Source organism: Streptomyces sp. NPDC001381 (assembly GCF_042895685.1).
GTDB lineage: Bacteria > Actinomycetota > Actinomycetes > Streptomycetales > Streptomycetaceae > Streptomyces.
In genome coordinates this window covers 315,412-370,739 of sequence record NZ_JBIAWO010000003.1, presented here as the reverse complement: position 1 = coordinate 370,739, position 55,328 = coordinate 315,412, and the positions used below count along the sequence as shown (strand labels likewise).

General features: G+C 71.5%; 58 protein-coding genes (1 of these 58 running past the window's edge). 39 read left to right on the top strand and 19 right to left on the bottom strand.

The genetic code is table 11. From position 1 onward, the window contains the following. Nucleotides 1-5: the 3' end of an ABC transporter ATP-binding protein gene (locus ACFY2L_RS15285; RefSeq protein WP_390662610.1), read on the top strand. 1,144 nt of this gene lie to the left of the window's left edge; the window shows 5 of its 1,149 coding nt (coding positions 1,145-1,149); the start codon falls outside the window, past its left edge; the stop codon is at nt 3-5. 76 nt (nt 6-81) lie between these two features. Next, nucleotides 82-468 (top strand): VOC family protein, encoded by a 387-nt coding sequence (locus tag ACFY2L_RS15280; RefSeq protein WP_390662609.1) that lies wholly within the window; start codon nt 82-84, stop codon nt 466-468. Between the two features lie 7 nt (nt 469-475). Here the strand turns inward: ACFY2L_RS15280 and ACFY2L_RS15275 are convergent, their stop codons facing one another. Further along, nucleotides 476-1,015 carry a hypothetical protein gene (locus tag ACFY2L_RS15275; RefSeq protein ID WP_390662608.1) on the bottom strand — a complete coding sequence of 180 codons (540 nt, stop codon included), beginning with the start codon at nt 1,013-1,015 and terminating at the stop codon, nt 476-478. A 371-nt stretch (nt 1,016-1,386) separates the two neighbouring features. Here ACFY2L_RS15275 and ACFY2L_RS15270 point away from each other — a divergent pair, with 371 nt between their 5' ends. The 6 genes from ACFY2L_RS15270 (at nt 1,387) to ACFY2L_RS15245 (ending at nt 7,361) form a co-directional block, all read left to right on the top strand. After that, nucleotides 1,387-1,659 carry a helix-turn-helix domain-containing protein gene (locus ACFY2L_RS15270; protein ID WP_390662607.1) on the top strand — a complete coding sequence of 91 codons (273 nt, stop codon included), beginning with the start codon at nt 1,387-1,389 and terminating at the stop codon, nt 1,657-1,659. A 157-nt stretch (nt 1,660-1,816) separates the two neighbouring features. Then, nucleotides 1,817-3,439 carry an ABC transporter substrate-binding protein gene (locus ACFY2L_RS15265; RefSeq protein ID WP_390822556.1) on the top strand — a complete coding sequence of 541 codons (1,623 nt, stop codon included), beginning with the start codon at nt 1,817-1,819 and terminating at the stop codon, nt 3,437-3,439. 6 nt (nt 3,440-3,445) lie between these two features. Then, nucleotides 3,446-4,369: an ABC transporter permease gene (locus ACFY2L_RS15260; RefSeq protein WP_390662605.1), complete on the top strand. Its 924-nt coding sequence runs from the start codon at nt 3,446-3,448 to the stop codon at nt 4,367-4,369. Further along, complete coding sequence (locus ACFY2L_RS15255; protein ID WP_390662604.1) at nt 4,362-5,342, top strand: ABC transporter permease; 981 nt, start codon at nt 4,362-4,364, stop codon at nt 5,340-5,342. The genes ACFY2L_RS15260 and ACFY2L_RS15255 overlap by 8 nt, the downstream gene beginning before the upstream one ends. Nucleotides 5,343-5,350: 8 nt before the next feature. Next, a complete protein-coding gene (locus ACFY2L_RS15250; RefSeq protein ID WP_390822555.1) occupies nt 5,351-6,325 on the top strand; it encodes an ABC transporter ATP-binding protein in 975 nt (324 codons plus the stop codon). Beyond that, a complete protein-coding gene (locus tag ACFY2L_RS15245; RefSeq protein WP_390662602.1) occupies nt 6,318-7,361 on the top strand; it encodes an ABC transporter ATP-binding protein in 1,044 nt (347 codons plus the stop codon). The genes ACFY2L_RS15250 and ACFY2L_RS15245 overlap by 8 nt, the downstream gene beginning before the upstream one ends. A gap of 151 nt (nt 7,362-7,512) precedes the next feature. Here ACFY2L_RS15245 and ACFY2L_RS15240 read toward each other — a convergent pair whose 3' ends face one another. Next, nucleotides 7,513-9,648, bottom strand: a complete 2,136-nt coding sequence (locus ACFY2L_RS15240) for a prolyl oligopeptidase family serine peptidase (protein WP_390822554.1) — start codon at nt 9,646-9,648, stop codon at nt 7,513-7,515. Nucleotides 9,649-9,827: 179 nt separating this feature from the next. Between ACFY2L_RS15240 and ACFY2L_RS15235 the strand changes: the two genes are divergently transcribed. The 3 genes from ACFY2L_RS15235 (at nt 9,828) to ACFY2L_RS15225 (ending at nt 11,544) form a co-directional block, all read left to right on the top strand. Continuing rightward, nucleotides 9,828-10,022, top strand: a complete 195-nt coding sequence (locus ACFY2L_RS15235) for a hypothetical protein (protein WP_030783885.1) — start codon at nt 9,828-9,830, stop codon at nt 10,020-10,022. A 134-nt stretch (nt 10,023-10,156) separates the two neighbouring features. Then, nucleotides 10,157-11,233, top strand: coding sequence for a type I restriction endonuclease (locus tag ACFY2L_RS15230; RefSeq protein WP_390822553.1), 1,077 nt, complete (start codon nt 10,157-10,159; stop codon nt 11,231-11,233). A 62-nt stretch (nt 11,234-11,295) separates the two neighbouring features. Continuing rightward, nucleotides 11,296-11,544 carry a methyltransferase gene (locus ACFY2L_RS15225; protein ID WP_390662599.1) on the top strand — a complete coding sequence of 83 codons (249 nt, stop codon included), beginning with the start codon at nt 11,296-11,298 and terminating at the stop codon, nt 11,542-11,544. Between the two features lie 9 nt (nt 11,545-11,553). Here the strand turns inward: ACFY2L_RS15225 and ACFY2L_RS15220 are convergent, their stop codons facing one another. Together ACFY2L_RS15220 and ACFY2L_RS15215 are read right to left on the bottom strand one after the other, a co-directional pair. Continuing rightward, nucleotides 11,554-11,736 (bottom strand): DUF397 domain-containing protein, encoded by a 183-nt coding sequence (locus ACFY2L_RS15220; protein WP_390822552.1) that lies wholly within the window; start codon nt 11,734-11,736, stop codon nt 11,554-11,556. Next, complete coding sequence (locus ACFY2L_RS15215; RefSeq protein WP_390822551.1) at nt 11,736-12,614, bottom strand: helix-turn-helix domain-containing protein; 879 nt, start codon at nt 12,612-12,614, stop codon at nt 11,736-11,738. Before ACFY2L_RS15215 ends, ACFY2L_RS15220 begins: the two co-directional genes overlap by 1 nt. Before the next feature lie 153 nt (nt 12,615-12,767). Between ACFY2L_RS15215 and ACFY2L_RS15210 the strand changes: the two genes are divergently transcribed. Together ACFY2L_RS15210 and ACFY2L_RS15205 are read left to right on the top strand one after the other, a co-directional pair. Next, the gene (locus ACFY2L_RS15210; protein ID WP_390822550.1) at nt 12,768-15,812 is read left to right on the top strand and encodes a hypothetical protein; all 3,045 of its coding nucleotides are present in this window, start codon (nt 12,768-12,770) and stop codon (nt 15,810-15,812) included. 69 nt (nt 15,813-15,881) lie between these two features. After that, nucleotides 15,882-16,697 carry an immunity 49 family protein gene (locus ACFY2L_RS15205; protein WP_390822549.1) on the top strand — a complete coding sequence of 272 codons (816 nt, stop codon included), beginning with the start codon at nt 15,882-15,884 and terminating at the stop codon, nt 16,695-16,697. A 133-nt stretch (nt 16,698-16,830) separates the two neighbouring features. Here the strand turns inward: ACFY2L_RS15205 and ACFY2L_RS15200 are convergent, their stop codons facing one another. Next, complete coding sequence (locus ACFY2L_RS15200) at nt 16,831-17,166, bottom strand: hypothetical protein (RefSeq protein ID WP_390661212.1); 336 nt, start codon at nt 17,164-17,166, stop codon at nt 16,831-16,833. A 53-nt stretch (nt 17,167-17,219) separates the two neighbouring features. Between ACFY2L_RS15200 and ACFY2L_RS15195 the strand changes: the two genes are divergently transcribed. The 8 genes from ACFY2L_RS15195 (at nt 17,220) to ACFY2L_RS15160 (ending at nt 24,943) form a co-directional block, all read left to right on the top strand. Beyond that, nucleotides 17,220-17,390, top strand: coding sequence for a hypothetical protein (locus ACFY2L_RS15195; protein ID WP_390661211.1), 171 nt, complete (start codon nt 17,220-17,222; stop codon nt 17,388-17,390). 53 nt (nt 17,391-17,443) lie between these two features. Then, a complete protein-coding gene (mshB, locus tag ACFY2L_RS15190) occupies nt 17,444-18,307 on the top strand; it encodes an N-acetyl-1-D-myo-inositol-2-amino-2-deoxy-alpha-D-glucopyranoside deacetylase (protein WP_390822548.1) in 864 nt (287 codons plus the stop codon). Next, a complete protein-coding gene (locus ACFY2L_RS15185) occupies nt 18,307-18,717 on the top strand; it encodes a DUF6113 family protein (protein ID WP_390822547.1) in 411 nt (136 codons plus the stop codon). Before mshB ends, ACFY2L_RS15185 begins: the two co-directional genes overlap by 1 nt. Nucleotides 18,718-18,871: 154 nt before the next feature. After that, nucleotides 18,872-21,358, top strand: coding sequence for a hypothetical protein (locus ACFY2L_RS15180; RefSeq protein WP_390822545.1), 2,487 nt, complete (start codon nt 18,872-18,874; stop codon nt 21,356-21,358). A gap of 91 nt (nt 21,359-21,449) precedes the next feature. Further along, nucleotides 21,450-22,388: an ABC transporter ATP-binding protein gene (locus ACFY2L_RS15175; RefSeq protein WP_390822544.1), complete on the top strand. Its 939-nt coding sequence runs from the start codon at nt 21,450-21,452 to the stop codon at nt 22,386-22,388. Continuing rightward, the gene (locus tag ACFY2L_RS15170) at nt 22,385-23,125 is read left to right on the top strand and encodes an ABC transporter permease (protein ID WP_390822543.1); all 741 of its coding nucleotides are present in this window, start codon (nt 22,385-22,387) and stop codon (nt 23,123-23,125) included. Before ACFY2L_RS15175 ends, ACFY2L_RS15170 begins: the two co-directional genes overlap by 4 nt. Continuing rightward, complete coding sequence (locus ACFY2L_RS15165; RefSeq protein WP_390822542.1) at nt 23,122-24,333, top strand: sensor histidine kinase; 1,212 nt, start codon at nt 23,122-23,124, stop codon at nt 24,331-24,333. Before ACFY2L_RS15170 ends, ACFY2L_RS15165 begins: the two co-directional genes overlap by 4 nt. Continuing rightward, on the top strand, nt 24,326-24,943 hold the full coding sequence (locus ACFY2L_RS15160) for a response regulator transcription factor (protein WP_390661204.1): 618 nt from the start codon (nt 24,326-24,328) through the stop codon (nt 24,941-24,943). The genes ACFY2L_RS15165 and ACFY2L_RS15160 overlap by 8 nt, the downstream gene beginning before the upstream one ends. Nucleotides 24,944-25,103: 160 nt before the next feature. Here ACFY2L_RS15160 and ACFY2L_RS15155 read toward each other — a convergent pair whose 3' ends face one another. Continuing rightward, entirely contained in the window at nt 25,104-25,946 is an 843-nt protein-coding gene (locus tag ACFY2L_RS15155) for a tetratricopeptide repeat protein (protein ID WP_390822541.1), read from the bottom strand. Continuing rightward, nucleotides 25,943-26,938: a GNAT family N-acetyltransferase gene (locus ACFY2L_RS15150; RefSeq protein ID WP_390661225.1), complete on the bottom strand. Its 996-nt coding sequence runs from the start codon at nt 26,936-26,938 to the stop codon at nt 25,943-25,945. Before ACFY2L_RS15150 ends, ACFY2L_RS15155 begins: the two co-directional genes overlap by 4 nt. Before the next feature lie 140 nt (nt 26,939-27,078). On the opposite strand from ACFY2L_RS15150, the gene fdxA reads away from it, so the two are divergent. After that, nucleotides 27,079-27,399: a ferredoxin gene (gene fdxA, locus ACFY2L_RS15145; protein ID WP_003998156.1), complete on the top strand. Its 321-nt coding sequence runs from the start codon at nt 27,079-27,081 to the stop codon at nt 27,397-27,399. A gap of 114 nt (nt 27,400-27,513) precedes the next feature. Then, nucleotides 27,514-28,614: a bifunctional succinyldiaminopimelate transaminase/glutamate-prephenate aminotransferase gene (locus tag ACFY2L_RS15140; protein WP_390661202.1), complete on the top strand. Its 1,101-nt coding sequence runs from the start codon at nt 27,514-27,516 to the stop codon at nt 28,612-28,614. A gap of 317 nt (nt 28,615-28,931) precedes the next feature. Here the strand turns inward: ACFY2L_RS15140 and ACFY2L_RS15135 are convergent, their stop codons facing one another. Together ACFY2L_RS15135 and ACFY2L_RS15130 are read right to left on the bottom strand one after the other, a co-directional pair. Beyond that, nucleotides 28,932-29,411, bottom strand: coding sequence for an ATP-binding protein (locus ACFY2L_RS15135; protein WP_390661201.1), 480 nt, complete (start codon nt 29,409-29,411; stop codon nt 28,932-28,934). 272 nt (nt 29,412-29,683) lie between these two features. Beyond that, entirely contained in the window at nt 29,684-30,685 is a 1,002-nt protein-coding gene (locus tag ACFY2L_RS15130; RefSeq protein WP_390822540.1) for a heavy metal transporter, read from the bottom strand. A gap of 96 nt (nt 30,686-30,781) precedes the next feature. On the opposite strand from ACFY2L_RS15130, the gene dapE reads away from it, so the two are divergent. Together dapE and ACFY2L_RS15120 are read left to right on the top strand one after the other, a co-directional pair. Beyond that, complete coding sequence (dapE, locus tag ACFY2L_RS15125; protein ID WP_390661199.1) at nt 30,782-31,861, top strand: succinyl-diaminopimelate desuccinylase; 1,080 nt, start codon at nt 30,782-30,784, stop codon at nt 31,859-31,861. Nucleotides 31,862-32,011: 150 nt separating this feature from the next. Then, a complete protein-coding gene (locus ACFY2L_RS15120) occupies nt 32,012-32,770 on the top strand; it encodes a TIGR00730 family Rossman fold protein (RefSeq protein ID WP_390661198.1) in 759 nt (252 codons plus the stop codon). 112 nt (nt 32,771-32,882) lie between these two features. On the opposite strand, the gene folP is transcribed toward ACFY2L_RS15120, so the two are convergent. Next, nucleotides 32,883-33,743, bottom strand: coding sequence for a dihydropteroate synthase (folP, locus tag ACFY2L_RS15115; RefSeq protein WP_390822539.1), 861 nt, complete (start codon nt 33,741-33,743; stop codon nt 32,883-32,885). 131 nt (nt 33,744-33,874) lie between these two features. Between folP and ACFY2L_RS15110 the strand changes: the two genes are divergently transcribed. Further along, the gene (locus tag ACFY2L_RS15110; RefSeq protein ID WP_390661224.1) at nt 33,875-34,228 is read left to right on the top strand and encodes a DivIVA domain-containing protein; all 354 of its coding nucleotides are present in this window, start codon (nt 33,875-33,877) and stop codon (nt 34,226-34,228) included. Then, nucleotides 34,225-34,812 (top strand): DNA-3-methyladenine glycosylase I, encoded by a 588-nt coding sequence (locus tag ACFY2L_RS15105; RefSeq protein WP_390661196.1) that lies wholly within the window; start codon nt 34,225-34,227, stop codon nt 34,810-34,812. Before ACFY2L_RS15110 ends, ACFY2L_RS15105 begins: the two co-directional genes overlap by 4 nt. Before the next feature lie 107 nt (nt 34,813-34,919). Here ACFY2L_RS15105 and ACFY2L_RS15100 read toward each other — a convergent pair whose 3' ends face one another. Continuing rightward, a complete protein-coding gene (locus ACFY2L_RS15100) occupies nt 34,920-35,711 on the bottom strand; it encodes an enoyl-CoA hydratase/isomerase family protein (protein ID WP_390822538.1) in 792 nt (263 codons plus the stop codon). Between the two features lie 379 nt (nt 35,712-36,090). Here ACFY2L_RS15100 and ACFY2L_RS15095 point away from each other — a divergent pair, with 379 nt between their 5' ends. After that, on the top strand, nt 36,091-36,258 hold the full coding sequence (locus tag ACFY2L_RS15095; protein WP_003966491.1) for a DUF3117 domain-containing protein: 168 nt from the start codon (nt 36,091-36,093) through the stop codon (nt 36,256-36,258). Nucleotides 36,259-36,441: 183 nt separating this feature from the next. Here ACFY2L_RS15095 and ACFY2L_RS15090 read toward each other — a convergent pair whose 3' ends face one another. Then, entirely contained in the window at nt 36,442-37,140 is a 699-nt protein-coding gene (locus ACFY2L_RS15090; RefSeq protein ID WP_390822814.1) for an O-methyltransferase, read from the bottom strand. 163 nt (nt 37,141-37,303) lie between these two features. Between ACFY2L_RS15090 and sigE the strand changes: the two genes are divergently transcribed. The 5 genes from sigE to ACFY2L_RS15065 all read left to right on the top strand — a co-directional run bounded on the left by sigE (nt 37,304) and on the right by ACFY2L_RS15065 (nt 43,066). Beyond that, the gene (gene sigE, locus ACFY2L_RS15085) at nt 37,304-38,089 is read left to right on the top strand and encodes an RNA polymerase sigma factor SigE (RefSeq protein ID WP_390661194.1); all 786 of its coding nucleotides are present in this window, start codon (nt 37,304-37,306) and stop codon (nt 38,087-38,089) included. Further along, on the top strand, nt 38,086-39,051 hold the full coding sequence (locus ACFY2L_RS15080) for a zf-HC2 domain-containing protein (protein ID WP_390822537.1): 966 nt from the start codon (nt 38,086-38,088) through the stop codon (nt 39,049-39,051). The genes sigE and ACFY2L_RS15080 overlap by 4 nt, the downstream gene beginning before the upstream one ends. Before the next feature lie 90 nt (nt 39,052-39,141). Then, a complete protein-coding gene (locus ACFY2L_RS15075) occupies nt 39,142-41,496 on the top strand; it encodes a trypsin-like peptidase domain-containing protein (protein WP_390822536.1) in 2,355 nt (784 codons plus the stop codon). A gap of 235 nt (nt 41,497-41,731) precedes the next feature. Further along, a complete protein-coding gene (locus tag ACFY2L_RS15070) occupies nt 41,732-42,163 on the top strand; it encodes a sec-independent translocase (RefSeq protein ID WP_390661192.1) in 432 nt (143 codons plus the stop codon). Nucleotides 42,164-42,400: 237 nt separating this feature from the next. Next, nucleotides 42,401-43,066, top strand: a complete 666-nt coding sequence (locus ACFY2L_RS15065) for a hypothetical protein (RefSeq protein WP_390661191.1) — start codon at nt 42,401-42,403, stop codon at nt 43,064-43,066. Nucleotides 43,067-43,115: 49 nt separating this feature from the next. On the opposite strand, the gene ACFY2L_RS15060 is transcribed toward ACFY2L_RS15065, so the two are convergent. The 3 genes from ACFY2L_RS15060 to ACFY2L_RS15050 are packed head-to-tail and all read right to left on the bottom strand — an operon-like array spanning nt 43,116 to nt 46,204. After that, nucleotides 43,116-44,249 carry an Mrp/NBP35 family ATP-binding protein gene (locus tag ACFY2L_RS15060; protein ID WP_390661190.1) on the bottom strand — a complete coding sequence of 378 codons (1,134 nt, stop codon included), beginning with the start codon at nt 44,247-44,249 and terminating at the stop codon, nt 43,116-43,118. Nucleotides 44,250-44,292: 43 nt separating this feature from the next. Continuing rightward, on the bottom strand, nt 44,293-44,916 hold the full coding sequence (locus tag ACFY2L_RS15055) for a DUF1003 domain-containing protein (protein WP_390661189.1): 624 nt from the start codon (nt 44,914-44,916) through the stop codon (nt 44,293-44,295). Next, a complete protein-coding gene (locus ACFY2L_RS15050) occupies nt 44,906-46,204 on the bottom strand; it encodes a magnesium transporter MgtE N-terminal domain-containing protein (protein WP_390661188.1) in 1,299 nt (432 codons plus the stop codon). The genes ACFY2L_RS15055 and ACFY2L_RS15050 overlap by 11 nt, the downstream gene beginning before the upstream one ends. 220 nt (nt 46,205-46,424) lie before the next feature. Between ACFY2L_RS15050 and ACFY2L_RS15045 the strand changes: the two genes are divergently transcribed. Further along, nucleotides 46,425-47,183, top strand: coding sequence for a hypothetical protein (locus tag ACFY2L_RS15045; protein ID WP_390661187.1), 759 nt, complete (start codon nt 46,425-46,427; stop codon nt 47,181-47,183). 98 nt (nt 47,184-47,281) lie between these two features. Here ACFY2L_RS15045 and ACFY2L_RS15040 read toward each other — a convergent pair whose 3' ends face one another. Together ACFY2L_RS15040 and ACFY2L_RS15035 are read right to left on the bottom strand one after the other, a co-directional pair. Beyond that, nucleotides 47,282-47,797, bottom strand: a complete 516-nt coding sequence (locus ACFY2L_RS15040) for a hypothetical protein (protein ID WP_390661186.1) — start codon at nt 47,795-47,797, stop codon at nt 47,282-47,284. Between the two features lie 35 nt (nt 47,798-47,832). Continuing rightward, on the bottom strand, nt 47,833-48,978 hold the full coding sequence (locus tag ACFY2L_RS15035) for a magnesium and cobalt transport protein CorA (protein ID WP_390661185.1): 1,146 nt from the start codon (nt 48,976-48,978) through the stop codon (nt 47,833-47,835). Nucleotides 48,979-49,465: 487 nt separating this feature from the next. Between ACFY2L_RS15035 and ACFY2L_RS15030 the strand changes: the two genes are divergently transcribed. Then, entirely contained in the window at nt 49,466-50,050 is a 585-nt protein-coding gene (locus tag ACFY2L_RS15030) for a suppressor of fused domain protein (protein WP_390661184.1), read from the top strand. 40 nt (nt 50,051-50,090) lie between these two features. Here the strand turns inward: ACFY2L_RS15030 and ACFY2L_RS15025 are convergent, their stop codons facing one another. Then, nucleotides 50,091-51,314, bottom strand: a complete 1,224-nt coding sequence (locus ACFY2L_RS15025) for an MFS transporter (RefSeq protein WP_390822535.1) — start codon at nt 51,312-51,314, stop codon at nt 50,091-50,093. A gap of 181 nt (nt 51,315-51,495) precedes the next feature. Between ACFY2L_RS15025 and ACFY2L_RS15020 the strand changes: the two genes are divergently transcribed. The 3 genes from ACFY2L_RS15020 to ACFY2L_RS15010 all read left to right on the top strand — a co-directional run bounded on the left by ACFY2L_RS15020 (nt 51,496) and on the right by ACFY2L_RS15010 (nt 53,849). Then, entirely contained in the window at nt 51,496-52,137 is a 642-nt protein-coding gene (locus ACFY2L_RS15020; protein WP_390822534.1) for a DUF6758 family protein, read from the top strand. Between the two features lie 135 nt (nt 52,138-52,272). Beyond that, a complete protein-coding gene (locus ACFY2L_RS15015; RefSeq protein WP_390661181.1) occupies nt 52,273-53,130 on the top strand; it encodes a PHP domain-containing protein in 858 nt (285 codons plus the stop codon). A 113-nt stretch (nt 53,131-53,243) separates the two neighbouring features. After that, a complete protein-coding gene (locus tag ACFY2L_RS15010) occupies nt 53,244-53,849 on the top strand; it encodes a MarC family protein (RefSeq protein WP_390661180.1) in 606 nt (201 codons plus the stop codon). 107 nt (nt 53,850-53,956) lie between these two features. Here ACFY2L_RS15010 and ACFY2L_RS15005 read toward each other — a convergent pair whose 3' ends face one another. After that, nucleotides 53,957-54,109, bottom strand: a complete 153-nt coding sequence (locus ACFY2L_RS15005) for a hypothetical protein (protein ID WP_390661179.1) — start codon at nt 54,107-54,109, stop codon at nt 53,957-53,959. Between the two features lie 193 nt (nt 54,110-54,302). On the opposite strand from ACFY2L_RS15005, the gene ACFY2L_RS15000 reads away from it, so the two are divergent. Then, on the top strand, nt 54,303-55,199 hold the full coding sequence (locus ACFY2L_RS15000; protein WP_390661178.1) for an NYN domain-containing protein: 897 nt from the start codon (nt 54,303-54,305) through the stop codon (nt 55,197-55,199). Nucleotides 55,200-55,328: the final 129 nt, after the last annotated feature.

Sequence of the window (55,328 nt, the reverse complement as noted above, 5' to 3'; positions counted from 1 at the left end):
CCTGACCCGCTGATCGGCCGAACACCGGTGCCCGGCACCTCGAAGAGAGGAGCCGGGCACCGGCGTGTGTCAGGAGGAACGATGCTGCACCACGTCGAGCTGTGGGTCCCCGACCTGCCCCGGGCGGTCCGTGCCTGGGGCTGGCTGCTCGGCCGGCTCGGCTACGAGCCGTACCAGGAGTGGGAGCACGGCCGCAGCTGGCGGCAGGGCACGACGTACGTCGTCGTCGAGGAATCACCGGCGATGCGGGAGGGCGTCCGGCACGACCGGACGCTCCCGGGGCTCAACCACCTGGCGTTCCACGCCGGGAGCCGGCCGGAGGTCGACGCGCTGGCGGCCGAGGGGCCGGCCCACGGCTGGACCCCGCTCTTCGCGGAGCGCTACCCGCACGCGGGCGGCCCGGACCATTACGCGGCCTACCTCGAGAACACGGACGGTTTCGAGGTCGAGCTGGTGGCAGGCCCCTGATCCCGGGCTACTTCCACTCCAGGCCCCACACGTTGGCGTCCTTCTTGACCGGAGCGACGAACCACTTCGCCCACTTCTTCGTCTCGTGGTACTTGCAGTGGCCGTCGTAGTAGTACGAGTACTTCGTGGCCTTGAACTTCTTCGACTCGTGGAACATCGTCATGCGGACCTTGGTCTTGCCCGCCTTGTTCTTCGCCGGGATCGAGTAGCTCCAGCTGTTCGACTTCGACCAGGTCTTGCCGACGGTCACGCTGAACGACGTGCTCGCCTTGGCGAAGATGACCCCGGCCTCGGCCTCGACACCCGCGGTGCCGCTGGCGCTCACCGTGGCCGTCTTGGTGTGGTTGTAGGTGAGGGTGCCGCCGAGGTTGTCGTACATCCACTCGCTGTGCAGGTTGGTCGGCTTGCTCACGGTGGACTTGTTGGTGATGTGGTAGCCCGTCCCGGGGTTCGGGGCACACGCGGCGGAGGCCGGAGCGGCCACACCGGTCACGACGCCCCCGGCGACGACCACGGTGGAGACGACGGCACTTGCGATTCTCAGCACGAACACTTCCCCCTTCAGGAAACTCTGCGCTCACCGGAGCGCGGCGTCAGGATCGGCCGTGCGCCGACACGGTCGCAAACGGGTCGCCGGACACCGCGACGCGCCCATGCACCGGAACGCATTGACAGCCCCGAGAGCCATCGGGCAAAGCGTGCGGACGGGAAGCCGTCGCAGGTGCGGCGGTGTTGAATTGGCTCTCTCTGCGCGGAAAGTCGCTATCACATCGCCTGTATGAAGTGATCAGCATCTCACCGCGGCACCTTATGTTCTTTGCGGTATGAAAGGCGCCCTCAAGAGTTCGCCAAGCCCGGAACCGCATGACGGTGGCTCAAGTCCTGATCGTTGGTCCACCACACACGGGGAGTGACGAAATGTTGGTTGCAGCGGATCACAGAGGCGCCGGCGTCGGGACGCCCTTCGGGGCCGCCGTGCGGGCCAGACGGCTGGAGCTGGGGCTCACCCAGGAACGCCTCGCCACCCAGGCGGGCATGACCCAGGGCGCGCTGTCGCGCATGGAACGCGGCCGGGGGGTTCCGACCCTGCCGCTGCTGGAGCGCCTGGCGGCGGCCCTGGCGTCGAACCTGCTGATCTCCATGTCGCCGCACGGCGGCGTCCACGTGGTCTTCAAGGCGCTTCCGCGCTGACCCCCGGCCCCGAACGGCCCAGCCGGGCCGTTCGGGGTCATCCTCCTGGCGCTCCCTTGAACCCGTACGGGTGGGGTGAGAGTGCAGGGAAACCGTCATGTGCCGATATTGACTGGTAAATGATCTGGGTTCCGGCGCAGTCAAGAGGAGGCACTCCATGCGTGGAGCCACGCACGCCAAATGGGCCGTATGCGCGGCGGCGGCCGTGCTCGCGGCGGCGGCCTGCGGGGGCGGGGGGAGCGGCGGCGAGGGCGGCGCGGTGCTCAGCTCGTCCTGGGGAGACCCCCAGAACCCGCTGGAGCCGGCCAACACCAACGAGGTGCAGGGCGGCAAGGTCCTCGACATGATCTTCCGCGGACTGAAGCGGTACGACCCCGACACCGCCCAGGCGCAGAACATGCTGGCGCAGAGCATCGAGACGCCGGACTCGCGGAACTTCACGATCACCCTCAAGGACGGCTGGACCTTCAGCAACGGCGAGAAGGTGACGGCGAGCTCGTTCGTCGACGCCTGGAACTACGGCGCGAGCCTGAGGAACAGGCAGAAGGCGGCGGAGTTCTTCAAGTACATCGACGGCTATGCCGAGGTGCACCCCGAGCAGGGCACCCAGACCGCCGACACCCTCTCCGGGCTGAAGGTCGTCGACGACCGGACGTTCACCGTGCGGCTCAGCCAGAAGTTCTCCTCCTTCCCGGACACCCTCGGCTACGCCGTCTTCTCGCCCCTGCCCCGGGCCTTCTTCGACGACCACGAGGCCTGGCTGAAGAAGCCGGTCGGCAACGGGCCCTACTCGATCGCGTCGTACACCAGGGGCTCGCAGATGAACCTCGTCAGGTGGGACGGCTACCCGGGGGCCGACAAGGCGCACAACGACGGCGTGACCCTGAAGGTCTACACCGACCCGAACACCGCCTACACCGACCTCCTGGCCGGCAACCTCGACCTCACCGACGACGTGCCCGCCGCCCAGCTCAAGAACGCCCCGAGCGACCTCGGCGGCCGCTACCTCAACCAGCCCGCCGGCATCATCCAGACGATCGCCTTCCCCTACTACGACAAGGCGTGGGGCAGGGCCGGCATGGACAGGGTCCGCAAGGGACTGTCCATGGCCATCGACCGCGACCGGATCACCGAGACGATCTACCAGCGGACGCGGGTCCCCGCCACGGACTGGACGTCACCGGTCCTCGGCGGGAAGGGCGGCGACAAGAAGGGGCTGTGCGGCGAGTGGTGCACCTACGACCCCGCCCGGGCCAAGGAGCTGATCCAGGAGGGCGGAGGCCTGCCCGGCGGACAGGTGAGGATCACGTACAACGCGGACGCCGGCTCGCACAAGCAGTGGGTCGACGCCGTCTGCAACTCCATCAACAACGTCCTGGGCGACGACGACGCCTGCGTGGGCAGCCCGATCGGCACCTTCGCCGACTACCGCGACAAGACCACCCGGCAGAAGCTGAGCGGCCCCTTCCGCGCCGGCTGGCAGATGGACTACCCGCTCATCCAGAACTTCCTGCAGCCGCTCTACTACACCAACGCCCCCTCCAACGACGGCAAGTGGTCCAACGAGCGGTTCGACAGGCTCGTCGACCAGGCCAACGCCGAGACCGACCCCGCCAGGGCCGTCGAGCTGTTCCAGAAGGCCGAGGAGGTCGTCCGGGACGACATGGCGGCCATCCCGCTGTGGTACCAGAACGGCACCGGCGGCTACGGGGAACGCCTCTCCGACGTCCGGCTCAACCCGTTCTCCGTCCCGGTCTACACCGACATCAAGGTCGGCTGACCCGCCGTGGGGCGGTACGTCCTGCGGCGTCTGCTGCAGATGATCCCGGTGTTCGTCGGGGCGACGCTGCTGATCTTCCTGATGGTGAACGTGCTGGGCGATCCCGTCGCGGGCCTGTGCGGCGAACGGACCTGCGACCAGGCGACGTCCGCCCAGCTGAAGAAGGAGTTCGGCCTCGACCGGCCCGTCTGGCAGCAGTACCTGACCTACATGGGGAACGTCTTCACCGGGGACTTCGGTACGGCGTTCAACGGCCAGCCGGTCACCGAGCTGATGGCGACGGCGTTCCCGGTCACCGTGCGGCTGACGATCGTCGCGATCCTCTTCGAGGTCGTCGTCGGCGTCACCCTGGGCGTGATCACCGGCCTGCGCCGGGGCCGGCCCGTCGACACCGGCGTCCTGCTCGGCACCCTCGTCGTGATCTCCGTGCCCACCTTCGTCACCGGTCTGCTGCTGCAACTGCTGCTCGGCGTCGAGTGGGGCTGGATCCGGCCCTCCGTCTCCGCGGCCGCGGGCTTCGGCGAACTCCTCGTGCCCGGCCTGGTGCTGGCCTCGGTCTCGCTGGCCTACGTCACCCGCCTGACCCGTACCTCCATCGCCGAGAACAGACGCTCCGACTACGTCCGTACGGCCGTCGCCAAGGGGCTGCCGCACCGCCGGGTGGTCACCCGGCACCTGCTGCGCAACTCCCTCATCCCTGTGGTCACCTTCATCGGCGCGGACATCGGCTTCCTGATGGGCGGCGCGATCGTCACCGAACGCATCTTCAACATCCACGGCGTCGGCTACCAGCTCTACCAGGGGATCCTCCGTCAGAACACGCAGACCGTGGTCGGCTTCGTCACCGTCCTCGTCCTGGTCTTCCTGGTGACCAACCTCCTCGTCGACCTCCTGTACGCCGTACTCGACCCGAGGATCCGCTATGCCTGAACTGGAGCCCGAGGGCGACATCGCCGCCACCGGCGCGGGCGCCGCGGCGGACTTCGCCGCGAGCGAGGCACTGCCCCTGGAGGCGGCACCCGCGGGGGCGGAGGGCGTCACCGCGGGGGCCACGGGCCGGCCCCGCTCCCTGTGGTCCGACGCCTGGCGCGACCTGCGCCGCAATCCGGTCTTCCTCGCCAGCGGCCTGATCATCCTCTTCCTGGTGTTCATCTCCCTGTGGCCCTCGGCCGTCACCTGGGAGAGCCCCCTCAAGTGCGATCTCGCCCTGGCCCAGGAGGGCTCCCGGCCCGGGCATCCCTTCGGCTTCGACGGCCAGGGCTGCGACGTCTACACCCGCACGGTCTACGGCGCCCGTACGTCCGTCACGGTCGGCGTCCTCGCCACCCTCGGGGTGGCCGTCCTGGGCAGCGTCCTCGGCGGCCTCGCCGGCTTCTTCGGCGGCGCCGGCGACGCGGTCCTGTCCCGGATCACCGACGTGTTCTTCGCGATCCCGGTCGTCCTGGGCGGCCTGGTCCTGCTGTCCGTGGTCACCAGCGACACCGTCTGGCCGGTCATCGGGTTCATGGTGCTGCTGGGCTGGCCCCAGATCTCCCGTATCGCCCGCGGCGCGGTCATCACCGCCCGACAGCACGACTACGTCCAGGCCGCCCGCGCCCTCGGCGCCTCCCACTCCCGCATCCTGCTGCGCCACATCGCCCCGAACGCGGTCGCCCCGGTGATCGTGGTCGCGACCATCGCGCTCGGCACGTACATCGCGCTGGAGGCGACCCTGTCCTACCTGGGCGTGGGCCTGAAACCGCCCACCGTCTCCTGGGGCATCGACATCTCCGCCGCCTCCCCCTACGTCCGCAACGCCCCGCACGCCCTGCTCTGGCCCTCCGGCGCCCTCGCCCTGACGGTCCTGGCGTTCATCATGCTCGGCGACGCGATCCGCGACGCCCTCGACCCGAAGCTGAGGTGACCGGACGGATGCTGCTGGAAGTACGTGATCTGCGGGTGGAGTTCCGGACCCGGGACGGCGTCGCCAAGGCCGTCAACGGGGTCGGCTACGCGGTGGACGCGGGCGAGACGCTCGCCGTGCTCGGGGAGTCCGGGTCCGGCAAGTCCGTCACCGCGCAGGCGGTCATGGGCATTCTCGACACACCGCCCGGGAGGATCACCGGCGGCGAGGTCCTCTTCCGGGGCAGGGACCTGCTGAAGCTGAAGGAGGACGAGCGCAGGAAGGTCCGTGGCGCCGAGATGGCGATGATCTTCCAGGACGCGCTGTCCTCGCTGAACCCGGTGCTCTCCGTGGGCGACCAGCTCGGCGAGATGTTCGTCGTCCACCGGGGCATGTCCAGGAAGGACGCACGGGCCAGGGCCGTGGAGCTGATGGACCGGGTCCGCATCCCGGCGGCCCGGGAGCGGGCCGGGGACTACCCGCACCAGTTCTCCGGCGGTATGCGCCAGCGCATCATGATCGCGATGGCGCTCGCCCTCGAACCCGCGCTGATCATCGCCGACGAACCGACCACGGCTCTCGACGTGACGGTCCAGGCCCAGGTCATGGACCTGCTCGCGGAGCTCCAGCGGGAGTACCGCATGGGGCTCGTCCTCATCACCCACGACCTCGGTGTGGTCGCCGACGTGGCCGACCGGATCGCCGTCATGTACGCGGGCCGGATCGTCGAGTCGGCGCCCGTCCACGACCTGTACAAGGCCCCGGCGCACCCGTACACGCGCGGGCTGCTCGACTCCATCCCGCGCCTGGACCAGAAGGGCGGTGAGCTCTACGCCATCAAGGGCCTGCCGCCCAGCCTCATGGACGTCCCGCCCGGCTGCCCGTTCCACCCGCGCTGCCCGGCCGCCCGGGACGTGTGCCGGACGGACGTACCGCCGCTGTACGAGGTGGACGAGGGCCGCGGGAGCGCCTGCCACTTCTGGAGGGAGTGCCTGCATGGCTAGGACCGCGTCGGCCGAGCCGATCCTCGAGGTGAGCGGACTGCACAAGCACTACCCGCTCACGCGGGGCGTCCTGTTCCGCAAGCAGGTCGGCTCGGTGAGGGCCGTCGACGGCGTCGACCTCACGCTCGGGAGGGGCGAAACCCTCGGCATCGTGGGCGAGTCCGGCTGCGGCAAGTCCACCGTCGCACGCATGCTGGTCAGCCTGGAGCGGCCGACGCACGGGCGGATCCGCTACAAGGGCGAGGACATCACCCGGCTGTCCGGCAGGGCGCTGAAGGCCGTCCGCCGCAACATCCAGATGGTGTTCCAGGACCCGTACACCTCCCTCAACCCCCGTATGACCGTGGGTGACATCGTCGGAGAGCCGTACGAGATCCATCCCGAGGCGGCCCCGAAGGGCGACCGGCGCCGCAGGGTCCGTGAGCTGCTGGACGTGGTCGGCCTCAACCCGGAGCACATCAACCGCTACCCGCACCAGTTCTCCGGCGGCCAGCGCCAGCGGATCGGCATCGCCCGCGGCCTCGCCCTGCGCCCCGAGGTGATCGTCGCCGACGAGCCGGTGTCCGCCCTGGACGTCTCGGTCCAGGCCCAGGTCGTCAACCTCCTGGACCGGCTCCAGGCCGAGTTCGAGCTGTCGTACCTCTTCATCGCGCACGACCTGTCGATCGTGCGGCACATCTCGGACCGGGTCGGGGTGATGTACCTCGGCCGGATCGTGGAGATCGGGCGGGACACGGAGATCTACGACCACCCCACCCACCCCTACACCCAGGCGCTGCTGTCCGCCGTCCCCGTGCCGGACCCGAGGGGGAGGGAGCGGCGGGAGCGGATCATCCTGTCCGGGGACGTCCCGTCCCCCGCGGACATCCCCTCCGGCTGCCGCTTCCGCACCCGTTGCTGGAAGGCCCGGGAGCGGTGCGCGCGGGAGGTTCCGGTGCTCGCCGTGCCGGCCGGGCTGCCGCACCCGGACGGACCCGCCGCGCACGCCTCCGCCTGCCACTTCGCGGGAGGCGATCATGGCAACGTGGGTGCATAGCCGCACATTTGTACAGCAACCGCGTTAACACGCAGGCAACTTGGCTGACCCGATTCCGATATACGGACGCGTCAGTCTGAACAGCGTACGGCCGTGCGGGTGCCGTAAACGGGCCGGGGCGCGCCATGTCGCCCCGGCCCGTTGCCCTGCGCTACCGCAACCCCAGCGAACGCTTCAGGAAGTCCACCTGGAGCAGCAGCAGGTTCTCCGCGACCTGCTCCTGCGGGGTCATGTGGGTGACGCCCGAGAGCGGCAGCACCTCGTGCGGGCGGCCGGCCGCGAGCAGCGCGGAGGACAGCCGCAGGGCGTGCGCGACGACCACGTTGTCGTCGGCCAGACCGTGCACGATCATCAGCGGCCGGTGCGGCTCGGCGGGCGCCGACAGCCCGTCGTCGGTGACGAGCGAACTCTTCGCGTAGGCCTCGGGGTTCGCCGCCGGGTCGCCCAGGTAGCGCTCGGTGTAGTGGGTGTCGTACAGCCGCCAGTCGGTCACCGGGGCGCCCGCGATGCCCGCGTGGAAGACGTCCGGGCGGCGCAGCACGGCGAGGCCGGCCAGCCAGCCGCCGTAGGACCAGCCGCGGATCGCCACCCGGCTCAGGTCCAGGGGGTGGGTCCTGGCCAGGTCCTGGAGCGCCTCGATCTGGTCGTCGAGGCTGACCGTGAAGTCGTGGTGGACCGCCTTCTCCCAGCCGGGGGAGCGGCCCGGGGTGCCCCGCCCGTCGGCGACGACCACCGCGAAGCCCTGGTCGGCGAACCACTGCGAGGTGAGGTGCGCGTTGTGCGCGGCGAGGACCCGGGGGCCGTGCGGGCCGCCGTAGGGGTCGAGCAGGACGGGCAGCAGGGGTGCCGAGGGGTGCGAGGTGTCACCGGGGTAGTCCGTAGGCATAAGCACGGCGCACGGGATACGCCGTGCGCCCCCCTCGGTGAGTGTCACGCGGGGGGACAGACTGGGATCTTCCGCATACGACCGGACAGTCGCTGTCTGCTTTCCGTCCCGCAGGACCCGCACCAGGCTCCCGGGCCGGTCCAGCGCCGCCGACACCAGCACGGTCACGCCCCCGGCGCGTACCGCCGTGTGGACGCCGGGCTCCTGGGAGACGCGCTCGACGCCGAGTTCGTTGACGCGGTAGACATGCACCTCGCCGATTTCCGGGCACTCCGCCTCCTCGCCGGCCGACGCGGAGACCAGCACGTCGTCGGCCGTGACGTCCAGCACCGCCCGTACGTGCAACTGGGCTCCGGTCAGCGGCCGTTCGCCGACCGCGAGGACCCGGGCGCCGCCCTCGTCGGCGATCCGGACCAGTCGTCCCGAAGGGCTCCAGCACGGCACCCCAGGGAAAAGATCCAGCCAAATCGGATCTTCGTCGGCGTGCACCATCCGGGTCGTCCCCGAGTCGGTGTCCACGGTCAGGAACAGCTGGCTGCGCTGATCGCGCGCCTGCACGAGGAGCAGCGGGCCACCCGCCCCTGACCAGTGCACTCGCGCCAGATACGGGTAGCGCGCCCGGTCCCAGACGACCTCCGTGCGCACCCCGTCGAGCCCGAAGACGAACAGCCGCACGTCCGCGTTGGCCGTCCCGGCCGCCGGATACGGCACGTGTTGTGGGTCACGTTTCGGCTGTGCCGGATCGGAGATCCACCAGCGCTCCACGGGCGTGTCGTCGACCCGCGCGACGAGCAGCCGGTCCGACTCCGGCGCCCACCAGAACCCCCGTGAACGCCCCATCTCCTCGGCCGCGATGAACTCGGCCAATCCATAGGAAACCGTGCCCGAATCCGGCTCCGCCACCGCCCGGTCACCCTCGCCCTCGGCGCCCACGACCCGCAGCGCGCCCCCCGCGACATACGCGACGAGCCGTCCGTCGGGGGACGGACGGGGATCGACCACCGGCCCCGCGACCGGCAGTTCCCGTGCCGTCCCGGCCCGCAGCTCGGCCGTGAAAAGCCGCCCTGACAAGGCGAAAGACGCCAGCTCCACAGCCTCGTCGGTGGCATAGCCGACGATCCCGGCGCCGCCCTCGCGACTGCGCTCGCGGCGCGCCCGCTCCTCGGGCGAGAGGTCCTCCGCGGCCCCGCCCAGGAGCGCGCGCGGGTCGGCGGCCACACGCTCCGCGCCGCTCACCGGATCGAGGACCCACAGGGCGCCTGCGCGGTCCGTGCCGGAACCGGAGCGCAGGAACGCGACCCGGGAGCCGTCGGGGGACACCGTGAACGAACGCGGCGCGCCCAGCGTGAAGCGCTGGGTGCGGGCGTGCCGGCGGGGGAAGGAGTCGGACTCGGTCGTCATCCCCCGACCATATTGGCCATGCGCCCCCTTGTGCGGCTGTGCGCCGAGAGATGCGCACGCACTCATAGTTATGATCACTAGCGCACTGTGGGTATGAACCTGCTGGCAGTTGTATGGATTTACAAGTTCCCTCGTTCTGTTCTGCCCCCACGTTCCCGGGTTCTTGGAGGTGAGCCGCCGTGGCACTCTCGATTTCGGCGGTGGTGCTGCTGGCGATCATCGTCTTCTTGTTGATCAAGAAGTCAGGGCTGAAGGGCGGCCATGCCGTCGTCTGCATCCTGCTCGGCTTCTACCTCGCCTCCTCGACGATGGCGGGGACGATCAACGACCTGACGACGAGCGTGGCGAGCATGATCGGCAGCATCAAGTTCTGACCGCCGTCGGCGTGTGAGCTCCGGTCGGCTGTTGACCGGAGCTCGACCCTGGCCGCCCTGTTCCGCGCCTTCCCCGCCTCTGGATCCGTAAGCTTGACTGATCCGGGACAAGTGCAGGGCTGGATCGGGGGCGCGTGAACGGACACAACGCTGACGATCGGCTGCGGGAGCTGGCGAAGGCCTCGCCCAACTTCGGGCGGCTGTACGGCTACCAGCCCCTCCTCGCCATCTACGGCTCGCAGGCGGAACTCACGGTCCTCACCAACCCGAACGCCGCCTACGTGAGCGCGGGCCAGTTCGCCGAGGTCCTGGCCGAGGAGTTCGTCACCCGGACGGGCACGCGCACGGGCGGGACGCGGACCGTGTCCGCGTTCGTGCCGCCTACCCTCCCGGCCGATGCGCCGTCCACCGACCCCGAGGAGCTCGCGGAGCTCCAGGAGGCCCTGGAGGGGCACCGGAGGGCGCTTGCGGAGTCGCGGGTCAGGCTGTCGGAGACCAGTGACCGGCTGGAGGCCGGGCGGCGGGCCCGCGCCGAGGCGGAGAACCTCATCGCCACCGCCGAACAGGCCAAGACCGCGTACGCCGCGCAGGTCGAGGAGCTGAGGGCGCAGGTCAGTGAACTCCGGGCGAACCACCAGCAGCAGTACGACCGTGAGCGGCTCAAGCCCCGCAAGGTGGCCTCCGCCGCCCGTGACGCCGTCGTGGAGCGCGCGCAGCGCCCGGCGCCGCTCAACGAGGTGCAGGCGCGCAAGAAGATCGACGCGATGCTGGCCAAGGCGGGCTGGCTCATCCAGAGCAAGGCGGAGGCCAACCCGCTGGCGGGCAGGGGTGTGGCCATCGAGGAGTTCACCCTCGCCACCGGCCGCGCCGACTACGTCCTCTACGTCGACGGGAAGATCGTCGGCGTCATCGAGGCCAAGCGGGAGGGGACCGCGCTCGCCGGGGCCCTCGCCCAGAACGAGCGGTATGCGGCCGGGGTGCTCAAGGAGCACGCGATGGCCGTGTGGCGCCGGGAGGAGCCCTTCGCGTTCCGGTACGTCAGCACGGGCGCCGAGACGTACTTCCTGAACCGTGTCGACCCCGACGCCCGCTCCCGCGAGGTCTTCGCCTTCCACCGCCCCGAGACCATCGCGGCGTGGATGAAACGGGCCGACGAGGAACCGGACACGCCCACCTTCCGCGCGGCCCTCCGCACGAACATGCCCTCCTAACCCGTGCCCACCTCGACGACTTCGTGGCGGCCTACCGGGTTGGTGAACCCCGGTCGGCCCGTGTGGAGTCAGAGGACGAGAACGGCCCGTTCAAGAAGTGCAGCTACGAGGACCTGATCGCTCGCGACAAGGTCAACCTCGACATCACATGGATGAAGGACCCCGCCCTCGAAGACGCCGACAGCGGCTTGCCGCCCGAGGTGATCGCCGAGGAGATCGTCCGCGACCTCCAGGCAGCCCTGAACGAGTTCACGGCCATCGCCCGCTCCCTGGGCGGTGAGGTCGACGTACCGGAGGCCGAGGTCGAGTAGCCCGGACGGTCAGCTCTCCGACGCGTACGACACGAAGTCGGCCCAGGCCTCCGGCGAGAGCTGGAGGCGGGGGCCGGCGGTGTGCTTGGAGTCACGGACGTGGATGGTGGCGGGGGTGGTGGCGATCTCGACGCAGTCACTCGGGTTGCTGCTGTCGCTGTAGCTGCTCTTGAACCACACCAGGTCCTGCATCAGGTCTCTCCCAATAGTTCTTCGATGAAGGCCAGCGACTCCCGCGCGGTCAGAGCCTCGGCCCGGATGATGCCATAGCGCAGTTCGAGGATCCGGAGCTGCCTCGGGTCGTGGACCGGGCGGCCGTTGAACTCGTCGTCCATCCGTCCGACAGCCGTGCCATCCCCGAATTTCAGCACCTGGATCCGTCCTCCGGTACCAGGGTGGTCCCAGCGGTCCGTCGGCATCACCTGAATTTCGACGTTCCGCAACTGTGCCACCTCCAGCAGGTGTTCGAGCTGTGCACGCCACACCATCTTGCCGCCGACCGGCCGCCTGAGCGTCGTCTCTTCCAACACGAAGCTGAACTCAGGGGCGGGTGAGCGGTCGAAGACCGTCTTCCGGGCCATACGCGCTGCTACCGCCTGCTCCAGTTGCTCTTCCGGAGGGACCGGTCGTCGTGTCCCCAGCAACGCCCGCGCATACTCCATCGTCTGGAGGAGGCCGTGCAGATTGTGGTTGCCATACGAGAGCAACTCGACGGCCTTCGCCTCCAACTCCGCCAGGTCCCGCACCTTCTTCGGATACCTGACCTTCTCCACGTCCTCCTTCATCGCGGACAGCAGCCCACCCGCCCCCAGCACCTCGTCCGCCCTGTCCAGGAACTCCGGCCGAGGAATCCGCTTCCCGCTCTCGATCTTGTAGATCATGTCCTCGCCGTACCCGACGGCCTCCCCGAACCGGCAGGCCCGCATGCCCACCGCCTCCCGGCGCAGCTTCAGCTGCCGTCCGACCGTGGCGACGATCGCAAGCCCCCACTCGTCATCCGGGTCCACCTCCCAACCCGGCTCGTCCGCCTCGCTCTTGAGCCGTACCGTCTCGCCGTCGACCTGCGTCATCCCGCACCCTCCCGTCGTACGCCCTGACAACGACGCCCTACCCGCACACACCACGCCGACCGGCTCGGACAGCGCTGGACAGAACCCAGCCAGTCACCATGTGTAGCGGGGTCGTTACTTTCAAGTTAGGTCGGTTCGGTTGCTTCGCGTGACGTGATCCACGAAACCGGCGCCGCTGAAGGTTTCCTGCCGGTTTGGCCTGCTTCCGCTTGGCCGAAACCCATATGCAGAAGCACCGTTGACACCCATATATGTGATGATCCGATTCTTGTCGCGCGCTGTTGGCGGGACGAGTCGGACACACGGGGGTGTGCAGGCGTGATCAAGCCGGAGGAGATTCCTCAGTTCACCGGCAATCTGTTCCAACTGGAGCTGGATCATGCTGCGTTGAAGAAGGACGCGGGCAATGTCCGGACCACGGGCAGTGATGTGGACGCCCAGTTCCAGGGCCTGTCGGCGTTCTATCACGCGCCCGAGGCGGAGCAGCTTTTCGCGACGACGAAGCAGGTGAAGACCAGGGCGGACGATTTCGCGACGGACCTGGAGACGGTGTCGTCGGCGTTGTCGTCCTATGCGACGGAGATCCGTCCCCTCGTGTCGAAGCTGCTGGAGCTGAAGACGAAGGCGTCGACGTTCGTGGCGTCGGTCAAGGACGACGACGAGTGGGAGTACGACGAGGACAAGGTCGACGAGCACAACCAGCTGCGGGACGACATCACCGCGACGGTGGCGGCGTTCTGGGCGGCGGAGCGGACCTGTCACAACAAGATCACCGCGATCTGGGGCGGGACGCAGATGGTCGCGGGCGACGGCTCCGACCGCAAGGACCAGTACGGCTTCAACGCGGAGGACCTGAAGAACGCGAAGCTTCCCTGGGGTGACCCGGTGGAGGAGAGGCATCACTGGTACGAGGTCGGCCACTGGGTGAAGTCGTTCGTGTGGGACGGCCTGATCGTCGACGGCATCTGGGGCACGATCAAGGGCCTGGGCACGCTGGTGGGCTTCGGCGGCTGGGACGCGATGGGCCAGGCCTGGAAGGGCCTCGCCCAGCTCGCGACGGGGCTCGCCCTCGCCTCCATCCCCGGCGTCGGTACGGCCTTCTGGCTCCTCCCGGACGACAAGCTGCCCTCCTGGATCCGTGACTCGCGCACCGCGATGAAGGAGACGGGCAAGGCGCTGGTGGCGTGGGACGAGTGGGGCAAGAACCCCGGCCGCGCGGCCGGAGCGGTCACCTTCAACGTCCTGACCACGGTCTTCACCGGCGGCGCGGGCGGTGCGGCGGCCGGTGCCGGCAAGGCGGGCGCGGTCGCCAAGGCGCTGTCGGTGGCCGGTAAGGCGGGTCGGGTGATCGACCCGATGACGTACATTGCCAAGGGCGCGGGCGCGGGTCTGTCGAAGATCGGCGACATCACCAAGGCCCTCAAGGGCATGGGAAACATCGAGATCCCCAAGCTCCCGGAGGACGCGATCCCCCTCCCCGAGGGCACGGTCAGGCTCCCCGACGGCACGGTCCACTTCCCCGAAGGCGCGGTGATCCCGGAAGGCGCCACCAAACTCCCGGACGGCAACGTCAAGCTGCCCGACAACACGCCGGCCATCCCCGAGGGCTCGGTCAAACTGCCCACGGACGAGGGCGCACCGGCCCGCTACTACGACCCGCAGGGCAACCTCCTCGACGAGAACGGCACCGTCCTGAAGGAGGCCGCGGACGGCCCCGGCGACATCGTCGACCAGCCCGAACCCCACACCCCCACCGCGGGCTCGGACGTCCCCCGGGTGGACTCCCCGGTGAGGGAACCGGCCCTGGCCGGCGCTGGCACCCACACCGCCGGCAACGCCGGCAACGCCGCCCAGCACATCAGCCTCGGCAACAGCCTCGACACGAACCTGGGAGATGTCGGCCGCGTCGGCGACAACGTGACCACGGCTCCTGCCGTCCACGCCGGCAGCGACCTCCCCGGCTCCAGCCTGGGCGACCACATTCCGGGCGGCACCGCGGACCACCTTCCCGGCGGCGGGGTCGGCGACAACACGCCGGCGAACAGCATCGACACCCCTGCTCCGGCCGGCGTCGGCGACAACGCGGTCCCGGGAACCTCGACCAGCGACCACGCCACCACCGGCCACACGACGGAGACCGGAACGTCCGGCCGGGACCTGTCGGGCAGCACTGGTGGCGCCTCGCTGCCGGGCCACGGCACCGAGCCGCCCGCGGGCACAGGCGGCCTTGATGATGTGGGAGGCCTTGGCGACGAGGTCCTGGACCAGGTGGGCGGCCATGGCGACGACCCAGCCACGCCTGGCCACGAAGCGGACGAGGGTGCCGGCCACGGAGGTCACCACGACGAGCGGCAGTTGACCGTCGAGGAACGAAAGCGGATCCAGGACGAGCACGTCCAAAAGGCCAATGACGATCCAGAATGGCGCAAGGAGCACTACGACAAGCGCGGACATCGTCTGAGCAAGAAGGCGATCGTGGACGGTGTCGAGCTGCCGGTTTTGAAGCAACTGCCGGACGGCAGCTTCATCGCCAAGTACGACATGCCTCACGGCCCGTCCGAGACGACCTATGGCAAGACCCCGTTGGGGCGCGATTCGGCACACCCAGGGGTCCTGCCGGACCTCGACAAGGCCGCGAAGAACCGGATCAGCGGCATGGAACTCACACGTGCGGAGAGGGCTCACGTGGACAGCCCCTCGACGGCCACGGAGACGAATCTGAAAGCCGCCCAGGAATCCTTCCGTAATCAGGTCGGAGACTTGGCGAACAACAGCAAGCTGGGTGAGAAACTCGGCGAGGAGGCAGCCCGGCGGCACGTCATCCCGAAGATGTTTCCCGAGGCGGTCTGGGTCGACGATCTCCCCAGGACAGCCAACGGTGCCAACATGTTCGATGACCTGTACAAGCTCGACGACGACGGTGCGTACCTCGTCGTCGAGGAAAAGGCGCCGTCTGGTGATCTGGAGTGGCGTGACGGCGTCGGAGAAATGGCCCAGGGCATGCGGGTCAAGCAGGGGACCAAGGCCTACGCCCACACGATTGCTACCCTGATGTGGCGACGAGGCGGTAGGGACAGGGAGCTCGCCGAAGCCATTTTCGACGCCATGGACGAAGGAAAGCTCCAGTACGTCCTGGTGAAGGTGAACGAGAACACCGGAACGTACGCTGGGTCCGTCATGGAGCATTTCAATATCTAGGGCAGGAGAGTGTCCGTGGTTACGCGCGTCCCCCGTCATGACTTCCCGGTGGACAAGGTCCGAGAGGACATGGCGTCTCTGGTCGCGAGCACCAGTCGGGTGATCGACCGGCTGGAGCGGTCCGAGATGTCCCGGGCTCGAGCCCTGGAGACCACGCTGACCGTGGCCAAGTCCTGCTGCGCGGAGGACCCCGAGGCCGACAAGTTCGCCACGTGGGAAGCCTGGGTCACCGCGATGCAGGTCGGCTCGGCACTGTTCGTGTCCGCCACCGCTGCCGAAGGGCCTGTGCCCTGTCGTATCGGAGTTGACGGCGAGGTCAAGAACCTCCCCGCCACTGGTCCGCAGTTCTACTTGAACCCGGGCTCGTGGCTCACTTCGTGGTACCTGGCGACGATCTGCCGTGACAATGCCCGACTCGACCAACTTGCCAGTGTTCCGGTGTCCTTCCTCCGGGAGTCCGGCACCATGTTCGACGAATACATCTATGACTGGGTGGAAGCACTGCAGAACTTCTGGCGCGGCCGAGCCGAGGCCATGTGGGACAAGATCGTTGCCGCGGTCGACGGGACCGATCCGAACGTGGCTCGGAGCGCGAGCACGGAACTGCTGCTCAAGATCCTTTATCCGCCGCTCGAACTGTTCCACCTCTACCAGCGCCGTGAGGTCGAACGGTTCAACGAAACGCTGACCAACGCCCTCACGTGGCACAAGGAATACTGGACCGGCGACGCGGAACGCTGCGACAACACGGACGGACTGGTGGCCCTGGCCCCTCTCGCTCTCGCCTGCATGGCGCGTGATGCGAACTTCCCCATCACCGTCGAGTCCGAGTACCTGCCCAAGGAACTCCTGGAGTTCGGGTGGGCAGGCGAGGTCGACGCCTGAGCACTCCCGTGGTAATGGACATGCGACGTATTGATATGGACGACGACGAGGGCGACGTCGGCTTCGATCACCGGTTGCTCCACTCCGGAGAGCCGTATACCGGGGAAGCCGTTGAGTACCGGTTCCTCGGGGGTTACCGGTGGCCGTTCCCAGACCGCAGACGCGTCAGTTCGAGGCGTTCATGACGAACCTGTCGTACGCCCGGCGCATGGTCGAAGCGGGCCGGATGCTGACCCCGTTCAAGTCGCCCACGATCGACATCGACGACTTCTACCGGGCTGCCTGGGTCCAGGCCGTCGCCGCCATCGATCACTGGCTTCACGAGGAGGTCCTGCGCCGGGTGGCCGAACTCGCGGCCAAGGACAGCCCTGAGATGCCCTACCAGCTCCGCGTGTACGAACTGCCGCTGCACAGGGTCGAGGCGGTGCGACGAGGCGACGTCACGCTTCCTGATGCTGTCGTCGAGCACCTGCGGGACAAGCTTGCTGCCCAGTCCTCCAGCATCCCGGAAAGATCTCCGAGGTGCTCAAGCTCGTCACGGAGAAGAAGGTCTGGTTCCTGTCCGCCGGGTGGATCAACCAGACGTTCTTCCAGGGCCGCACCTCTCTCAACGAGAAGACACTTCACGGCCGCTATCTGGAGATCACCCAGCGGCGCAACAAGATCGCCCACGTGCTCGACGACGCGGAGTGACGGTTGCGGTGGGCAGGTGACCGGGGGCGATCGTCGCCTCGTAGGGTGGGCCCATGACGGAACTGCCCGCCCGGCGTCTGCTGCTGGTGCACGCGCACCCGGACGACGAGTCGATCAACAACGGCGCGACCATGGCCCGGTACGCGGCCGAGGGTGCCCGGGTGACGCTGGTCACCTGCACCCTCGGGGAGCGGGGCGAGGTCATCCCGCCGCACCTGCGGCACCTCGGCGGTGCCGCCCTGGGTGAGCACCGCCTGCGCGAGCTCACCGACGCCATGGCCGCACTGGGCGTCGGCGACTTCCGGCTGCTCGGCGGCGCGGGCCGGTACGCCGACTCCGGGATGATGGGCCTGCCCGACAACAACGACCCGGGCTGCTTCTGGCAGGCCGACGTCGACGAGGCCGCCGCCGCGCTGGCCGAGGTGCTGCTGGAGGTACGCCCCCACGTCGTCGTCGCCTACGACGACAACGGCGGCTACGGCCACCCCGACCACATCCAGGCCCACCGCGTCGCCCTGCGCGCCGTGGAGCTCGCCGCCGGCGCCGGGTGGCCGGTCCCCAAGGTCTACTACAACCGCGTCCCGCGCTCCGTCGCCGAGGCCGCCTTCGCCCGGCTCCGGGAGGAGCTGCCCGGGCTGCCCTTCGCCAGGAGCGCCGCCGTCACCGACGTACCCGGTGTCGTGGACGACGAGCGGATCACCACCGCGATCGACGGCACCGCGTACGCGTCCGCGAAGGCCGCCGCGATGCGCGCGCACGCCACCCAGATCGAGGTCGCCCCCGGCGAGCGGTACTTCGCGCTCTCCAACGAGCTGGCGCAGCCCCTGTTCACCACCGAGTACTACGAGCTGGTGCGCGGGGAAACGCCCTCCGGGCGGGAGACCGACCTGTTCGCCGGCGTCGGGGAGGTGGCGTGATGTCCGGGCACGGCTCCCCGCTCGCCCAGCCCCTCCAGCGGCCCTCCGCCGGACGGATCGCCGTCTACGCCGGGCTGCTGCTCCTCGGCGCGCTCACCGGGCTGGCCGGTGCCCTCGTGCAGGCCGGCTGGTTCCCGGGCGGACTGCTGCTCGCGCTCGCCGGCGCGGCCGGGCTCTTCCTGGGCGGCGCACGGGCCGCCCGCAGCCGCGGCGGGGCGGTCGCGCCCGCCGCCGGCTGGATGATCGCCGTCATCGTGTGCACCGCGGGCCGTCCCGAGGGCGACTACCTGTTCGGCGCGGGCGGCGGCTCCTATCTCTTCCTGCTCGGCGGCATGGCACTTGCTGTGATCTGCGCCACCCTTGCGTTCGGGCGGCAACCGGTCGGGCCGGACGTCCGACTTGGCAAGTGACGTACCACTTCGCCGTGGCGCGGGCGTGCGAGTCCCGTGTGGGTTTCAGCGGCGGTCGTGGGATACGCGCCAGAAGTGGCCAGTATGGTGGTGCGCGCCGCCGAGCCGCCCGTGAGGTCGTGGCGGGCGGCGGAGCCAACCTGGAGAACCTGCCTTGAGTCGTGAAACTGACACTCCGTCCTCCGGGCCCAACGGGCGCGGCGGGGCCGCGTACCCCTCGGGTACGCCGCCGTACGGAACCCCCGTGGTGTCCGACGGCGGTGCGGACGCGGGCCGTTCGGCCGCCCGGCCGGAGGAACGCAAGACCGAGACCACGCTGACGACCCGGATCCGGATCAACATCCCCGGTTCGCGGCCCATTCCGCCGGTCGTCGTGCGCAAGCCCGTAGCGGACTCCGAGGGCGACGACAGCGCTGCCGACGCGCAGCCCGCGTCCCCCGCCGGCTCTCCGGGCACCATGGGCTCCTCCGGGTCGGACACGGGCACCTTCGAGGCGCCCGCCGAACCCGCGCCCGCCGCCGACGAGAAGACGAGCGACTGGTTCGCGCCGCGCAAGTCCGGCGCGCCCAAGGGCGGTCAGGGCGGCGGCTCCGCCAACGGGGCCGCAACCCCGGGCGGTTCGGCCGCGGGCACGGGCGGCGCCGGTGCGGGCGCCTCCGGTACGGGTGCCTCCGGCGGCGTCACCGGTCCGGGTGCCGGAGCCGGTGGCGGGGGCGGCGCGCGTCCCGGTGCCGGAGCCGGCGGCGGACGGCCCGGCGGCGGGCAGCCCGGTGGCGGGCGGCCCGGCGGTGTGGTCGGTTCCATGAGCGCCCCGACGGGCACCCGTCCCGGCGGCACCAACGGCGCGGGTCTCCCCGGCGCCACCGGCGGTCCGGTGGCTCCCGGGCACGGCGGCGGCACCGGTTCCTTCGACGTGACCGAGGCGCTGGCCGCGGGCCCGCTCGGCACCTCCCGGCCCGGACAGACGCCGGGCCAGGGCGGCGGCGGTGCCGAGGCGCGCCGCGACGAGCTGCCGTACTTCTCGGACAACGGCGGCGGCGACCAGAACGGCTTCCCCGGGACGGACGGCCAGGGCGGCGCCCCGGCGGGCCCCGGCAGCCGGCACGACTTCACCGCCCCGTCCGGCCCGGGCGGCCGGCACGACTTCAACGGCCCGGACGTCCCCTCCGGCCCGCACGGCCGCGGCGGCCCGCAGGGCCCCGCGGGCCCGACCGGCGGTCCGGTCACCGGCGACGGCCCGATGGTGCCCCCGATGGCGCAGAACGCGGCCGGCCCGGCGGTCGGCGCGCCCGGCATACAGGGCGCCCCCGGCGGTCCCGGCGGCTACGGCCGTCCCGGTGGTCCGGCGGGTCCCGGCGGCCCGCGTGGCGCCGCTCCCGGCAGCGGCCCCGGCACGGGCCCGGGCACGGGCCGGCTTCCGGGCGGCGGCCTGAGCGACGACACCGCGATCCTCACCCCGCAGAAGCCCGCGCCCGAGCCGGGCGCCGGCGGCTACGGCCGTCCCGCCGACAACGTCTCCGGGCACACCGTCACCAGCGGCATCCCGGTCGTCCCCGCCGACGGCCAGGGCGGCCCCGGCGCGTCCTTCGCGCCCGGCGGCGCCCAGAGCGGCGGCGGGCCGGGGACGCAGACCCCGCCCAAGGCGGCCGCCCCGGCCGCCCGGAACGCGTCCGCGGACTCCAAGAAGAAAAAGAAGAAGGGCCGCAGCAAGCTGGTCCTGCTCGGCGGAGTGCTGGTCCTCGGCGGCGTCGGCCTCTACGGCGCCGGCCTGCTGATGAACCACTCCGACGTGCCCAAGGGCACCACCGTGCTCGGCGTCGAGATCGGCGGCGGCACCCGCGACGAGGCCGTCAAGAAGCTCGACGACGCCTTCGACGAGCGGGCCGCGCAGACGCTGAAGCTGTCCGTCGACGGCGACACCGTCTCCCTCAAGCCGGACCAGGCGGGCCTGCAGTTCGACATCCAGGCCACGGTCGACGACGCCGCGAAGAGCGACTACAACCCGGTCTCCGTGATCGGCTCGCTGTTCGGGCAGCACCGCGAGGTCGAGCCCGAGATGCCGGTCGACGAGGAGAAGCTCCAGGCCGCCCTGGAGAGCACGGCGGGCGGCGCCGGCTCGGCCGCCGACGGCACGATCAAGTTCCAGTCGGGCAAGGCCGTCGCCGTCTACGGCAAGGCGGGCAAGGGCATCGACGCGGCGAAGGCCGAGGACGCCGTCGTCAGGGCGTATCGCACCCAGGTGGAGACGGGCTCGACCCCCGCGGTCAAGGTCCCGACCACGACCCGGCAGCCGACGATCACCGACGCCGAGGTCGACCGGATGATGAAGGACTTCGCCGAACCGGCGATGTCCGGCAACGTCAAGATCCAGGTCAAGGGCACCACCAAGTTCATCGAGTTCAGCCCGAAGAACTCGCTGTGGAAGTTCCTCGGCGTCCAGGCCGTCGACGGCAAGCTGGTGGAGCACTACGACCAGGCGGCCCTCAAGGAGCTGTACGGCGGCACCTTCGACGGTGTCCTGATCACCCGCGGCACCGGCCAGAAGACGGCCGTCACCGTGCAGGACGTCATCAGTGCCCTGCGCCCGGCCCTGAAGAGCACCACGGACCGCACCGCGGTCATCGAAACCGACCCGTCCTGACGCGGCGGCGGTGCCGCATGACATCTGTCATGCGGCACCGAGGACTCCCGGCACTGCCGCCGGGCAGGCCCCGGGAGCGACGATCGCTGTCATGACGACGACGACAGCACCCCCCGGGCCGACGACAGCACCCGTGGTCGGCTTCGACCGGGTGAGCAAGAGCTACGGCGACGTACGGGCCGTGGACGGGCTGACGCTCGCGCTGCACCCCGGGGAGACCGTGGCGCTGCTCGGGCCCAACGGCGCCGGCAAGTCGACCACCCTGGACCTGCTGCTCGGCCTCAAGCAGGCCGACGACGGCACGGTCCGCGTCTTCGGCACCAGCCCCCGCGAGGCGATCGTCGCCGGGCGGGTGGGCGCCATGCTGCAGAGCGGCGGACTGATGGACGAGGTCACCGTCGCCGAGCTGGTCGGGCTCGCCTGCGCCCTGCACCCGAAGCCCTGCCGTGCCTCCGACGTGCTGGCCCGCGCGGGCATCGCGCAGATAGCCGGCCGCAAGGTCGACAAGCTGTCCGGGGGCCAGGCCCAGCGCGTCCGCTTCGCGCTCGCCACGGCCGGCGACAGCGACCTGATCGTCCTGGACGAGCCCACCACCGGCATGGACGTCACCACCCGCCAGGCCTTCTGGGCCACCATGCGCGAGCAGGCCGACCAGGGCCGCACGGTCCTGTTCGCCACCCACTACCTGGAGGAGGCCGACGCCATCGCCGACCGGGTCCTGGTCCTGCACCGGGGCCGGCTGCTGGCCGACGGGACGGCGGCCGAGATCAAGGCGAAGGCGGGGGTGCGGAGGATCTCCTTCGACCTGGCGGAGGAGCGGACCGACGAGACCGCGCTGCGCGCGCTGCCCTGCGTGACCGCCCTCGACATGTCCGGCCGGACGGTCCGCATCCAGTCCTCCGACGCCGACGCCACCGTCCACGCGCTGTACGGCCTCGGGACCTACCCCCGCAACCTCGAAGTCGCCGGGCTCGGTCTGGAGCAGGCCTTCGTCGCCCTCACCGCCGCCGAGGAGGCGAGGACCAGGTGAACGGCCTGATCAAACTGGAACTGACCCGCGCCCTGCGCAACCGCAAGTTCCTGTTCTTCTCCGTGATCTACCCGTCGGTCCTGTTCCTGCTGATCGCGGGCAGCGCCGACGCCACCGAGAGGATCGACGGCACGGGCCTGACCCTGCCGACCTACATGATGGTCTCGATGGCCTCCTTCGGCGCCCTCACGGCCGTCCTGATGGGCAACAGCGAGCGCATCGCCAAGGAGCGCGAGAGCGGCTGGGTACGGCAGCTGCGGCTGACCACGCTGCCGGGCCGGGGGTACGTCCTCGCCAAGACCGCGAGCGCCGCCGTGGTCAGCCTGCCGTCCATCGTCGTCGTGTTCGCCGTCGCCGCGGCCGTGAAGGGCGTACGGCTGGACCCCTGGCAGTGGCTCGCGCTGACCGGCGCGATATGGGCGGGCAGCCTGGTCTTCGCCGCGCTGGGCGTCGCGATCGGGTACCTCGCGAGCGGGGACGCGGTCCGCCCCCTCACGATGATCCTCTACTTCGGGCTGTCGATCCTGGGCGGCCTGTGGATGCCGACGACGGCCTTCCCGCAGTGGCTGCGGGACGTGGCCGAGTGGGTGCCGACCCACGCGTACGCTGCCCTGGGGCAGGCCATCGAGCAGAACCAGGCCCCGCACGGGAGGGACATCGCCATCCTGGTCGTCTCCTTCGCCCTGTTCACGGGCGGCGCGGCCTGGCTGTACCGGAAGGACACCCTGAAGGCGTGAGCGCGACGACGGACGACCCGCTGCCCCGGGAGGCCCGGCAGGGACCGGCGCTCCTGCTCGGCCGGCCGGCCCGCAACCGGCGTGACCTGCTGCGGCGCAAGGTGCTGTGGATCGGCGTCTGGCTGGTCTTCCTCAGCTCACCGGTCCACGACCTGGTCACCGGCGGCCACACCGCCGGCGGCACGGCCGGCGGCTGGCTGGGACTGGCCGTGTTCGTCGCCGTCTATCTCTCCCTCCTCTTCCGGAACATGGGGGCCACGCCCTACCCGCCCAGGCTCATCGGCGTCCTGATCGCCGCCATGGCCTTCCTCGCCACGCTGCTGTGCCTCACGCTCGGCTCCGCCTGGCTGGGCCTGTTCTGCTACGTCTCCGTGGCCTGTGGGGTCGCCCTCCCGCTGCGCTCGGCGTACTGGGCCATCCCGGCCACCGCCGCGTCGATGATGATCGTCGGCCTGCGCGTCGGCGAGGAGGAGGCGGCCGATCTGCTCGTGCTGGTCCTGCTCATCGGCTTCGCGATGACGGGCGTGATCCAACTGGTGCGTACCACCGTGGAGTTGCGCAAGGCCCGCGCCACGGTCGCCCAACTGGCGGCGAACGAGGAGCGGTTGCGGCTGGCGAGGGACCTGCACGACCTGCTGGGCCACTCGCTCTCGCTGATCACCCTGAAGAGCGAGCTGGCCGGCCGGATGCTCCCCGCGCACCCCGAGAAGGCGGCCCAGCAGGTCGCCGACATCGAACAGGTCAGCCGCCAGGCGCTGGTCGACGTCCGCGAGGCCGTCACCGGCTACCGGCGCCCCCGCCTCGCCGCCGAACTCGCAGGGGCCCAGGTCGCGTTGACAGCCGCCGGCATCACCGCCCAGGTGCCCGCCGAACCGGACCTCGACGGCGTGCCCGAGGACAGCGAGTCCGCCCTCGCCTGGGCCCTGCGCGAGGCGATCACCAACGTCGTACGGCACAGCGGGGCCGCCCGCTGCACGGTGGACGTGATCAGGCGCCAGACCCTCGACGGAGCCGTCCTGGAACTCTCCGTCGAGGACGACGGCTCGGGCGGCCCGGGAAAGGGCCCCGGCAACGGTCTCACCGGTCTGACCGAACGTCTGGAGAAGGCGGGCGGCACCCTGGAGGCGGGCCGGGCCGGACGCGGCTTCCGCCTGGTCGCCCGCGTCCCGGCGGCCCCGGCCCCGGACATAGGATCCCGCCATGAGTGACGGCACGATCAAGGTCCTCCTGGCCGAGGACCAGTCGATGGTCCGCGAGGCGCTGGCGGCCCTCCTCGGCCTGGAGGACGACATCGAGGTGGTCGCCCAGGTGGCCCGCGGCGACGAGGTCCTCGCCGCCGCCCGCGCCCACGACGTCGACGTGGCCCTCCTCGACATCGAGATGCCGGGTTTGACGGGCATCGAGGCCGCGGCCCGGCTGCACAGCGAACTCCCGCTGCTGAAAGTGGTCGTCCTCACCACCTTCGGCCGCCCCGGCTATCTGCGCAGCGCCATGGAGGCGGGTGCCGACGCGTTCCTGGTCAAGGACGCCCCCGCGGCCCAACTGGCGCAGGCGGTGCGCAAGGTGCTGGCGGGGGAGCGGGTCATCGACCCCACCCTGGCGGCGGCGGCCCTGGCGGAGGGGGCCAACCCGCTGACGGACCGCGAGCGGGAGATCCTGCGGGCGGCGGCCGACGGCTCCACCAACGCCGAGCTGGCGGCGGAGCTGCACCTGTCCCAGGGGACGGTCCGCAACTACCTCTCGACGGCGATCCAGAAACTGGCGGCGCGGAACAGGGCGGAGGCGGTACGGATCGCTCGGGAGAAGGGCTGGCTGTAGGGCCTGTCGCGAACGTGCCGCCTGCCGCGCGACGCCCGGCACGCGGCCCGGCTGCCCTGAGGGCGTGGGAGGCACCCCACGACGCCGCGCGGCCGCCCTTCGGGCGACGACGCCACTTTCGCGACAGGCCCCGGCCGGCCGCGTCCCCCGGCGGCCGGTGTCAGTTCAGCATCGCTCGCGCGGCCTGCGCCTCCCGCCGCACACGCTCGGCGGTCCCCTCGTCCACCACTTCCACCAGGTCCGCGTACTCCTCCAACTCGGCCGCACCCCCGACGAAGTCACCCCGCCGGACGAGCAGCGTGCCCTTCTCGTACCGCAACCGGGCCGGATGCGAAGGGATCAGCAGCGACAACTCCACCCCCCACAACCCCACGTCCGACCGCTCCGGCCGGGCCGCCGCCCACGACCGGATGTTGTTGAGGATCCGCACGATCACCTCCAACGGCTCGGCAGGGGCCAGCATCGACGGCTCCAGCCGCGCCCCCGTCGCCCCGGCCACCAGCAGCTCCGCGTCGCCCCCCGTCAGCACCCGCCCCCCTTCGAACGGGTCGACCAGCACCTGCCGTCCGAGGTCCCCGGGCGGCCCGAACCCGACCACGAAGTGCCCCGGCAGAGCGACCCCGTACACCGGTGCCCCGGCCCGCCGCGCGACCTCCACCCACACCACCGACAGCAGGATCGGCAGCCCCCGCCGCCGCGCCAGCACCTGATGCAGCAGGGAGGACTCCAGCCGCTGGTAGTCCGGCGCGGAGCCGTGGAACCCGTACCGGCCGCCCAGCAGCTCCCGCAGCGCCTCCGCCCACGCCTCCGCGTCGCCCGGCCGGTACGGCACCTCCCCGGCCAGCCGGTCGAGCTCGGCCTGCGCGGCGTCCAGCCCTGCCTCGTCCAGTTCCGGGTCCATCGCCGCGCCCACCAGCAGGCACAGCATGGCCAGGTCGGGCCGCTCGGTCCGCGCCTCCGCGGAGAACAGCCGCCGCACCTCACCGGGGTCGTAGGCGCTCACGAAGGCTCCCGGTAGTGGTGGTAGGCGTGGTGCGCCGAGAACCCCGTCCGGGCGTACAGCGCCCGCGCCCCCGCGTTGTCCTCCTCCACCTGCAGCCAGGCCGCCGAGGCGCCCTCGTCCAGCGCCCGGCGGGCCAGCGCGGCCATCACGGTCGTGGCGAGCCCCTTGCGCCGATGTACCGGATCGACCTCCACGGCGGCGAACCCGGCCCACCGCCCGTCCACGACACACCGCCCGATGGCGGCGGGCGCACCGCCGGACGGGTCGGGCACGGAGGCGAACCACACCGACGGTCCGCTCCCCAGCACCTTCAGGGCCACCTCGCTCACCCCCTTGCGCTGATACCGCGCCAGCCACGCCTCGTCGGCCTCCCGGGCCAGCGTCACTCCTTCAGCGTCCGCCCGGTCGGCCAGCGGCGCCAGCGCCCCGATCCACAGCTCCGCGGTCACCTCGCGCACCCATCCGCGCCGCTCCAGTTCGGCGCAGAGGAGCTCCTGGGCGCCCTCGGCGCCGGTCGCCGTCTGCACATAGGCGGGCAGGCCGCGCTCCCCGTACCAGCGCCGGACGGCGCTCAGGGCCTCGTCGAGCGGTACGCCCGGGTCACCGAGCGGCAGCACGGAGTTGGCGCGCCGGGTGTATCCGGCGGCGGCCCGCAGCTCCCACCCGCCGAGCCGCTCGCTCTCCACGGGCCGCCAGGCCCGCGCGGCGACCGGGGCCAGCTCCTCGTAGGCGGCGGCGGGCCCCCGGCGGCGCGCCGGGGCGGCCGGCACGACCTTCCCGGCGACCAGTGAGGACGCGTCGATCCGGACGCGCTCCCCGCTCCGGCGTGTGATCACCAGCACACCGTCGTCCCATGATGTGAGAACACCCACCGTGTCGGTGAATTTCCCCTCCGTGACACCCGTGTCGCTCAAGCGCCGTACCGAGACGCGTTTGCCCACGTCAGCAGTGGTGATACGGACCTCGAGGCGTCCGTAGGCCGAGAATTCCACAGGTCGGTTCACCCCTCCTGTTCGGATCATGCCCAAGAACGGAGATACTAGGGGCGGGCATCGACGACGCCGCGCTCCCGCGCGCCAGGCGGCGGAGCCTGAGGAGGCCCGCCAGCGCCCTATCGAGGAGGAACGACAGCGTGACCTACGTCATCGCGCAGCCTTGTGTCGACGTGAAGGACAAGGCGTGCATCGAGGAGTGCCCGGTCGACTGCATCTACGAGGGCTCCAGGTCCTTGTACATCCACCCGGACGAATGCGTCGACTGTGGTGCCTGTGAGCCGGTCTGCCCGGTTGAGGCGATCTTCTACGAGGACGACGTGCCGGAGGAGTGGAAGGACTACTACAAGGCGAACGTCGAGTTCTTCGACGAGCTCGGCTCGCCCGGCGGTGCGAGCAAGCTCGGACTGATCGAGCGGGACCACCCGTTCGTCGCCGCGCTGCCGCCGCAGGCCGAGTAACCGCATCAGCGGCCCGCACCATCGTGCCGCCTCGGTCCCGTACGGCCTGATCACCCTGACGGCCATACGGGACCGAGGCGTTTGCCGTACGTACGAGAAAGTGAGCCAGCACCCGTGTCCGCAGTCTCCGACCGCCTGCCCACGTTCCCCTGGGACAAGCTGGAGCCGTACAAGAAGAAGGCCGCCTCGCATCCGGACGGCATCGTCGACCTCTCCGTCGGCACCCCGGTCGACCCGGTCCCCGAACTGATCCAGAAGGCCCTGATCGGCGCGGCGGACTCCCCGGGCTACCCCACGGTCTGGGGCACCCCGGCGCTGCGCGACGCGATCACCGGCTGGCTGGAGCGCCGTCTGGGCGCCCGCGAGGTCACCCACCGCCACGTCCTGCCGATCGTCGGCTCCAAGGAGCTCGTGGCTTGGCTGCCGACCCAGCTGGGGCTCGGTCCCGGCGACCGGGTGGCGTACCCGCGCCTCGCCTACCCCACGTACGAGGTCGGCGCCCGCCTCGCCCGCGCCGAGTACGAGGTCTACGACGACCCGACGGAGCTGAGCCCGGAGGGCCTCAAGCTCCTCTGGCTGAACTCGCCGTCCAACCCGACCGGCAAGGTCCTGTCGAAGGCGGAGCTGACGCGGATCGTCGCCTGGGCCCGTGAGCACGGCGTCCTGGTCTTCTCCGACGAGTGCTACCTCGAACTGGGCTGGGAGGCCGACCCCGTCTCGGTCCTGCACCCGGACGTCAACGGCGGCTCGTACGAGGGCGTCGTCGCGGTCCACTCCCTGTCCAAGCGCTCGAACCTGGCGGGCTACCGCGCCGCCTTCGTGGCCGGCGACCCGGCGGTTCTCGCCCCGCTGCTGGAGATCCGCAAGCACGGCGGCATGATGACCTCGGCCCCGACCCAGGCGGCGGTCGTGGCGGCCCTCGGCGACGACACCCACGTCCACGAGCAGCGTGAGCGCTACGCGGCCCGCCGCACCCTGCTGCGCGAGGCGTTGGTGCACCACGGCTTCCGCATCGAGCACAGCGAGGCCAGCCTCTATCTCTGGGCCACCCGGGACGAGTCCTGCTGGGACACCGTGGACCGCCTCGCCGACCTCGGCATCCTCGTGGCCCCGGGCGACTTCTACGGCACGGCGGGCGACCGGTTCGTACGCGTGGCCCTGACGGCGACGGACGAGCGGGTCGCCGCGGCGGTGAAGCGGCTCGCGGCCGGTTAGGGCCTGTCGTTCGGATCACGCCGCAGACGCGGGGTCCGGCACGCGCTCCCCCGGAGGGGGGACCCCCAGCGGCGTTGTCGTCGGTTGCCGACGCTCCGCGTGGACGCCCTCCTCCGCCTTGCAGACGCACGCACCGGACCCCGCTCGGGCCGGCCCGAAGGCACCGTCACTTTCCTGCGGCCTGATCCAAACGACAGGCCCCAGGACCGGCTGCGAGAGCGGCGCCTGCCGCACAGGCTCCCGCCGCCCGACCACGCACGAGAGCGCCGGGGTCCAGGAGGCGTCCCGGACCCCGGCGCTCTCGTGCGCCCGAGGCGTCAGCCGATCGGCAGACCCTTCAGGGTGCCGCCGCCGCCCGGCAGGCCGCCCTTGCCCAGGCCGCCCTTGCCGAGCCCGCCCTTGGTGAGGCCGTCCGTCGGCAGCCCGCCCTTCGTGGCCGACTTGGCGGTGTCCCCGAGGACGTCCCCGGCGGTTCCGGCGGCCTGACCGGCCGCCTTCTGCACCGCGGGCGCCGCCTTCTTCACGGCCTTGCCGCCGGCCTTGCCCGCGACCGGCACCGTCTGCTTGACGGCCTTGCCGCCGGCGTCACCCGCGAGCCCGGTGGCGCTCTGCGTCGCGCCGTCGACCGTGGTGCCGACGTTCGCGCCGTCCAGGGCGGTCAGCCCGCCGAGGTCCGGGGTGGCGGGCAGGGCGGAGGGGGCAGCGCTCGCGGAGCCGGCCGCACCGACCCCGGCGGCCGCTCCCGCAGCGACGAGCAGTGCGGCACGGGCGATCCTGCGGGTCAGGGGGAGGGACATGATGCTCCTTCGACGGGAGAGAACAGAGAACGCAGTGACTACCGCTCGAAGCCCGCGAAGGTTGCGGACGCCCGCCGTAAAGAGTTGGCAATGCGTCGCATTATCGGCTGGGGCGGAAATCGGGCGAATCCCGTCCGGTGTGACAGTCCGCCGAACCGCCGGAGCCCTTTGTTCCCAAGGCCTCCGCCGGACCCGGGGGCGACTGCGCGAAAACCCGCGCACCCGGCCGGCGGAACACCCCCGGGCATCACCCGGCCAGGTGATGGCCCGTACTACTGCCCGGTCACGATCCGTACGCTGCCCGTGCCCCCGGCCGACCCCGACGCCCCGGCGGCCTCCGTGCTGCCCGCGTCCGCCGCCCGCCACCGGCTGTCGGTGTTCCCGGCCGTCCACTCCCGGCCCGCGTACGACACCCGCTCGATGTGCAGCGCCGAGGCGTTGGCCACCGCCCAGTGCGCCAGCTGCCAGCCCCGTTCCCGGACCCCGCGCCCGGCGGCGGTGGTCTTCCGGGACACCGGCAGCGTCACGGTCCGCCCGTCGGTCTGCGCGGCGGGAACGTCACTGTCCGCCGCGGCGGAAGTCTCACCGTCGTCGTCGGCCTCCGCGTCCGCCTCCCGCAGCGCGTCCCGCCCGAAGTCGCGGGCGAGGGCCGCCCGCACCGCGGCGGGGCCCGTGACCGTCGCGGTGCCCACGCGTCCGTCGCAGGTCAGCGTGGCCGCCGAGGTCCCGGTGAGCGCGGCGGCCAGCAGCACGGCGTCCGTCTCGTGCTTGGCGTACGCCTCCGGGTAGCCGCTGCGCTGCACACGCTGCGCGGCGACGGTGAGGGGGAGTTCGGTGTAGTCCGGCACCTTGGCGAGGTGCTCGTAGAAGATGCTCGCCGCGTACGCCGGGTCCGTGACCTGCTTCGCGGTGCCCCAGCCCTGCGAGGGCCGCTGCTGGAACAGGCCGAGCGAGTCCCGGTCGCCGTGGGAGAGGTTGCGCAGGCCCGACTCCTGGATCGCGGTCGCCAGCGCGATGGCCACGGCCCGCTCGGGCATCTCCCGGTCGGTGCCGACGGCCGCGATCGTCGCCGCGTTCACCGCCTGCTCCGGCGTGAACTCGTACGTCGCCCCGTCCGCCGCTCCGGAGACGACTCTGCAGCCGGGATCGTCGGCTCCACCGGTGACGTACTGGACCACGACGTAGCCCGCGACGGCGGACAGGACCACGCAGGCCGCCCCGAAACGGAGCAGGCGGCGGCCGCGACGCTGGGAAGAGGGAGACGGCTCTGGCACGCGTACAAGGTACTGGAGAGTACGGAAACGGAGGAGAGAGAGGTGCGTGCGGCTGTGAAAAGCGCGACGGACTTCTGGCGCGTTAGGGTCGACCGCATGGCCGACACCCCTCTTGATCTCACGCTGGACGCCGCCGCCCTCACCGCGCAGCTCGTCGACTTCCCCTCCGAGAGCGGCACCGAGAAGCCCCTCGCGGACGCGATCGAGGCCGCCCTGCGCGCGCTCCCGCATCTCACGGTGGACCGCCACGGCAACAACGTGATCGCCCGTACGCACCTCGGCCGCCCCGAGCGGGTCGTCCTCGCCGGCCACATCGACACCGTCCCGATCGCTGGCAACGTCCCCTCGCGCCTGGACGAGGACGGCGTCCTGTGGGGCTGCGGCACCTGCGACATGAAGGCCGGGGTGGCGGTGCAACTGCGCATCGCGGCGACGGTCCCGGCCCCCAACCGCGACCTGACCTTCGTCTTCTACGACAACGAGGAGGTCGCCGCCGACCTCAACGGCCTCAAGCACGTCGCCGAGGCCCACCCGGACTGGCTCGCGGGCGACTTCGCGGTCCTGCTGGAGCCGTCCGACGGCCAGGTCGAGGGCGGCTGCCAGGGAACCCTGCGGGTGCTGCTGAGGACGAAGGGCGAGCGGGCGCACTCGGCCCGCGGCTGGATGGGCTCGAACGCGATCCACGCGGCGGCCCCCGTGCTGGCCCGCCTGGCCGAGTACACGCCGCGCCGGCCGGTCATCGACGGCCTGGAGTACCGCGAGGGCCTGAACGCGGTGGGCATCAGCGGCGGGGTGGCCGGCAACGTGATCCCCGACGAGTGCGTGGTCACGGTCAACTTCCGGTACGCGCCGGACCGCACCGAGGACGAGGCGATCGCGCACGTCAGGGAGGTCTTCGCGGACTGCGGGGTCGCCGAGTTCGTGGTGGACGACCACAGCCCGGGAGCCCTGCCCGGCCTCTCCCACCCGGCCGCCGCCGCCTTCATCGAGGCGGTGGGCGGCACCCCGCAGCCCAAGTACGGCTGGACGGACGTGAGTCGCTTCTCGTCGCTGGGCGTCCCCGCGGTCAACTACGGTCCCGGCAACCCGCACTTGGCGCACCGGCGGGACGAACGGGTCGAGACGGCAAAGGTTCTGGCGGGGGAGGAGCGCCTGCGGGCCTGGCTGACGGCATGAGAGGGCCCTCGGGGCCGGCGGCGCTGCGAGGCGGACACGCCGACGTCCCCCGCGCGTAACCCGCGTAGACCTACGCTGAGGTACGAACCACCCTCCCCGGCTTCCGGCTTCGCCCGGGCCGGGGAGGCCCCGATCACGGAGGGAGCTCATATGGGTACAGGCAACCCCGAGGGCAAGAAGCAGCCGCCGGAGGAACAGCGCCTGGGACCGGTCCTCCGGAGGCGCGGCCAGGTCACCGCGAGCACGACCGACCAGCGGCTGCTGGACGCCGGCGGCCCGTCGGACTGGGTCCACACCGACCCCTGGAGGGTGCTGCGCATCCAGTCCGAGTTCATCGAAGGCTTCGGCACCCTCGCCGAACTCCCCCCGGCCATCAGCGTGTTCGGCTCCGCCCGCACACCGGTCGACTCACCCGAGTACGAGGCGGGCGTCCGCCTGGGGCGAGGTCTGGTCGACGCCGGCTGGGCGGTGATCACGGGAGGCGGCCCGGGCGCGATGGAGGCGGCGAACAAGGGCGCCTGCGAGGCGGGCGGCACCTCGGTCGGCCTCGGCATCGAGCTCCCCTTCGAGCAGGGGCTCAACCCCTACGTCGACATCGGTCTCAACTTCCGGTACTTCTTCGTCCGCAAGATGATGTTCGTGAAGTACGCGCAGGGCTTCGTGGTCCTGCCCGGCGGCCTCGGCACCCTGGACGAACTCTTCGAGGCGCTCACCCTCGTCCAGACCCAGAAGGTCACCCGCTTCCCCATCGTCCTCTTCGGCACGGAGTACTGGGGCGGCCTGATCGACTGGCTCAAGAACACCCTCGTGGCGCAGGGCAAGGCAGCCGAGAAGGACCTCCTGCTCTTCCACGTCACGGACGACGTGGACGAAGCGGTGGCCCTGGTCTCCAAGGAGGCCGCCCGCTGACCCACCCGTCCGGCGGCTCCGCCTTCGCCCACCCGCCACCCGTCTCACGGGGGTGGAGGGGCGGAGCCCCCGGCGGCGGGCAGCGGAAGGGCCGCGGGGGCGGGGGAGTGGGTCAGGCCAGGCCTCTGCGGGCCACCGCCGGGGGACGGTGACCGGCGATCGACGCCACCATGTCCAGGACCTGCCGCGTCTCCGCCACCTCGTGCACCCGGTACACCTGCGCCCCCAGCCACGCCGACACCGCGGTCGTCGCCAGCGTGCCCAGCACCCGCTCCTTCACCGGCCGGTCCAGCGTCTCCCCGACGAAGTCCTTGTTGGACAACGACACCAGCACCGGCCAGCCGGTCTCCACCATCTCCGGCAGCCGCCGCGTCGCCTCCAGACTGTGCCGCGTGTTCTTCGCGAAGTCGTGCCCGGGGTCGATCAGGATCGACTCCCTCGGCACCCCCAGCTCCGCGGCCCGCTCCGCCAGCCCCACGGTCACCCGCAGAATGTCGGCCATGACGTCGTCGTACGTCACCCGATGCGGCCGCGTCCGGGGCTCCGAGCCCCCCGCGTGCGTGCACACCAGCCCCACCCGGTACCGCGCGGCCACCTCCGCGAGCCCGGGGTCCACCCCGCCCCACGCGTCGTTCAGCAGATCCGCCCCCGCCTCGCAGACCGCCTCCCCGACCTCCGCCCGCCAGGTGTCCACGCTGATGATCACGTCCGGGAACCGCCGCCGTACCTCGGCCACGAACCCGACCGTCCGCCGCGCCTCCTCCTCGGCGGTGACCTCCTCGCCCGGCCCGGCCTTCACCCCGCCGATGTCCACGATGGCGGCACCCTCCGACACCGCCTGCTCCACGCGCGCGAGCGCAGGCTCGTCGCGGAACGTCGCGCCCTGGTCGTAGAAGGAGTCAGGGGTCCGGTTCACGATCGCCATGATCACCGGCTCGTGGGCCCCGAATTCACGCCTGCCCAGCCTGAGCATCGCCTGTGACCTCTCCTGGTACGTCCTGCACATCCGCCGCCTGTGACCCTAACCGCCGGACCCGCATGGCACGATCGGACCCGGACACATTCGAGATCGAGCACACCGAGCGTGGAGACCCACCGATGGTTATGTTCCTGTTCCTGGTCATCGCGCTCGCCGTCGTGGTCGCCGCGGTGACACTCGCCGTGGTGGGCGGCGGCGAGGGCACCGGCCCGCTGCCCGAGGCGGTGCCGCAGCGGCTGCACGACCCGCTGCCCCCGGACCGCCCGGTCGACCGCTCCGACATCGACCACCTCCGCTTCCCGCTCGCCGCGCGCGGCTACCGCATGGCGGACGTCGACGACGCCCTGAACCGCCTCGCGGCCGAACTCGCCGAGCGCGACGCCCGGATCGCCGACCTGGAGTCCGCCCTGGCGGGCGCCCGGACCGCGCCCCGGCCCCACGTCTCGTTCGAGAAGCCCGACCCGGAGGACCAGCGGTGAGTGCCGGCACCGCCCTCGCCGGTCCGGACGGCGCGCTGCGCTGCCCGTGGGCGCTGTCCACCGCGGACTACGTGACCTACCACGACGAGGAGTGGGGTCGCCCGGTCCACGGCGACGACGCGCTCTTCGAGCGCCTCAGCCTGGAGGCCTTCCAGTCCGGCCTGTCCTGGATCACGATCCTGCGCCGCCGCCCGGGCTTCCGCTCCGCCTTCGCCGACTTCAAGATCGCCTCGGTCGCCGTCTTCACCGACGAGGACCGCGAGCGCCTCCTCGCCGACGCGGGCATCATCCGCAACCGCGCCAAGATCGACGCCACCCTCGCCAACGCACGCGTGCTGGCCGAGTGGGCCCCGGGCGAGCTGGACGAGCTCATCTGGTCCCACGCCCCGGACCCGTCCGGCCGCCCGGTGCCCGAGACCCTGGCCGACGTCCCGGCCGTGACGGACGAGTCGACGGCCCTGTCCAAGGCCCTGAAGAAGCGGGGACTGCGGTTCGTGGGCCCCACGACGGCGTACGCGCTGATGCAGGCGTGCGGGCTGGTGGACGACCACCTGGCCACCTGCGTGAGCAGAAGCGCCCCCTGAGGGGCGTGGGGCCGTACCGACAGGGGGGCGGGGCCGTGTCGACCGGACGGCGGGGCTTCACCGACGGGCGGCTCCGCCGCGGGCGCGGCCGCCCCCCGCACCCGAACTCAGCGGCCCAGGTACTTCGGCTTCTCCTTGTTGACGAAGGCCCGCACAGCGATGGTGTGGTCCTCCGACGCGCCCGCCCGGGTCTGCAGCTCGTCCTCCTTCTCCAGGGTCTCGGCCAGCGAGTGCGAGAGCCCGAAGGCCACGGCCTCCTTGATCGCCGCGTACGCCACCGTCGGCCCCTCGGCCAGCGCCCGTGCCACCTTCTCGGCCTCACCGCGCAGCTCCGCCGAGGGCACGACCCGGTTGGCGATCCCCAGCTCGTACGCCTCCTGAGCCGTGATGCTGCGCGGGAAGAGCAGCAGATCGGCGGCCCGACCGGGGCCGATCACCCGGGGCAGGGTCCAGGAGATGCCCGAGTCGGCGGTCAGCGCGACACCGGCGAACGACGTGTTGAAGGACGCCGTGTCGGCCACGACGCGGTAGTCGGCGGCCAGCGCGAAGCCGAAGCCGGCCCCCGCGGCGACCCCGTTCACGGCGGCGACCACCGGCTTCGGGGCCTCCGTCAGCGCCCGCACGACCGGGTTGTAGTGCTCCTTGACCGTGCTCATGACCTGCCCCGAGCCCTCCGCCAGCAGCCCGATGTGCTCCTTGAGGTCCTGGCCGACGCAGAAGGCCCGGTCCCCGGCGGCGGTCAGCAGCACCGCCCGTACGCCGGTGTCCTCGGCCGCCGCGCGTGCCGCGTCCCGCAGGGCGACCTTGGTCGCGACGTTCAGCGCGTTCATCGCCTCCGGGCGGTTCAGAGTGATCGTCGCGAGCCCGTCGCTCACCTCGTAGAGCACGGTGTCGGCCATGGCGTATCCCCTCCGTGTGGCGGCTCCCCGGCGTCCTACTGGTCGGTACGCCGGTGTACGAAGGACAGCATGGCGGAGATCATCGTCCGGGGACCGGACGCGGCGTGTGAGCTGCGTCAAAGAATTCGCCCCGGTTTACGGACCGCGTCTGTCTGTGCGGCGGCGCAGTATCGCAGCCACATCGCCGAATTGAGTGGTTTTGCTCGCGCGCGTTGCCCAAGCGATGCCTACTGATGTTGGTCATCGGGTCCTGAGATGCGGGATAATGGCTTGGAAGCAATGTGTTCGATGCCGGTGTCGCGTGTCCCACGCTGGACCGCGCGTGCCCTGCCAGGGCCGTCGGCTTTCACGTGAGCTGGTTTCAGGAAGGGGAACGAGCATGGCGGCCATGAAGCCGCGGACGGGCGATGGCCCGCTCGAGGTGACCAAGGAGGGGCGGGGCATCGTCATGCGCGTTCCGCTCGAAGGCGGCGGTCGGCTCGTCGTCGAGTTGACCCCTGACGAGGCCGACGCGCTCGGCGACGCTCTCAAGAAGGTCGTCGGCTGACGCGCAAGCGACCATACCCTTTCGGTCGCCCCGGCATCCCTCAGGGTGCCGGGGCGGCTGTTTGCCGCACGGCTCCCTCCCGGCGCCGCCCCACGGCGTCGCCCTGCGGCCCGGCCCAGCGGCGCCGGCCCGTGACCCCGCCCTACGGCGAAGGGACGCGGTGTCGCCCGTACGGCCCAGTGGTCACCGTTTGACCGCGCACAGCAGCCCGTCCCCCACCGGCAGCAGGGACGGCACCAGTTCCTGGCTCTCGCGCACCGCCCGCAGCAGCTCCCGGATCCGTATGACCTCCGTGGGCTGCGGGCCGGAGTCGACCGTGCGGCCGTTGGCGAAGACGCCCTCGAAGACGACGAGGCCGCCCGGGCGCAGCAGGCGCAACGATTCAGCGAGATAGTCCAGGAACTCCAGCCGGTCGCCGTCGCAGAAGACGAGGTCGTAGCCCGCGTCCGCGAGGCGGGGCAGGACGTCGAGCGCGCGGCCGGGGATGAAACGGGCCCGGTTGCTGGCGAAGCCGCAGGCGCGAAAGGCCTGCCGGGCGAACTGCTGGTGTTCGGGCTCCGGGTCGACGGTGGTCAGCACTCCGTCGGGGCGCATCCCGTGCAGCAGGTGGATCCCGGAGACGCCGGTACCGGTACCGATCTCCGCGACCGCCTTCGCGTCGACGGTGGCGGCCAGCAACCGCAGCGCGGCGCCCGTGCTGGGCGACACCGAGCGCAGCCCTGCCTCACGGGCCCGGTCGCGGGCCCAGCGCAGCGCGTCGTCCTCGGCGGCATAGGCGTCGGCGAACGCCCAGCTTGCCTGCCGGTTGCCGGTAATGACCCTCTCCTGTCCCCGTGGTTGCCTGGGCGTGACTGTATCCGTTGCCGCCGGGAACCCGCAGATGGGACCGGTCGTTTGTAGGGGTGGGAACGAGGACCGGGGGACACAGTTGGATCACGACGAGGGGCGAGAGTCCGAGCAAGTGCTGACGCAGCCGTATGAGCCGTGCCAGCCCAGATCAAATTCTCGTAAAACCGCTTATCCGGAGCTAACGGGCGAGGTGGCTATGGTAGGGGCTCCACTGGACACCACCAGAGCCGACAGGGGAGGTGCGGCTGCGCCCGTGGATCGGGGAGGAGTGCTGCGGCGCTTCCTCGGATCGGCGGCCAGGCCGAAATCCGTGAACGACACCGCTGCTGACCACAGTCCCGCCACTGGCTTCGCCGCCGGGCAGGCCCAGACCGCGACCTTCTCCACCGACGCGGACGGGCAGGCGTGGACTCCGCCCACCTGGGAGGAGATCGTCAGCATGCACAGCGGCCGGGTCTACCGGCTCGCCTACCGTCTCACCGGCAACCAGCACGACGCGGAGGACCTCACCCAGGAGGTCTTCGTCCGTGTCTTCCGCTCCCTGTCGACCTACACGCCCGGCACCTTCGAGGGCTGGCTGCACCGCATCACCACCAACCTGTTCCTGGACATGGTCCGCCGCAAGCAGCGCATCCGCTTCGACGCGCTCGGCGAGGACGCGGCCGAGCGACTGGCCAGCAAGGAGCCCACCCCGCAGCAGGTCTTCAACGACGCCCACTTCGACGCGGACGTCCAGCAGGCCCTCGACACCCTCGCGCCCGAGTTCCGCGCCGCGGTCGTCCTGTGCGACATCGAAGGACTGTCGTACGAGGAGATCGCCGCCACCCTGGGCGTCAAGCTGGGCACCGTCCGCTCGCGCATCCACCGCGGCCGTTCGCAGCTGCGCAAGGCCCTTGCGCACCGCTCGCCGAAGGCGCGGGCCGAGCGCCGCTCCTTCGCGGCGCGGGTGCCCGCTCTGGGAGGAGGGGGCGCGACCGCGTGAGTGGGACTCGACGCAATCCCGGCGAGGGGCTCCTCGCAGAGCAGCATCTGGGAGACCGGCTCTCCGCCCTCGTGGACGGCGAGCTCGGTCATGACACGCGCGAGCGCGTGCTGGCCCATGTGGCGACCTGTCCGAAGTGCAAGGCCGAGGTCGACGCCCAGCGTCGGCTGAAGAACGTCTTCGCGGAAGTCGCGCCGCCCGCCCCCTCCGAGAGCTTCCTGGCCCGTCTCCAGGGGCTCCCCGGAGGAGGTGACCCGGACGGCGGCGGCACGCCGCTGGGCGGGGGAGGGTTCGGTGACGGAGTCTTCGGGGTGAGAAGGGACCAGCCCTTCTCGTTCGGCTACGTGCCCGGGCGCGAGCACGGCCCGGTCCTTCCGCCCGCCCACGACCGAGGCTTCCGCGTCCACCCCGTCGGCCGTGGCGGCGAGCGGCACGACACCGAGCGCTCGCGGAGTCTGCGGTTCGCCTTCGTCGCCGCCGGCGCGGTGTCGCTGGCCGCGATCGCCCTGGGCGGGATGAACGCCGGTGTGGCGATCGACACCGCCGCGGACGCCCGCGGCCAGTCCGGCGGGAGCAATGTGACACCGGCCCGCACCCCGGGCTCGGCCACACCGCCCGAGAGCCAGCGCCGCCGGGCCACCGGACCGCTGCTCGCCCAGGGCGGCCAGCTCCTCGGCACCCCGGCGGCGCCGACCGAGGTGTCCGCCCCGCTGCTGCCCGGACTGCCCTCCCCGGACTCCGGCCGCACCGAGCAGACGGCCCTGCATCGGCTCACCGCCCCCATGGTGGCCGGCGCGGCGGCCATGTCCCCTCTGATACGCCCGCTCGGTACGAACCCTCCGGTCGCCCTGACCTCCTGGACCACCCCTCCCGAGGCCACCGGCGCCGGCCTGCTCGCCGCGCCCGTCCCCGACGCCACGTCCGCCCCCACCACCTCCCCCGCCGCGCAGAACCCCCGCTGACACGGTCCCTGCGCCGGTCCGCCGTGAACCTGGTTGAATCCAGGAGGCGGGGTCCGCCCGGCCGTTACGGGGTCCGACTGTGGGGAGAGCATGGACGAGGGGAAGCCCACGAAGGCGAAGTGGTGGAGCCGGCCTCGGCCGGGGGCACCCGAGGGGCCGGGAGAGCCGGAAGCACCGGCGGAGGGCGACTTCGCACCGGCCCGGCCCGCGGAGGCCTCCGACGGCGAAATGGCCTCGGCGGGGGCCCCGGAGCGCTCCGGCGCTGAGGCCGACGGCGTGCACCCCGGCCTCCCCGAGGGCGCGGACCCCGACGACCGGGACCTGGGCAGCGGCGACGGCGACAGCGACGGTGACTATGAACTGAGCCTCCCCGTGCGCGCGGCCGTCCCCGGCCCCGACGCGGCGGACACCCTCGGGGCGGCCGCCCCGACCGACGCACCGGTCCCCCCGGACCCGTCCTTCCCCCGAACGCAGGCTCCGCCCGAGGTGGTCCCCGCGCCGGACGCCCCGGAGACCCGGGCGGAGTCCGCGCCCGAGGTCCTGCCCCAGGTCGCCGCCGACGAACCTCCCAAGCCGCTGCACGACCCGGACCCCTACAGCACCCCGCCCTACGGAGAGCCGGGCCCCTGGGCGCCCGCGCCGCCCGTCCAGCACCCGGCGGCCACCGCCGCACAGGGGTTTGCGACCCAGGCCCCACCCCCGCCCGTCACCCCGGCCCCTGCGCCGCCCCCAGGCACCCCGGCCCCGCTTCCGGCCTCTGGCACCCCGGCCCCGCTCCCGGCCTCCGGTGCCCCGGTGCCTGGCGACGTGGCGCCGCTTCCGGCCTCCGGTGCCCCGGTGCCTGCGACGGCTCCGGGCATCCCGGCCCCGCCTCCGTTCGCCGAGACCCCGGTCCCCGGCATCCCGGTCCCGTCTCCGTTCGCCGACGCCCCGGTCCCCGGCACCCCGGCCCCGCTCCCGGCCTCCGGTGCCCCGGTGCCTGGCGACGTGGCGCCGCTTCCGGCCTCCGGTGCCCCGGTGCCTGCGACGGCTCCGGGCATCCCGGCCCCGCCTCTGGGCGCCGGTGCCCCGGCCCCTGGCACCCCGGTCCCCGGCGCCCCGGTCCCTTCCGTGCCCCCCGGTGCCGCATTCGCGGCCCCGCCCGTCGGCGCCCCGGCGCCGGCGCTCGTCTCCGCCGGCACCGACACCGCCACCCCCATGCCCGACCCCACCGCACCCCCCGCAGCCCCCGTACCTCCCACCGACCCCTGGCACCGCTACGACCCCTGGGCCCCCGTTCCCGCGGGGCCGCTGCACCAGACCGGTGCCGCTGTGCCCGGTGAGGCCGAGCGGCGTCGCACGGTGCGGCGGCGGCTGGCCGGGGGAGCCTTGGCGCTCGCGCTGGTCTCCGGGGTGCTCGGCGGGATCGTGGGCGCCCATCTGGAGCGCGGTGGCGGGCTGGGCGGGGTGAAGCTGCCGCAGGCGTCCGCGGAGCCGACCGGCCGGGCCGCGGACAGTGTCGCCGGGATCGCGGCCCGGGCCCTGCCGAGTGTGGTCACGCTGCATGTCAGCGGCAGCGAGGAGTCGGGTACGGGCACCGGGTTCGTGCTCGACACCCGGGGCCACATCCTCACCAACAACCACGTCGTCGAGCCCGCCGGAAGCGGCGGCGAGATAACCGTCGTCTTCAACGGGGGCGAGACCGCCGAGGCGAAGGTCGTCGGCCGGGACAGCGGCTACGACCTCGCCGTCGTCAAGGTCAGCGGGGTCGACGGGCTCCAGCCGCTGCCCCTCGGCAACTCCGACAACGTGCAGGTCGGCGACCCGGTCGTCGCCATCGGCGCCCCCTTCGACCTGGAGGGCACCGTCACCTCCGGCATCATCAGCGCCAAGGAGCGGCCCATCACGGCCGGCGGCGGGAGCGGCGACGGCAGCGATGTGTCGTACGTCGACGCGTTGCAGACCGACGCGGCCATCAATCCCGGCAACTCCGGAGGGCCGCTGCTCGACTCCCGGGGCCGGGTGATCGGCATCAACTCCGCCATCAGGTCGGCGGCGGACGGCTCCGCCCAGGACGGCGGGGAGGCGGGCTCGATCGGCCTCGGCTTCGCCATCCCCGTGAACCAGGGCAAGCGCGTCGCCGAGGAGCTGATCAACACCGGCCGGGCGACCCACCCGGTCATCGGCGTCACCCTCGACCTGGACTACACCGGCGACGGCGCCCGGGTCAGCACCAAGGGCGGTGACGGAGGCTCCCCGGTCACCCCGGGCGGGCCCGGCGACCTGGCCGGCATCGAGGCCGGGGACGTCATCACCGAGGTCGACGGCACCCGTGTCCACTCCGGGGACGAACTGATCGTCAAGACCCGCGCCCACCGCCCCGGCGACCGCCTGGAGCTGACCGTCGAACGCGACGGCCAGGAACGCACGCTCTCCCTGGTCCTGGGCTCCGCCGAGGGCGACTGAGCGGACGCCGGGTCCGGAACCCCACAGTGTTTGACAGCAACCTCACAGATCGGACCTGGAAACGCCCTCCGACAAGGCAAACAACGCGAAAAACCGGCCGCGGACACCCACTCGGACCCGGCGGCACGGTACCGGTCGGACACGTGCGACAGGTACCGTGGACCCGGCCCGGACCACGGAAGACCTGACCTGACCACCGAGGGCCGAGGACCGCGGACATCGCAAGGAGCTTCAGGTGTTCAATGACATAGGACCGCTCGAGGTGGTGACGATCATCGTCCTCGCCGTGCTCGTCTTCGGTCCGGACAAGCTCCCGAAGGTCATCCAGGACGTGATGCGCACGGTCCGGAAGATCCGTGAGTTCTCGGAGAGCGCCAAGCAGGACATCCGCGCCGAACTGGGCCCGGAGTTCAAGGACTTCGAGTTCGAGGACCTCAACCCCAAGACGTTCATCCGCAAGCAGCTGGACAACGAGGAACTGGGGCTGAAGGAGATCCGCAACGGCTTCGACCTGAAGAAGGAGATGGCCGAGGTCACCGACGCCGTCCACAGCCGTGACACGGGCTCCTCCGCCGGCTCCGCCGGCGACGGGCGCATCGACATGACGAAGAAGCCCGAGGAGCCTGGCAAGGACGACCGTCCGCCCTTCGACGCGGACGCCACCTGAGCGACCCCCGACGGCCGCCGGGCGACCTGCCCGGGTGACCGCCGAGCCCCTCGCGGTCCGTTCCGTGCCCCCTTCCGGGCGCCCCCTGAGCCGCCCCGCGCGACCCGTGCGCAGGGCGGCTTCACCGTCCCCCGGGGCGGGGTGGCTATGCTGCCTGGTTGTTGTGCGGAGCGGACGAGTACGCCCGAAGGGGGGCGGGCCGGCCACTCCGTCGAGAGCGAGGAGGCGTCCGGGCACATGGAGACGACGAGTCGGGCAGTCGAACAGGCGCCGGCCGCGGAGGGCGGACCACAGGTCCCCTCCGCCCGGCTGCGTACGGTCGACGGCTACCTTGAGGCGCCCTTCCCCTGGTACGGCCTCGACGAGGCCTTCACCGGGCCGCGCTGGCTGATGCAGGTGGGCACGGCGGCCGACGGGGCCGTCGAGCACGGTTCCATCGGACACGGTGACGAACCCTCCGTACGCCACGAGACGGCGGGCGAGGACCGCGGGAAGTTCGCGGTGGTGGTCACCGTCGCCGCCAACCCGGTGCGGCGCAGCCCGGACGGCACCGGTCTGCTGGAGGCCACCTCGGTGTCCTCGGCGGCCTGGCTGGCGGGGGTGGGGCTGCTGTCCTTCACCTGGCCGGGCCAGATGGACCACAGCCTGCGCGACGACTGGCTGGACCAGCAGACCGAGACGGCGTGGGTGCTCGCGGACGACCTCTCGGGGCCGGACTGGTCGACCCTCTCCCTGCCCGTCGACGGCGCGCCGACCCCCTTCCACTACCGCGAGTCCGAGTTCGGCTGGGTCCTGGCCGGCTCGACCGGGGCAGGGGTGCATCTGGGGGCGTACGGACGAGGCATGAGCGCGTACGGGCTCGGTTTCTCCGTCGTGAAGGACATCGCGGCGTACGCCGGGTAGCACGAAGGGTGCCCTCCGCGTGGAGGGCACCCCAGGGCCGTGGCGCTCGCTAGAACTTGTTCTTCGGGGTGATCCCCAGCGACAGTCCCGAAAGACCCCGCTGCCGTCCGCCCAGCTTGCCCGCGATCGCCCGCAGCGCCGAGCCCGCCGGGGACTCCGGGTCGGTCAGGACGACCGGCTTGCCCTCGTCGCCGCCCTCGCGCAGCCGGACGTCGATCGGGATGCTGCCGAGGACGGGGACGGACGCACCCGTGGTGCGCGTCAGGCCGTCGGCCACCAGCTGCCCGCCGCCCGTGCCGAAGACGTCGACCATCTCGCCGCAGTGCGGGCAGGGCAGGCCGGCCATGTTCTCGACCACGCCCACGATCTTCTGGTGGGTCTGGACCGCGATCGCGCCCGCCCGCTCGGCCACCTCGGCCGCCGCCTGCTGCGGGGTCGTCACGACCAGGATCTCCGCGTTCGGGACCAGCTGGGCCACCGAGATCGCGATGTCGCCCGTGCCGGGCGGGAGGTCCAGCAGCAGGACGTCCAGGTCGCCCCAGTACACGTCCGCGAGGAACTGCTGCAGCGCCCGGTGCAGCATCGGGCCGCGCCAGACGACCGGGGCGTTGCCCGGGGTGAACATGCCGATGGAGATGACCTTCACGCCGTTCGCCGACGGCGGCATGATCATGTTCTCGACCTGGGTGGGACGGCCGTCGGCGCCCAGCATGCGGGGCACGGAGTGGCCGTAGATGTCGGCGTCGACCACGCCCACCTTGAGACCGTCGGCCGCCATCGCCGCCGCCAGGTTCACCGTCACCGACGACTTGCCGACGCCGCCCTTGCCGGACGCCACCGCGTAGACCCGGGTGAGGCTGCCGGGCTTGGCGAACGGGACCTCGCGCTCGGTCTGGCCGCCCCGCAGGGCGTTCGCCAGCTCCTTGCGCTGCTCGTCGCTCATGACGTCGAGCGTGACGTCGACGCGCGTGACCCCCTCGACGCGCGAGACCGCGTCGGTCACGCGCTGGGTGATCGTCTCGCGCATCGGGCAGCCGGAGACCGTCAGGTACACGGTGACCGCGACCGCCCCGTCCGCACCGATCTCGACCGACTTGACCATCCCGAGTTCGGTGATGGGGCGGTTGATCTCGGGGTCGTTCACCGTCGCCAGTGCCTCGCGCACCGCGTCTTCGCTAGCCATAAGGACGATGGTACGGCGCCCACCGGGGCACCCGGCCAGCCCCTCAGCGGTCGTCTGCGTCACGTCCCGGCGACCGATCTGCCGGGAATACGACATGACCGCCGTGACCGCCATGACCGCCGCCGTGGCCCTTGTGCCCGTCGCGGCGCTCCTCCAGCTCCTTGAGCATGTCCTGCAGCTCGGAGCGGATCCAGTCGCGGGTGGCGACCTCGCCCAGGTTCATGCGCAGGGCGGCGATCTCCCGGGTGAGGTACTCGGTGTCCGCGATCGACCGCTCGTTCTGCTTGCGGTCCTGTTCGAGGTTGACGCGGTCGCGGTCGTCCTGCCGGTTCTGCGCGAGGAGGATCAGCGGCGCGGCGTAGGAGGCCTGCAGGGACAGCATCAGGGTCAGGAAGATGAACGGGTAGTTGTCGAAGCGCAGGTCGTGCGGGGCGAAGACGTTCCACAGCACCCACACGATGATGACGACCGTCATCCAGACGATGAACCGTCCGGTGCCCAGGAAGCGCGCGATGCGCTCCGAGAGCCGTCCGAACGCCTCCGGGTCCCATTCCGGCAGCAGCCGGCGCCGGGGCGGGCGCGGCTGGTCGAGCCGGGCGCGGGGGCGCGTGGTGGCGGTCGCGCCGACGGGCGTGCGGTCGCGGGTGCTCTCGCGCTCAGGAGCCATGGGCGGCCACCCCCTCGCCCGTCTCCTCGTTGTTCAGGTGGAACTCCGTCTCCCGCCAGTCCTCCGGCAGCATGTGGTCCAGGACGTCGTCCACGGTCACCGCGCCGAGCAGCGACCCGGCCTCGTCCACGACGGGCGCCGCGACCATGTCGTACGTCGCGAAGAACCCGGCGACGACCGGCAGCGCCGCGTCGGGGGCCAGGGCCTGCAGGTCGTCGTCGAGGACGGCGCTGACGAGGGTGTACGGCGGTTCGCGCAGCAGCCGCTGGAAGTGGACGGTGCCGAGGTACTTGCCGGTGGGCGTCTCGTCGGGCGGCCGGCAGACGTAGACCTGGGCGGCGAGCGCGGGGGAGAGGTCGGGGTTGCGGACACGTGCCAGCGCGTCGGCGACGGTGGCGTCCGGGCGCAGGACGATCGGCTCGGTGGTCATCAGACCGCCGGCCGTGTGCTCCTCGTAGGACATCAGGCGCCGCATGTCGGCCGCGTCGTCGGGCTGCATCAGGCTCAGCAGCCGTTCCTTGTCCTCCTCGGGCAGTTCGGCGAGCAGGTCGGCCGCGTCGTCGGGGTCCATCGCCTCCAGGACGTCCGCCGCGCGCTCCTCCTTCAGCTTGCCGAGGATCTCGATCTGGTCGTCCTCCGGGAGTTCCTCCAGGACGTCGGCGAGGCGGTCGTCGTCGAGGGCCGCGGCGACCTCGGCGCGCCGCTTGGGGGAGAGATGGTGCAGCACGTTGGCGAGGTCGGCGGGGCGCAGCTGCTCGAAGGTGGCCAGCAGGCTCTCGGCGCCCTGCCCCTGCTCCTCCAGCGAGAACCCGGTCACCGCCGACCACTCCACGGTCAGCGTCTCGCCCTTGGCCCGCCGGAACGCGCCGGCCTTCTTGCCCTTGCGGACGAAGACCCGGGTGATCTCCCAGTCCCGGCGGGCCGGCAGCTGCTGCACGGACACGTCGAGCACGGTGACCTCCTCGCCGGTCTCGACGAGCTTGACGCGCCGGTCGAGGAGTTCCCCGAAGACCAGCCGCTCGGTGGGCCGTTGCTCGAAGCGGCGGACGTTGAGCACACCGGTGGTGATGACCTGGCCGGACTCGATACCGGTGACCCGGGTCATGGGCAGGAAGATGCGACGCCGGGTGGACAGTTCGACGACCAGGCCGAGCAGCCGTGGGGGACGGCGTCCGACGCGGAGCATGACGACCAGGTCGCGCACGCGGCCCACCTGGTCGCCGTTCGGGTCGAAGACCGGGACACCGGCGAGGTGCGAGACGAAGATCCGGGGGACACCGGCTGCCATGACTGTGGTTCCCTGCTTCCTTCTTGGCTTCCTGCTGCGTCCTGCGGTGCTGCTGGTTTCCTTTTCCGAATTGCCCGCTCCTGCGGGCTTCAGGCTAGCCCGTCCCGATCGGATACGCCCTGGTGAGCGCTGCGGACGCACCCGTTCCGACAGCACCCCGGGACCCCGGTACGCTGCCGTACGCCGCTCAGCACACCCCCGCAGAAAGGCAGCCGTCTCCGTGACTGCGATTCCCCAGGGCCGTACCCGCAGGGCCGCACTGGTGAGCGCGATGTGCGCACTGGTCGTCGGCCTCGGAGCGGGCTGCAGCGAGGATCCGGACGCGGGCACCAACGGGGTGGGCAGGCTGCCCGCCGCCCAGATCCAGGCGAAGACGAAGACCGCCGCCGGTTCCGTGGACGCGGTGCGGCTGTCGGGGACCGTCGTCACCAGCGGCCGTACGTACAAGCTCGACATGCGCCTGAAGGAGGAGGGCGGCACCGGGTCGGTCACCTCGCAGGGGGCCAGCTTCCATCTGCTGCGGGTCGGCGAGCAGCTGTTCCTGAAGGCCGACGCGGCGTTCTGGAAGCACGAGGACGGCACGTCCGACGACAAGGGCGACCAGGGCACGGACACCGCGGCCGCGGACAAGCTCGACGGCAAGTACGTGAAGGTGCCGGCCGGGGACCCCTCGTACAAGAAGTTCAGCGTCTTCACGGACAAGGACCTCCTCCTCGACGGTCTGCTGACCCTGCACGGTTCGGTGAAGACGGACGGGCACCACGAGCAGGGCGGCGTGCGCACGATCCGGATCACCGGCGACGGCGGCGACGGCGGCACACTGGACGTCTCCCTGGAGGGCAAGCCGTATCCGCTGCGCCTGGTGCGCGCCGGCGGCGCGGGAACGCTGAGCTTCTCCTCCTGGGGCGAGGACTTCGCCCTGGAGGAACCGGCCCAGGGCGAAACGGTCGACTACGGCAAACAGCTCCCGACGTCCTGAGGGGTGCGCCTCGTACCCGTGAGGAGCACGGGGAGCCGCCGCGGCAGCCCCTAGGGGGTGTGTCGAAGGTCCCGCACACAGGACCTTCGAAACACCCCCTAGCCCCGTCGTCGGCGCCGCAGCAGCAGCTTCGGCAGCCCCGCGGGGATCGGCTCACGCGTCGTGGCAGGCGACGGCAGCGGCCGAGCCGCCAGATCGCCGTCGGGCAGCGGCAGCGTCGCCCCCGTCGGCTCCAGCCGCAGCACTCTGCACTCCCGGGCCCACCGCTGCGGCATGGCCTCGCCGTCGGGCGCGTTGAGCCGCTTGCCCTTCAGCTCGGCGACGGCCGCCTCCCAGGCCTCGGTCCCGGGCGCGAGCTGGACGACCGCCGCCGTCCAGGAGACCAGCCGGCCGCCCTTGTCCTTGCTGCGTACGGTGACCTCGGCCGAGCCGCCCTCGACGAGCCCCGGCAGCGGCTGCTCGCCCGGCCCGTCGCCGACCAGGCAGGCCGCGCCCTCGTGCCAGGCGTGCCACAGCGCACGCGCGGCCGGCTGGCCGGCGCCCCTGACCCAGATGAGGCCGGACTTCTTGGTGGCCTCCTCGACGAGGGCCTGGTCGAGCAGCTCGCTTGTCATGGCCCCCAGCCTAGTCAGCCCCGGTGCGGGGGTGGTCACAGCCAGCCGTTGCGCTTCAGGGTGCGGTGGATGCCGACGCACAGCCCGACCATGACCGACATGACGACCGGGTAGCCGAACTTCCAGTGCAGCTCGGGCATGTAGTCGAAGTTCATGCCGTACACCCCGCAGACCATCGTCGGGACGGCGATGATGGCGGCCCAGGACGTGATCTTGCGCATGTCCTCGTTCTGCGCGACGGAGGCCTGCGCGAGGTTGGCCTGGAGGATCGAGTTGAGCAGTTCGTCGAAGCCGATGACCTGCTCCTGGACCCGCGCGAGGTGGTCGGCGACGTCCCGGAAGTACTTCTGGATGTCGGGGTCGATCAGCCGCATCGGCCGCTCGCTCAGCAGCTGCATCGGCCGCAGCAGTGGGGAGGCGGCCCGCTTGAACTCCAGCACCTCACGCTTGAGCTGGTAGATCCGGCCGGCGTCGGTGCCGCGCGGGGTGCCCTTGCGGCCCGGCGAGAACACCTCGGTCTCGACCTCGTCGATGTCGTCCTGCACGGCGTCCGCGACCGCGATGTAGCCGTCGACGACGTGGTCGGCGATGGCGTGCAGCACCGCGGAGGGACCCTTGGCGAGCAGCTCCGGGTCGTCCTGGAGGCGGTGGCGCAGCGCGCGCAGCGAGCCCTTGCCGCCGTGCCGGACGGTGATGAAGAAGTCCTTGCCGGTGAAGCACATGACCTCACCGGTCTCCACGACCTCGCTGTTGGCGGTCAGCCGGTCGTGCTCGATGTAGTGGATCGTCTTGAAGACGGTGAAGAGGGAGTCGTCGTAGCGCTCCAGCTTCGGCCGCTGGTGGGCCTGCACCGCGTCCTCCACGGCGAGCGGGTGCAGCCCGAACTCGCTTGCGATACCGGCGAATTCGGCCTCGGTCGGCTCGTGCAGCCCGATCCACACGAAGCCTCCGTCGCGCCGCACCTGGCGCATGGCCTCCTGCGGGGACAGCGCGTGCGTGGACGGGACGCGGGAGCCGTCGCGGTAGACGGCGCAGTCGACGACGGCCGACGGCGTCGCGGGGTCGCGGGTGGTGTCGTACGCGCCGGTGTCCACCCGGACACCGCCCTTGCGGACGCCGCCCTTGAGCAGGGAGGGACGGGCGGGGCGGACCACGGCACGCAGGTCGCGGATCATCGACATGGCAGGCTCCTTCGCATCGGGCGGCGAAAGGCCGCTGCGACGGGTGGAACTACCCGGAATGAGGACGTCCTGCTTCGGATGTTTGGCACGTCCACAAAGCGGGGAGCACCGCATCGTCGCGGTGGCGGGTTTCGCTGCGATTCAGATCAGACAGATCAGGGAGAACGAAACGAAGTGCTCTTCCGCGCGAGGACGCGAGCGTGAGAGGCGGCGGTCAGCCGAAACCAAGAGCAGCTGCATCAGCGGCCGGAAGAGCGAGTGGTACTGCACGGGTGACTTCGATCCATGACAGCCCCACCTCCTCCAGCCGGTCCCTCGTAAGGGAGTCCCAAGGGCGTCGGGGCAAGATCGCGACTCCCCCAGCGCCTGTGCGGCCTGGGCGGTACCCCCATCTGCGTGGTACCCCGAACGACCGGGCAAGAGTATCAGCCGACTGAAGTGTCAAGGCGCTGCTTTGCCCGCTACTGACGAGTTCTATGCTCGCGACATGGCTGATGTTCTTCCTCTCGTCGAGGCCCGGTTGCGTACGGCGCTGGGCGAGCCGGACGCCCGCGCGGCGGTCACGTTCCTGGGCGCGGACCGCATCGAGGTGCTCCGCTTCCACGAGGGCGACATCGTCCGCTACGCCACGCTCGGCATGTCCGCGCAGCCGATGGCGGACCCCACCGCGGTGCTCGCCGACCCGGTCAAGGGCCCGCGCGCCGAACTGGTCGTCTCCGTGCGGGGCGGGCTCGCCGAGACCGACAAGGTGCTCCGGCCGCTCGCCGTGCTCGCCGCGTCCCCGCAGGTCGAGGGGGTGGTGGTGGCCCCCGGCGCCTCCCTCGACGTGGGCGGGCCGCTGTGGCCGGGCGCCCCGTTCACCTCGGTCCTGGTCGCCGAGCCGGGCGGACTGGTGGAGGACCTGGAGCTCGACGAGCCGCTCGACCCGGTCCGCTTCCTGCCGCTGCTGCCGATGACCCCGAACGAGGCCGCCTGGAAGCGCGTCCATGGCGCCCAGGCGCTCCAGGAGCGCTGGCTGACGCACGGGACGGATCTGCGGGATCCCGCCCGCAGGTCCGTCCCGCTCGACTGACGCCTCGTGAGGAACGTCACGAACCCGACGCCGGGAAACGTCAGTTGGCGAAGACGGTGACCGAGTCCTCGGTCGCGTGCCGCGGCGTCAGCCGTTCGGCCTCGTGGACAAGTGCCTTGCGCCGTACGGCGACCACGGCGGCGCCGGCGACCGCGGTGGCCGCCGCGACCACGAACGGGACGTGGATGTCGGTCCATTCCTCGATCTTCGGCGCGAACCAGGGCGCGGCCGCGGCGGCGAACCAGCGGACGAAGTTGTAGCCCGCGCTCGCCACCGGCCGCGGGGCGTCCGACACGCCCAGCGCCAACTCGGTGTAGACGGTGTTGTTCACACCGATGAACGCGCCGGACAGGATCGTGCAGACGATCGCCGTGGTGTGGTCGCCGTAGCCGAGGACCAGCACGTCGGCCGCGAGCAGCACCAGGGAGCCGCCGAGCACCTTCAGCGAGCCGAACCGCTCCTGCAGCCGCGGTGCCACGACCACCGAGAAGGCGGCGAGCAGCACGCCCCACGCGAAGAACACCGCCCCCGACTTGTAGGGGGTCATGTTCAGGACGAACGGGGTGAAGGCCAGCACGGTGAAGAACGTGTAGTTGTAGAAGAACGCCGAGGCCGCTGCGGAGGCGAGGCCGCCGTGGCCGAGCGCCCTGACCGGGTCGAGCAGGGAGATCTTCCGGGCCGGCTTCGGCTGCTCCTTCAGGAACACCGTGATGCACAGGAACCCGACGGCCATCAGGAACGCCGTGCCGAAGAACGGGTAGCGCCAGCTGGCGTCTCCGAGCAGCGCGCCCAGCAGGGGACCACAGGCCATGCCGAGGCCGAGGGCGGACTCGTACAGGAGGATGGCGGCGGCGCTGCCGCCGGCCGCCGCGCCGACGATGACGGCGAGGGCCGTCGAGACGAAGAGGGCGTTGCCGAGGCCCCAGCCGGCGCGGAAGCCGACGAGTTCGGCGACCGACCCGGAGGTGCCGGCGAGGCCCGCGAAGGCGACCACGAGGGCGAGGCCGAGCAGCAGGGTCTTCCGGCCGCCGATCCGGCTGGAGACGAAGCCGGTCACCGGCATCGCGAACGCGGTGATCAGGAAGTACGAGGTGAAGAGCAGGGAGACCTGGCTGGGTGTGGCGTCGAGGCCCTGGGCGATGGACGGCAGGATCGGGTCGACCAGGCCGATGCCCATGAAGGCGACGACGGAGGCGCCGGCCGTCGCCCACACCGCCCCCGGCTGTCGCAGGAGGCCGCCGGCTCCCGCGTCGAATGCGTCCATGTTCCTCTCGCTCCCGCTAGATGGTTGGTATATGCATACAGTAAGTTAGATTGGCTAATTAATGCAAGATGCATCTAGTTCGGCGCGGTGAGGGCGCGGAGGCGGTTCGGCGTGAACTCGTTCCGTCCGGACGGGTGATCGTCCTTGACGTGGGCCTGCTCGGGTAGGACCGTGGGGCCCTATGAGGGGCGAACCCAGTTGCCCGAAGTGTGGTGGCCGGGTCAGGGCTCCCGGACTCTTCTCCGACTCCTGGCAGTGCGATGTGCATGGGACGGTGCATCCGCTGCAGCCCGTGATCCCGCCCAGCGTCGAGGCCCTCAGTGTCGTGGTGCACCGCACGCAGGTGCCCGTGTGGATGCCGTGGCCCCTGCCGGTGGGCTGGCTGTTCACGGGCGTGACGTACGCCGGTGACGACCGCAGTGGCGGCCGTGCCACCGCGGTCGCGTGCTCCGGGCCCGGACCGCTGGGCGGGATGGGTGAACTGATCCTGGTCGCGGAGGAGCTCGGCGTCGGCCTCGGTGCGCGCTACGCGGGCATCGACGGACCGGACCCGGGGCCGTACATGAGCGTCGAGAAACCCGCGCAGGCCAAGGTGCTGGCCGCGGGCCGTCCCGCCCCGCTCTGGCATGTCTCCGCCACTCCGGACGACCGTGCGGTCTTCGCGGGCGAGGCGCGGGGGCTGTGGCTGTGGGCGGTGGTCTGGCCCGAGCAGTCCGGCCTCCTGCTCTACGACGAACTGGTGCTGACGGATCTGCGGGACGCGGGCGCCGAGGTGGAGCTGGTGCCGTGCGGCGCCCTGTCCCCGCGTCTGCTCAAGCCGTAGGGGCCGGGTCGGCGCGCCCGGAGCTGTGCGCTCCCTGTAGGGGGCGCACCCCGGCTACGGGTGTGACACGGGGCGGGTGAACGGGCGCTATGCTGAAGCGTCCCTTCCGTACCGTCCCGCCTTGGAGTCCGCGTCGTGCGCATCGATCTGCACTGCCACTCCACGGCCTCCGACGGCACGGACACCCCGGCCGAGCTGGTGCGCAACGCCGCCGCCGCCGGACTGGACGTCGTCGCGCTGACCGATCACGACACCACGCGCGGGTACGCCGAAGCCGTCGCCGCGCTGCCGCAGGGGCTCACCCTCGTCACCGGCGCCGAGCTGTCCTGCCGTCTCGACGGCGTCTCCCTGCACATGCTGGCCTACCTCTTCGACCCCGAGGAGCCCGCCCTGCTCGCCGAGCGCGAGCTGGTGCGCGACGACCGGGTGCCCCGGGCGCAAGGCATGATCGCCAAGCTCCGGGGGCTGGGCGTGCCCGTCACCTGGGAGCAGGTCGCCCGGATCGCGGGTGACGGCTCCGTGGGGCGGCCGCATGTCGCGACCGCGCTCGTCGAACTCGGGGTCGTGCCGACCGTGAGCGACGCCTTCACGCGGGACTGGCTGGCCGACGGCGGCCGGGCCTACGTCGAGAAGCACGAGACCGACCCGTTCGAGGCGATCCGCCTGGTCAAGGGCGCGGGCGGGGTCGCCGTCTTCGCGCACCCGGGCGCCAGCAAGCGCGGCCGTACGGTCCCCGAGGCCGCGATCGCCGAGATGGCGGCCGCCGGCCTCGACGGCATCGAGGTCGACCACATGGACCACGACGAGGACACGCGCGCGCGGCTGCGCGGCCTCGCGAAGGAGCTCGGTCTCCTGGTCACCGGCTCCTCGGACTACCACGGCAGCCGCAAGACGTGTGTGCTCGGCGAGTACACGACCGACCCCGAGGTGTACGGGGAGATCACCCGGCGCGCCACGGGGGCGTTCCCGGTGCCGGGGACCGGCGGGGCCTGAGGGTTCACCTCCGCCTCCGAGCGGCGCTTCTCCGTCCCGGAGGGCCGCCTCCGCCCGGGAGGGCTCACTCCCGACACCCGTTTTCACCCACTTTCCGCAAGGCCTCTGTACTGATGTTCGACGTTGCCGTCTTCGGCTCCCTCTTCCTCACCCTTTTCGTCATCATGGATCCCCCCGGGATCACCCCGATCTTCCTCGCGCTGACCGCCGGACGCCCCGGCAAGGTGCAGAAGCGGATGGCCTTCCAGGCGGTCTGCGTGGCGGGCGGGGTCATCGCCGTCTTCGGGCTCCTGGGTCACCAGATCCTCGACTACCTGCATGTCTCCGTGCCCGCGCTGATGATCGCGGGCGGGCTGCTGCTCCTGCTGATCGCGCTCGACCTGCTCACCGGCAAGACCGACGAGCCCCAGCAGACCAAGGACGTCAACGTGGCGCTCGTGCCCCTGGGGATGCCGCTGCTGGCCGGTCCCGGGGCGATCGTGTCCGTCATCCTCGCCGTGCAGAAGGCCGACAGTGTCGCCACCCAGGTGTCGGTGTGGACGGCGATCCTCGCCATCCATGTCGTGCTGTGGCTGGTGATGCGCTACTCGCTGCTGATCATCCGGGTCATCAAGGACGGCGGCGTGGTCCTCGTGACGCGGCTGGCGGGCATGATGCTCTCCGCGATCGCCGTGCAGCAGATCATCAACGGGGTCACCCAGGTGATCCGGGGGAGCTGACCGCCGCGGTGAGGCGCGCCCCCCGTGGTGCGGAGCCGCCACGGCACAGAGCCCCGTACGGCGTCCTGCCGTACGGGGCTCTGAAGCTTCTGTAAGGGACCCGAGGGTTACGAGGCCGTGGAGTCGGCCGGACGGATCCACAGCCGCTGCCCGATGGCGGCGGCATCCTGAACGATCCGGTTGACGGAGGCGGCGTCCACGACGGTGCTGTCCACGGGTGTGCCGTCGACGTCGTCGAGTCGCATGATTTCGAAGCGCACAGGCTTCTCCCTTCGTCTGGTCATCCTCCTGGAGGATTGCTTGCTACACGAGTAGTCAACGTGCCGCGTGTTACAAACATTCCCTACGCTAAAGAAATTTTTCGAACGACTAATTACTAACCGGTAAGAGAGCTTGCGGAGACTGAACGGGATCGGTTGTGTTCACAGCGTGACCGCCGGGACAATGGAGGTGATGAACGACGACCTCGCGGCCCTCGCCGCCCGCATCGACCGCACGAACGAGCTGCTGACCCGCATGCTCGCCGAGGTGGCCAAGACGCCCTCGACCCATGCGATCTTCGTCGACGCGGGGTATCTCTACGCGGCCGCGGGCCGGCTCATCGCCGGGACGGAGGACCGCAGGGCCTTCGACCTCGACGCCGAGGGCCTGATCGAGGCGCTCATCGACCGCGCCCGCACGATCTTCGCCGACAGCCGGCTGCTGCGCGTCTACTGGTATGACGGCGCCCGGCGCCGCATCCACACCGGGGAACAGCAGTCCATCGCCGAACTCCCCGACGTCAAGGTCCGGTTGGGCAACCTCAACGCCAACAACCAGCAGAAGGGCGTCGACTCGCTGATCCGGAGCGACCTTGAGTCGCTGGCCAGGCACCGGGCGATCAGCGACGCGGCGCTGCTCGGCGGCGACGAGGACCTGGTCTCGGCCGTGGAGGCCGCCCAGGGGTACGGCGCCCGCGTCCATCTCTGGGGCATCGAGGCGCCGGAGGGCCGCAACCAGGCCGAGCCGCTGCTCTGGGAGGTCGACAGCCAGCGCACCCTCGACCTCGACTTCTTCAAGCCGTACGTCGCCCGGCGCACCGCCGCGGCCTACGACGCGAGCGGCGCGAGCCGGCCCGCCCGCGAGGACGTCCGCTTCGTCGGCGCGCAGATCGCGGCGAAGTGGCTGGCCGCGCGCGGCCGGGAGGCCCTCGTCGAACTGCTGCCCGGCCACCCCTATCTGCCCGGCTCCGTCGACCAGGACCTCCTGGTGGAGGCCGAGGGCATCCTGCAGTACTCCCTGCGCGGCCAGGCCGACCTCAGGCGCGCGCTGCGGGACGGCTTCTGGGAGCACGTGCAGACGCAGTACTAGGTCGTGGGCGCCCCCGCCCCCCCCGCGCCCCCCCCCGCCGGGGGGCCGGGGGGGGCCCCCCCCCCCCCCCCGGGGGCGGCCCCCCCCCCCCCCCCGCGCCGGGGGCGGGGGGGCCGGGGGGGCCCCGGT

Coding starts and splice junctions, on each gene's coding strand:
- ACFY2L_RS15280 (WP_390662609.1), top strand. CDS start 82: ATGCTGCACCACGTCGAGCTGTGGGTCCCCGACCTGCCCCGGGCGGTC.
- ACFY2L_RS15270 (WP_390662607.1), top strand. CDS start 1,387: ATGTTGGTTGCAGCGGATCACAGAGGCGCCGGCGTCGGGACGCCCTTC.
- ACFY2L_RS15265 (WP_390822556.1), top strand. CDS start 1,817: ATGCGTGGAGCCACGCACGCCAAATGGGCCGTATGCGCGGCGGCGGCC.
- ACFY2L_RS15255 (WP_390662604.1), top strand. CDS start 4,362: ATGCCTGAACTGGAGCCCGAGGGCGACATCGCCGCCACCGGCGCGGGC.
- ACFY2L_RS15250 (WP_390822555.1), top strand. CDS start 5,351: ATGCTGCTGGAAGTACGTGATCTGCGGGTGGAGTTCCGGACCCGGGAC.
- ACFY2L_RS15245 (WP_390662602.1), top strand. CDS start 6,318: ATGGCTAGGACCGCGTCGGCCGAGCCGATCCTCGAGGTGAGCGGACTG.
- ACFY2L_RS15240 (WP_390822554.1), bottom strand. CDS start 9,648: ATGACGACCGAGTCCGACTCCTTCCCCCGCCGGCACGCCCGCACCCAG.
- ACFY2L_RS15220 (WP_390822552.1), bottom strand. CDS start 11,736: ATGCAGGACCTGGTGTGGTTCAAGAGCAGCTACAGCGACAGCAGCAAC.
- ACFY2L_RS15215 (WP_390822551.1), bottom strand. CDS start 12,614: ATGACGCAGGTCGACGGCGAGACGGTACGGCTCAAGAGCGAGGCGGAC.
- ACFY2L_RS15205 (WP_390822549.1), top strand. CDS start 15,882: ATGGCGTCTCTGGTCGCGAGCACCAGTCGGGTGATCGACCGGCTGGAG.
- mshB (WP_390822548.1), top strand. CDS start 17,444: ATGACGGAACTGCCCGCCCGGCGTCTGCTGCTGGTGCACGCGCACCCG.
- ACFY2L_RS15185 (WP_390822547.1), top strand. CDS start 18,307: ATGTCCGGGCACGGCTCCCCGCTCGCCCAGCCCCTCCAGCGGCCCTCC.
- ACFY2L_RS15175 (WP_390822544.1), top strand. CDS start 21,450: ATGACGACGACGACAGCACCCCCCGGGCCGACGACAGCACCCGTGGTC.
- ACFY2L_RS15160 (WP_390661204.1), top strand. CDS start 24,326: ATGAGTGACGGCACGATCAAGGTCCTCCTGGCCGAGGACCAGTCGATG.
- ACFY2L_RS15135 (WP_390661201.1), bottom strand. CDS start 29,411: ATGTCCCTCCCCCTGACCCGCAGGATCGCCCGTGCCGCACTGCTCGTC.
- dapE (WP_390661199.1), top strand. CDS start 30,782: ATGGCCGACACCCCTCTTGATCTCACGCTGGACGCCGCCGCCCTCACC.
- ACFY2L_RS15120 (WP_390661198.1), top strand. CDS start 32,012: ATGGGTACAGGCAACCCCGAGGGCAAGAAGCAGCCGCCGGAGGAACAG.
- folP (WP_390822539.1), bottom strand. CDS start 33,743: ATGCTCAGGCTGGGCAGGCGTGAATTCGGGGCCCACGAGCCGGTGATC.
- ACFY2L_RS15110 (WP_390661224.1), top strand. CDS start 33,875: ATGTTCCTGTTCCTGGTCATCGCGCTCGCCGTCGTGGTCGCCGCGGTG.
- ACFY2L_RS15100 (WP_390822538.1), bottom strand. CDS start 35,711: ATGGCCGACACCGTGCTCTACGAGGTGAGCGACGGGCTCGCGACGATC.
- ACFY2L_RS15095 (WP_003966491.1), top strand. CDS start 36,091: ATGGCGGCCATGAAGCCGCGGACGGGCGATGGCCCGCTCGAGGTGACC.
- sigE (WP_390661194.1), top strand. CDS start 37,304: ATGGTAGGGGCTCCACTGGACACCACCAGAGCCGACAGGGGAGGTGCG.
- ACFY2L_RS15075 (WP_390822536.1), top strand. CDS start 39,142: ATGGACGAGGGGAAGCCCACGAAGGCGAAGTGGTGGAGCCGGCCTCGG.
- ACFY2L_RS15065 (WP_390661191.1), top strand. CDS start 42,401: ATGGAGACGACGAGTCGGGCAGTCGAACAGGCGCCGGCCGCGGAGGGC.
- ACFY2L_RS15060 (WP_390661190.1), bottom strand. CDS start 44,249: ATGGCTAGCGAAGACGCGGTGCGCGAGGCACTGGCGACGGTGAACGAC.
- ACFY2L_RS15055 (WP_390661189.1), bottom strand. CDS start 44,916: ATGGCTCCTGAGCGCGAGAGCACCCGCGACCGCACGCCCGTCGGCGCG.
- ACFY2L_RS15050 (WP_390661188.1), bottom strand. CDS start 46,204: ATGGCAGCCGGTGTCCCCCGGATCTTCGTCTCGCACCTCGCCGGTGTC.
- ACFY2L_RS15040 (WP_390661186.1), bottom strand. CDS start 47,797: ATGACAAGCGAGCTGCTCGACCAGGCCCTCGTCGAGGAGGCCACCAAG.
- ACFY2L_RS15035 (WP_390661185.1), bottom strand. CDS start 48,978: ATGTCGATGATCCGCGACCTGCGTGCCGTGGTCCGCCCCGCCCGTCCC.
- ACFY2L_RS15030 (WP_390661184.1), top strand. CDS start 49,466: ATGGCTGATGTTCTTCCTCTCGTCGAGGCCCGGTTGCGTACGGCGCTG.
- ACFY2L_RS15025 (WP_390822535.1), bottom strand. CDS start 51,314: ATGGACGCATTCGACGCGGGAGCCGGCGGCCTCCTGCGACAGCCGGGG.
- ACFY2L_RS15020 (WP_390822534.1), top strand. CDS start 51,496: ATGAGGGGCGAACCCAGTTGCCCGAAGTGTGGTGGCCGGGTCAGGGCT.
- ACFY2L_RS15010 (WP_390661180.1), top strand. CDS start 53,244: ATGTTCGACGTTGCCGTCTTCGGCTCCCTCTTCCTCACCCTTTTCGTC.
- ACFY2L_RS15000 (WP_390661178.1), top strand. CDS start 54,303: ATGAACGACGACCTCGCGGCCCTCGCCGCCCGCATCGACCGCACGAAC.